Origin of the sequence: Brooklawnia cerclae, from assembly GCF_011758645.1 — a bacterium.
Taxonomy (GTDB): Bacteria; Actinomycetota; Actinomycetes; order Propionibacteriales; family Propionibacteriaceae; genus Brooklawnia; species Brooklawnia cerclae.
This window is the reverse complement of record NZ_JAAMOZ010000001.1, coordinates 856,274-913,428: the sequence shown is the minus strand read 5'-3', so window position 1 is coordinate 913,428 and position 57,155 is coordinate 856,274. Positions and strand designations below refer to the sequence as shown.

General features: G+C 67.0%; 54 protein-coding genes and 2 tRNA genes (2 of these 56 running past the window's edge). 31 read left to right on the top strand and 25 right to left on the bottom strand.

The features are described 5' to 3' along the window. The 4 genes from FB473_RS04470 to FB473_RS04455 all read left to right on the top strand — a co-directional run. On the top strand, positions 1-1,986 hold the 3' portion of the coding sequence (locus FB473_RS04470) for a gp53-like domain-containing protein (RefSeq protein ID WP_167165200.1). 501 nt of this gene lie to the left of the window's left edge; the window shows 1,986 of its 2,487 coding nt (coding positions 502-2,487); the start codon falls outside the window, past its left edge; it ends in the stop codon at positions 1,984-1,986. Between the two features lie 2 nt (positions 1,987-1,988). Beyond that, entirely contained in the window at positions 1,989-2,372 is a 384-nt protein-coding gene (locus FB473_RS04465) for a hypothetical protein (RefSeq protein WP_167165198.1), read from the top strand. Between the two features lie 67 nt (positions 2,373-2,439). After that, positions 2,440-3,243, top strand: coding sequence for an NlpC/P60 family protein (locus FB473_RS04460; protein ID WP_167165196.1), 804 nt, complete (start codon positions 2,440-2,442; stop codon positions 3,241-3,243). An 18-nt stretch (positions 3,244-3,261) separates the two neighbouring features. Then, positions 3,262-3,525 carry a hypothetical protein gene (locus FB473_RS04455; RefSeq protein WP_167165194.1) on the top strand — a complete coding sequence of 88 codons (264 nt, stop codon included), beginning with the start codon at positions 3,262-3,264 and terminating at the stop codon, positions 3,523-3,525. Between the two features lie 234 nt (positions 3,526-3,759). On the opposite strand, the gene FB473_RS04450 is transcribed toward FB473_RS04455, so the two are convergent. From FB473_RS04450 to aceE, 4 genes are all read right to left on the bottom strand, one after another. Beyond that, positions 3,760-3,833 (bottom strand) — tRNA-Val (locus FB473_RS04450). Between the two features lie 180 nt (positions 3,834-4,013). Continuing rightward, a complete protein-coding gene (locus FB473_RS04445) occupies positions 4,014-4,496 on the bottom strand; it encodes an Hsp20/alpha crystallin family protein (RefSeq protein WP_167165192.1) in 483 nt (160 codons plus the stop codon). A 161-nt stretch (positions 4,497-4,657) separates the two neighbouring features. Then, on the bottom strand, positions 4,658-5,080 hold the full coding sequence (locus FB473_RS04440) for a DUF3052 domain-containing protein (RefSeq protein WP_341770025.1): 423 nt from the start codon (positions 5,078-5,080) through the stop codon (positions 4,658-4,660). A 146-nt stretch (positions 5,081-5,226) separates the two neighbouring features. After that, entirely contained in the window at positions 5,227-8,019 is a 2,793-nt protein-coding gene (gene aceE / locus FB473_RS04435) for a pyruvate dehydrogenase (acetyl-transferring), homodimeric type (RefSeq protein WP_167169055.1), read from the bottom strand. Between the two features lie 199 nt (positions 8,020-8,218). Between aceE and FB473_RS04430 the strand changes: the two genes are divergently transcribed. From FB473_RS04430 to fabF, 7 genes are all read left to right on the top strand, one after another. Then, positions 8,219-9,292, top strand: a complete 1,074-nt coding sequence (locus FB473_RS04430) for a sugar kinase (protein ID WP_167165188.1) — start codon at positions 8,219-8,221, stop codon at positions 9,290-9,292. Positions 9,293-9,425: 133 nt separating this feature from the next. Next, positions 9,426-10,043 carry an FMN-dependent NADH-azoreductase gene (locus tag FB473_RS04425; RefSeq protein ID WP_167165186.1) on the top strand — a complete coding sequence of 206 codons (618 nt, stop codon included), beginning with the start codon at positions 9,426-9,428 and terminating at the stop codon, positions 10,041-10,043. A gap of 138 nt (positions 10,044-10,181) precedes the next feature. After that, entirely contained in the window at positions 10,182-11,324 is a 1,143-nt protein-coding gene (locus tag FB473_RS04420) for a PucR family transcriptional regulator (protein ID WP_425546700.1), read from the top strand. A gap of 167 nt (positions 11,325-11,491) precedes the next feature. Further along, positions 11,492-12,421, top strand: coding sequence for an acyltransferase domain-containing protein (locus FB473_RS04415; RefSeq protein WP_167165182.1), 930 nt, complete (start codon positions 11,492-11,494; stop codon positions 12,419-12,421). Positions 12,422-12,431: 10 nt separating this feature from the next. Next, positions 12,432-13,421 (top strand): beta-ketoacyl-ACP synthase III, encoded by a 990-nt coding sequence (locus tag FB473_RS04410; protein ID WP_167165180.1) that lies wholly within the window; start codon positions 12,432-12,434, stop codon positions 13,419-13,421. 69 nt (positions 13,422-13,490) lie between these two features. Next, entirely contained in the window at positions 13,491-13,736 is a 246-nt protein-coding gene (locus FB473_RS04405) for an acyl carrier protein (protein WP_167165178.1), read from the top strand. 121 nt (positions 13,737-13,857) lie between these two features. Further along, entirely contained in the window at positions 13,858-15,120 is a 1,263-nt protein-coding gene (fabF, locus tag FB473_RS04400; protein ID WP_167165175.1) for a beta-ketoacyl-ACP synthase II, read from the top strand. Positions 15,121-15,444: 324 nt separating this feature from the next. Here fabF and FB473_RS04395 read toward each other — a convergent pair whose 3' ends face one another. Then, positions 15,445-15,945: a DUF3145 domain-containing protein gene (locus FB473_RS04395; RefSeq protein WP_167165173.1), complete on the bottom strand. Its 501-nt coding sequence runs from the start codon at positions 15,943-15,945 to the stop codon at positions 15,445-15,447. Between the two features lie 202 nt (positions 15,946-16,147). Between FB473_RS04395 and FB473_RS04390 the strand changes: the two genes are divergently transcribed. From FB473_RS04390 to FB473_RS04380, 3 genes are all read left to right on the top strand, one after another. Next, positions 16,148-17,848, top strand: coding sequence for an ATP-binding protein (locus FB473_RS04390; RefSeq protein ID WP_167165171.1), 1,701 nt, complete (start codon positions 16,148-16,150; stop codon positions 17,846-17,848). Then, entirely contained in the window at positions 17,845-18,519 is a 675-nt protein-coding gene (locus tag FB473_RS04385; RefSeq protein ID WP_167165169.1) for a response regulator, read from the top strand. The genes FB473_RS04390 and FB473_RS04385 overlap by 4 nt, the downstream gene beginning before the upstream one ends. A gap of 197 nt (positions 18,520-18,716) precedes the next feature. Further along, the gene (locus tag FB473_RS04380) at positions 18,717-20,099 is read left to right on the top strand and encodes a GntT/GntP/DsdX family permease (protein ID WP_167165167.1); all 1,383 of its coding nucleotides are present in this window, start codon (positions 18,717-18,719) and stop codon (positions 20,097-20,099) included. A gap of 94 nt (positions 20,100-20,193) precedes the next feature. Here the strand turns inward: FB473_RS04380 and FB473_RS04375 are convergent, their stop codons facing one another. The 5 genes from FB473_RS04375 to FB473_RS04355 are packed head-to-tail and all read right to left on the bottom strand — an operon-like array spanning position 20,194 to position 25,003. Then, entirely contained in the window at positions 20,194-21,300 is a 1,107-nt protein-coding gene (locus FB473_RS04375; RefSeq protein WP_208390430.1) for a hypothetical protein, read from the bottom strand. Then, positions 21,297-22,370, bottom strand: coding sequence for an extracellular solute-binding protein (locus tag FB473_RS04370; RefSeq protein ID WP_167165164.1), 1,074 nt, complete (start codon positions 22,368-22,370; stop codon positions 21,297-21,299). The genes FB473_RS04375 and FB473_RS04370 overlap by 4 nt, the downstream gene beginning before the upstream one ends. Before the next feature lie 22 nt (positions 22,371-22,392). Next, on the bottom strand, positions 22,393-23,388 hold the full coding sequence (locus FB473_RS04365) for an ABC transporter ATP-binding protein (RefSeq protein ID WP_167165162.1): 996 nt from the start codon (positions 23,386-23,388) through the stop codon (positions 22,393-22,395). Further along, complete coding sequence (locus FB473_RS04360) at positions 23,385-24,182, bottom strand: ABC transporter permease subunit (RefSeq protein ID WP_208390429.1); 798 nt, start codon at positions 24,180-24,182, stop codon at positions 23,385-23,387. The genes FB473_RS04365 and FB473_RS04360 overlap by 4 nt, the downstream gene beginning before the upstream one ends. After that, a complete protein-coding gene (locus tag FB473_RS04355) occupies positions 24,179-25,003 on the bottom strand; it encodes an ABC transporter permease (protein ID WP_208390428.1) in 825 nt (274 codons plus the stop codon). Before FB473_RS04355 ends, FB473_RS04360 begins: the two co-directional genes overlap by 4 nt. 124 nt (positions 25,004-25,127) lie before the next feature. On the opposite strand from FB473_RS04355, the gene FB473_RS04350 reads away from it, so the two are divergent. Both FB473_RS04350 and FB473_RS04345 read left to right on the top strand, forming a co-directional pair. Then, on the top strand, positions 25,128-26,075 hold the full coding sequence (locus FB473_RS04350; RefSeq protein ID WP_167165160.1) for a LacI family DNA-binding transcriptional regulator: 948 nt from the start codon (positions 25,128-25,130) through the stop codon (positions 26,073-26,075). 28 nt (positions 26,076-26,103) lie between these two features. After that, entirely contained in the window at positions 26,104-28,086 is a 1,983-nt protein-coding gene (locus tag FB473_RS04345) for an alpha/beta hydrolase family protein (RefSeq protein ID WP_167165158.1), read from the top strand. A 119-nt stretch (positions 28,087-28,205) separates the two neighbouring features. Here FB473_RS04345 and FB473_RS04340 read toward each other — a convergent pair whose 3' ends face one another. The 3 genes from FB473_RS04340 to FB473_RS04330 all read right to left on the bottom strand — a co-directional run bounded on the left by FB473_RS04340 (position 28,206) and on the right by FB473_RS04330 (position 30,566). Next, positions 28,206-28,940: a hypothetical protein gene (locus FB473_RS04340; protein WP_167165156.1), complete on the bottom strand. Its 735-nt coding sequence runs from the start codon at positions 28,938-28,940 to the stop codon at positions 28,206-28,208. Positions 28,941-29,059: 119 nt separating this feature from the next. Then, positions 29,060-29,617 (bottom strand): hypothetical protein, encoded by a 558-nt coding sequence (locus FB473_RS04335; RefSeq protein ID WP_167165153.1) that lies wholly within the window; start codon positions 29,615-29,617, stop codon positions 29,060-29,062. A 160-nt stretch (positions 29,618-29,777) separates the two neighbouring features. Next, positions 29,778-30,566: a GNAT family N-acetyltransferase gene (locus FB473_RS04330; RefSeq protein WP_167165151.1), complete on the bottom strand. Its 789-nt coding sequence runs from the start codon at positions 30,564-30,566 to the stop codon at positions 29,778-29,780. 76 nt (positions 30,567-30,642) lie between these two features. On the opposite strand from FB473_RS04330, the gene FB473_RS04325 reads away from it, so the two are divergent. The 8 genes from FB473_RS04325 (at position 30,643) to FB473_RS04290 (ending at position 41,045) form a co-directional block, all read left to right on the top strand. After that, complete coding sequence (locus FB473_RS04325) at positions 30,643-32,511, top strand: AMP-binding protein (protein WP_208390427.1); 1,869 nt, start codon at positions 30,643-30,645, stop codon at positions 32,509-32,511. 241 nt (positions 32,512-32,752) lie between these two features. Further along, positions 32,753-33,517: an SDR family oxidoreductase gene (locus tag FB473_RS04320; protein WP_167165149.1), complete on the top strand. Its 765-nt coding sequence runs from the start codon at positions 32,753-32,755 to the stop codon at positions 33,515-33,517. Positions 33,518-33,636: 119 nt separating this feature from the next. Continuing rightward, on the top strand, positions 33,637-34,734 hold the full coding sequence (locus FB473_RS04315; protein WP_167165147.1) for a sugar ABC transporter substrate-binding protein: 1,098 nt from the start codon (positions 33,637-33,639) through the stop codon (positions 34,732-34,734). A 95-nt stretch (positions 34,735-34,829) separates the two neighbouring features. Continuing rightward, the gene (locus FB473_RS04310; protein ID WP_167165145.1) at positions 34,830-36,338 is read left to right on the top strand and encodes an ATP-binding cassette domain-containing protein; all 1,509 of its coding nucleotides are present in this window, start codon (positions 34,830-34,832) and stop codon (positions 36,336-36,338) included. Between the two features lie 4 nt (positions 36,339-36,342). Beyond that, positions 36,343-37,305, top strand: a complete 963-nt coding sequence (locus FB473_RS04305) for an ABC transporter permease (RefSeq protein WP_167165143.1) — start codon at positions 36,343-36,345, stop codon at positions 37,303-37,305. Positions 37,306-37,546: 241 nt separating this feature from the next. Beyond that, entirely contained in the window at positions 37,547-38,740 is a 1,194-nt protein-coding gene (locus FB473_RS04300) for an ROK family transcriptional regulator (protein ID WP_167165141.1), read from the top strand. 264 nt (positions 38,741-39,004) lie between these two features. Beyond that, positions 39,005-40,498, top strand: a complete 1,494-nt coding sequence (locus tag FB473_RS04295) for an FGGY-family carbohydrate kinase (protein WP_167165139.1) — start codon at positions 39,005-39,007, stop codon at positions 40,496-40,498. Positions 40,499-40,757: 259 nt separating this feature from the next. Next, positions 40,758-41,045 carry a hypothetical protein gene (locus FB473_RS04290; protein ID WP_167165137.1) on the top strand — a complete coding sequence of 96 codons (288 nt, stop codon included), beginning with the start codon at positions 40,758-40,760 and terminating at the stop codon, positions 41,043-41,045. Between the two features lie 22 nt (positions 41,046-41,067). Here FB473_RS04290 and FB473_RS04285 read toward each other — a convergent pair whose 3' ends face one another. Genes FB473_RS04285 through FB473_RS04270 form a run of 4 tightly spaced genes read right to left on the bottom strand, consistent with a single transcriptional unit; the run spans position 41,068 to position 45,116 of the window. Then, a complete protein-coding gene (locus tag FB473_RS04285) occupies positions 41,068-42,027 on the bottom strand; it encodes a VWA domain-containing protein (RefSeq protein WP_167165134.1) in 960 nt (319 codons plus the stop codon). Next, positions 42,027-43,007, bottom strand: a complete 981-nt coding sequence (locus tag FB473_RS04280; RefSeq protein WP_167165132.1) for a VWA domain-containing protein — start codon at positions 43,005-43,007, stop codon at positions 42,027-42,029. Before FB473_RS04280 ends, FB473_RS04285 begins: the two co-directional genes overlap by 1 nt. Beyond that, positions 43,004-44,077: a DUF58 domain-containing protein gene (locus FB473_RS04275; RefSeq protein WP_167165130.1), complete on the bottom strand. Its 1,074-nt coding sequence runs from the start codon at positions 44,075-44,077 to the stop codon at positions 43,004-43,006. Before FB473_RS04275 ends, FB473_RS04280 begins: the two co-directional genes overlap by 4 nt. Positions 44,078-44,084: 7 nt before the next feature. Then, complete coding sequence (locus FB473_RS04270) at positions 44,085-45,116, bottom strand: AAA family ATPase (RefSeq protein WP_167169036.1); 1,032 nt, start codon at positions 45,114-45,116, stop codon at positions 44,085-44,087. 272 nt (positions 45,117-45,388) lie between these two features. Here FB473_RS04270 and FB473_RS04265 point away from each other — a divergent pair, with 272 nt between their 5' ends. The 3 genes from FB473_RS04265 (at position 45,389) to FB473_RS04255 (ending at position 47,442) form a co-directional block, all read left to right on the top strand. Beyond that, entirely contained in the window at positions 45,389-46,339 is a 951-nt protein-coding gene (locus FB473_RS04265) for a hypothetical protein (protein WP_167169033.1), read from the top strand. A gap of 2 nt (positions 46,340-46,341) precedes the next feature. Then, positions 46,342-47,157: an HAD family hydrolase gene (locus FB473_RS04260; protein WP_167165128.1), complete on the top strand. Its 816-nt coding sequence runs from the start codon at positions 46,342-46,344 to the stop codon at positions 47,155-47,157. A 211-nt stretch (positions 47,158-47,368) separates the two neighbouring features. Beyond that, positions 47,369-47,442 (top strand) — tRNA-Ile (locus FB473_RS04255). A 103-nt stretch (positions 47,443-47,545) separates the two neighbouring features. On the opposite strand, the gene FB473_RS04250 is transcribed toward FB473_RS04255, so the two are convergent. The 8 genes from FB473_RS04250 to FB473_RS04215 all read right to left on the bottom strand — a co-directional run bounded on the left by FB473_RS04250 (position 47,546) and on the right by FB473_RS04215 (position 54,923). After that, entirely contained in the window at positions 47,546-48,901 is a 1,356-nt protein-coding gene (locus FB473_RS04250; RefSeq protein ID WP_208390426.1) for a glycosyltransferase, read from the bottom strand. Continuing rightward, the gene (locus tag FB473_RS04245) at positions 48,898-49,260 is read right to left on the bottom strand and encodes a hypothetical protein (RefSeq protein ID WP_167165126.1); all 363 of its coding nucleotides are present in this window, start codon (positions 49,258-49,260) and stop codon (positions 48,898-48,900) included. Before FB473_RS04245 ends, FB473_RS04250 begins: the two co-directional genes overlap by 4 nt. A 224-nt stretch (positions 49,261-49,484) precedes the next feature. Further along, positions 49,485-50,168, bottom strand: coding sequence for a hypothetical protein (locus FB473_RS04240; RefSeq protein WP_167165125.1), 684 nt, complete (start codon positions 50,166-50,168; stop codon positions 49,485-49,487). Then, positions 50,165-50,305, bottom strand: a complete 141-nt coding sequence (locus FB473_RS04235) for a hypothetical protein (protein WP_167165123.1) — start codon at positions 50,303-50,305, stop codon at positions 50,165-50,167. The genes FB473_RS04240 and FB473_RS04235 overlap by 4 nt, the downstream gene beginning before the upstream one ends. Continuing rightward, positions 50,278-51,546, bottom strand: coding sequence for an NAD(P)/FAD-dependent oxidoreductase (locus FB473_RS04230; RefSeq protein WP_167165121.1), 1,269 nt, complete (start codon positions 51,544-51,546; stop codon positions 50,278-50,280). Before FB473_RS04230 ends, FB473_RS04235 begins: the two co-directional genes overlap by 28 nt. A 205-nt stretch (positions 51,547-51,751) precedes the next feature. Beyond that, on the bottom strand, positions 51,752-53,776 hold the full coding sequence (locus tag FB473_RS04225) for an oxidoreductase (RefSeq protein WP_446680464.1): 2,025 nt from the start codon (positions 53,774-53,776) through the stop codon (positions 51,752-51,754). Between the two features lie 228 nt (positions 53,777-54,004). Further along, positions 54,005-54,418: an ImmA/IrrE family metallo-endopeptidase gene (locus FB473_RS04220; RefSeq protein WP_167165100.1), complete on the bottom strand. Its 414-nt coding sequence runs from the start codon at positions 54,416-54,418 to the stop codon at positions 54,005-54,007. Between the two features lie 31 nt (positions 54,419-54,449). Next, positions 54,450-54,923, bottom strand: coding sequence for a hypothetical protein (locus FB473_RS04215; protein ID WP_167165098.1), 474 nt, complete (start codon positions 54,921-54,923; stop codon positions 54,450-54,452). Between the two features lie 129 nt (positions 54,924-55,052). On the opposite strand from FB473_RS04215, the gene FB473_RS04210 reads away from it, so the two are divergent. The 4 genes from FB473_RS04210 to FB473_RS04195 all read left to right on the top strand — a co-directional run. Continuing rightward, positions 55,053-55,301, top strand: a complete 249-nt coding sequence (locus FB473_RS04210; RefSeq protein ID WP_167165096.1) for a hypothetical protein — start codon at positions 55,053-55,055, stop codon at positions 55,299-55,301. Between the two features lie 366 nt (positions 55,302-55,667). Next, a complete protein-coding gene (locus FB473_RS04205) occupies positions 55,668-56,480 on the top strand; it encodes an N-acyl homoserine lactonase family protein (RefSeq protein ID WP_167165094.1) in 813 nt (270 codons plus the stop codon). A gap of 7 nt (positions 56,481-56,487) precedes the next feature. Beyond that, positions 56,488-56,919, top strand: coding sequence for an FmdB family zinc ribbon protein (locus FB473_RS04200; protein WP_167165092.1), 432 nt, complete (start codon positions 56,488-56,490; stop codon positions 56,917-56,919). Further along, a protein-coding gene (locus FB473_RS04195; protein ID WP_167165091.1) for an alcohol dehydrogenase catalytic domain-containing protein crosses the window boundary here: on the top strand, positions 56,916-57,155 show its start. 879 nt of this gene lie beyond the right edge of the window; only the first 240 of its 1,119 coding nucleotides appear in the window; the start codon lies at positions 56,916-56,918; its stop codon lies beyond the right edge, outside the window. Before FB473_RS04200 ends, FB473_RS04195 begins: the two co-directional genes overlap by 4 nt.

The following is a 57,155-nucleotide window of genomic DNA, read 5'->3' as shown; positions in this document are numbered from 1 at the left end:
CCCACGAACACCGAGACCGCCGGCACCGCCGACATCGTCACCGGGGTGGCCTCCTCCGGCCAGTACGCCCTGCGGATCACCCGCACGAGCGGCACCACTACCGTCACCCAGGCCGCCGAGGCCGCGATTCCGGTCACCGGCAGCGTCTCCCGCTCCTGGTATGTGTCGGTGACCGCAGGGGCTGGAGCCTCGCTCACCTCAGCGTTTGCGCTCCGCGTCTACTGGATGGACGCCGACAAGACCACCGTCGTGTCCACCACCACCGTCACTTCCGGGCAGGCCCTGTCGACCACCTGGAAGAGGCTGGAAGGCACCGTCACCCCGCCGTCAGCCGCGAAGTACATGCGGATCGGGCTCGTCAACTCCGTCACCACCTCGGGCACCGCGATCTACATCGACTCCGTGGAAGCCATGGAAGTCACCGTCGCCGCCCAGATCGCCAACGGCGCCATCACCACCCCCAAACTCTCCGCGAACGCGGTCACCGCCAACGTCATCGCCGCCAACGCCGTCACCGCCGCGAAAGTCCTGGCCGACGAAGCCCTCCTCGGCAAACTCCTCGTCCGCCAGCTCACCGCCGCCGAAATCGACGTTCCCGGAATCATCACCTCCGACGAGCTCAAGACCAGCGGATTCGACGGCGGGACCGGGCTGCGGATCAACGACGCCGGCCTCCAGACGATCGCCGAGACCGGGCAGGTCAGCGTGTCCGGGACCGGTATCGCTGCAGGACTACCGGGCGGGGATGCTAACGTCACCATCACCCCGGACGGGACGCTCACGGCGACCGGAGCGGAAATCACCGGCTCGGAGTTCACCGTCGCCGGTGACGTCGCAGACCCGTGGGTGACCGCCCTAGACACCGGCTTCGAGGACAGCAGCGAGATCACCGAGTGGACCGGCGGAACCGGTATCGCCGACCCCACTGCATCGTCCACCGCCAACACAGGCTCCGTGTCGATGCAGATGGGCACGACCCTGTCCAATGGCGGCGATTCGGCGGCACGAGCGATCCGGACGATCACCACACCGTCCGGCCTGGGATCCGGGGGCAGGCGCGTCCACGTCGCCTTCGCCTTGAACATCCCCGTAGGGTTCTGGAGCATCGGCAATGCAGCGGTTGCCGTCACCGTGCTGAACACCACGACCGTGATGACCTCGGCGAGCCTCGGCGGGGCGACCGGATGGGTGGACATCGACCTCACCACGTGGGTATCCGGGCTGGGGGCAACCTTCCCGTTCACTATCGCAGCCAGCCTGTCAGGCGTGTCGGCGTCGTCCGCCGGGAACCTGCTGCCCAAGCTTGTTGACGATGTGCTCGTCCAGGTCGCCCAGATCACTATCGGCATGACCATCGGTGTCCACGGCAACATCCCCGGCGCCCGCTGGTACGACTCCGAGGGCACCACGATCGGCCGGGTCAGCGTCCCCGGCACCGGCCAGGCAGGCATCTGGCTCGACAACGGGCTCACAGACGGGGACCTCGCCCGCGTCGGATGCACCCCCGACTCCGTCATCGTCGAGCAGCGCGCGGCCGGAATCCAGAACCCTGTCGGGCGGCTCCTGTTCGGACGTGACGGCAACGCCGTCATCCTCGCCACCGGCGACCTGGGCATCACCTCGGGCAGCAGAATCACCCTCACCGCCCCCGAAGTGAAACTTGCCGGGCGCAACGTCCCGGCCCTCGCCCCCGACCCCGTCGACCTAATCCTCGGAACCTGGCCAACAAACGGAGCGGGAGTCACCCCGATCATCTACGCGTCCAGCTCGGTGCGGAACACAGCAACAGACACCTCGCAGCCGATCATCTTCCCAGGAGCATTCCCGCACGGCGTCATGTCCGTGGTTGCGACGAACGGAGACAGCAACGCCCAACCCGACGGCCACGTCGTCGTCCACAACATCGGCCTCACCGGTTTCTATAGCTCCCTGCGAGGTGGCGTCAACGGCCCCTACCGCGTCAATTGGATCGCGATGGGCTGGTGACGATGCAGACGACCATCGACCTCCTGACCGCCCTGGCGGCCCTGCTCGTCGCGATCGGCGGTGTCCTCACCGTCGTCCTCGTCCAGGGACGACGCGCCCGGGCGGAAGCCGACCGAATGGCGGCCGAGACTCAGGTAATGCTCGCCGAAGTCCGCGCGAACGCCCAAACCGCGGCCCACGAGCTGCAGCACAACTCAGGCAGCTCCACCAAAGACGCGGTCGCCCGCACCGAACAACTCGTCGCCGGCATCGCCGAAGACGTCCGCCAGTTCCGCCGCGAAATGGAAACCGAACGCATCGCCCGCCAAACCCTCGACGACTCCACCCGACGCACCAACTCCGAGATCTTCCGCAGACTCGGAGACCTGGAAAACAAGACCGCCTAACCCGCCATCCACCCATCAAGCCCTCGCAACCGCGGGGGCTTTTCTCATGCCCGAGGAGCACATCACTATGTCTACTGCCGTTCAAGACCGTCTCGTCGCGTGGATGCGCGATCGCCAGCTGAAGTACTACTACACCCAAGACATGACCGCCCGGTCCCAGCCCGACGTGTCCGGAGGGACCGACTGCTCCGCCCTGGTCGAGTACTGCTACAAGCAGGTCGCCGGGATCGAGGTCGGCTCGTGGACCGGCGGCCAGCAGTCCTACGGAGTCCAGGTGTTTGGGGACGAAGCCGACTATGCCACTGCCGTAAGCCTGCTCCAGCCCGGCGACCTCGTCTTCTTCGACTGGGACGGCGTCGGCATCAAGCAACTCGACCACGTCGAAATGTACATGGGCGCAGGCCAGACCATCGGCCACGGCGGCCCCGGCAACGGACCCACCGTCAAGGGACTGAAGTCCCAGTGGGACGCCGCCCACACCATCGTCGCCCGCCGCTACGTCGACGTCACCACCCAGGCCCCTGCTCCGGCTCCTGCCAGTCCGGCTCCGGCTCCCGCCGCTCAGAGTGTCCCCGGACTGCCGCAGCCGTTCCCGCTGCCCCGCAGTGAGTACTACGGCCTCATCTCCGGCCCCAACGCCTCCCACGGCGGCTACTACGAGGCCGAGCGTCCCGTGATCCGCATCATCCAGCAACGCCTCATCGCCAAGGGCTACGTCCCCGGCATCACCGACATCGGCAACGGATGGGCCGACGGGATCTTCGAGCAGCCCACCGCCGACGCCGTCGCCCGCTTCCAGCGCGCCGAAATGCCCGGCACCCAGTACTACGGCCAGGTCTGGTGGGACGACTACGCCCAACTCTCCAAGTAACCCCGAAAGGAACCCAGCATGACCAACCCCATCAGCACCCGCGTCCGAGGCATCCTCTACGTCATCAGCATCATCGTCGGCATCCTCGCCACCGTCGTCCCGCCCGTCGTGGCCGCACTCGGCGTCGGCGACCAGTGGGCACTCGTCGTCACCTCCGGGGTCGGCGCCATCACCACCATCACCTCCACCCTCGCCCGCGCCAACCTCACCGAACCCGGCGTCGTGAGCGGCGCAGTTGTCGGGACGCCCGTCGACAGCGTCCTCCCTGTTGCCACCAGCTGAACCCGCGTACACACGCAAACTGGCCCCCACCCATCACAGGGTGGGGGCCATCGTTGCGTTACCGGGTACAAAACTGGCACAACTCGGCGCCGACCCTCCAACGTCTCCCCTAGTCACCGTTGTGCCCGGCACAACCACTTGCCACCACTCCACGGCACTGAAAGGCACTCCAGGGGCACCACAACGACAGCACAAATTGTCACTGACAAGCCCGAAAGCGGGCTGACAAGGTTGTGGGCGCAGTCGGACTCGAACCAACGACCCCCTGCTTGTAAGGCAGGTGCTCTAACCAACTGAGCTATGCGCCCCTGGCCCGAGAGCGGGCCGGTTGCCGATGCCCCATTGTGACAGCAGCCGCCGCCAGCGCGAAACTCCGCCCCACGGTCACGGATTCCGATCGGCGAACGGACACGACGAAGGGGAGGGCCCGATCAGGCCCTCCCCCATGTCATGCGATCGTGTCAGTCCCTGCCGGGACGATGCACCGCTCAGATCCCCGCGCCGACCGGCTCCTTCACGGCCTGCTCGACCTTCGGCGCCTCGACCTCGGCGGTGACCGCCTCGCCCTTGGTGATCTTCACCTTGCGGGGCTTGGCCTCCTCGGCGACCGGAATGGTCAGCGTCAGGACGCCGTCGGTGTACTCGGCCTTGATCGCGGCCAGGTTGAGGCCGGATCCCAGCGTCAACTGGCGTGCATAGCTGCCGTAGCTGCGCTCCCGGGTGACCCAGCGGTTGGTCTCGTCCGCGGTTTCCTTCTCCTGCTCGCGCTCCGCGCGCACAGTCAGGGTGCGATCGTCAACATCGATGTCGATGCTGTCCGCGTCCACACCAGGCAGGTCCATCTTGACGACGAAACGGTCACCGTCGCGGTAGAGGTCCATGGGCATCATGCGGGCCTCAGAGGCTGCGGTGCGTGCCAGCTGGTTGAAGACACGGTCCATCTCGCGGAACGGGTTGTATGCCACAGTCATCGTTCGCTCCTTTGTGCTTTCTCGTGTGCTTCGTGACGCCTTGCGGCGTCGACACCAGTTATAACGCACCGGAGAACGGCATATTCCCGAATTGAGTCGACCCGACTCAACTTTTCCGTACCAGCTGGCGCGACGGTGTCACACCAGGGGTGGACGACGGCTCAGCGGCGACTGCTACGAGGGCGAACGACCTTGCGGGCCTGCCAATCGGTGCTGACCTCGACAACGCTCGTGAGAGCGAGGCCGGCTGTGTTCGCGCCTTCGTTGATGTCGGCTGGATCCACGTAGCCCGGGCGACCGATCTTCGGGGTGAGCAACCAGATGTACCCCGAGTCGGACAGATCCCGAAGCGCGTCGACGAGCGCGTCGGCCACGTCGGATTCGTCGCGGAGCCACAGCAGGACGACGTCCACTGCCTCCACCGCATCCTCGATGAGCTCCGCGTCGATCACATCCATCACGTCATCACGCAATTCCTGGTCGACGTCTTCATCCCAGCCCAGCTCCTGGACCACCATGCCCTCGTCCAGCCCGAGCTGCTCGACGCCAACCGGACCCTCGTGGGGTCCGTTCGGGGATGCCACCATTCCTCCACTTCACCACAGACACTCAAGCCACGCCACTCGACGGGCTGCTTGTCACAAGCCTGCCAGAAAACGCGCCGGTGGTGCGACCCTGGTCAGGTCACACCACCGGCGTGCCGTCATATCACTCCGTAGAGCGGGAGGAATCAGGCGTCGCCGCCCACCTCACCCGAAGCGCCCGCGTTCACGTCGTGCAAGCGGTACTTCTCGATCCCCTCGGCCACGCGCTCGCGCGCCACCTCGCCGCGATCAGCCAGTGCCTGCAGCGTCCGCACCACGATCGAGGGGCCGTCGATGTGCAGATGACGCCTGGCCGCCTGCCGCGTGTCGGAGAAACCGAACCCGTCGGCACCGAGCGTGTAGTAGTCGGTCGGTACCCACTCGCGGATCTGGTCCTGGACCGCACGCATGAAGTCGCTCACGGCGACCGCCGGACCCGGGCGTCCCTGCAGCTTCCGGGTGACGAACGGCACCGGGCGCTCCTGCTCGGGATGCAGGTAGGCGACCTCGTCGCAGCGGACGCCGTCGCGGCGCAACTCGTTCCAGCTGGTCACGCTCCACACGTCCGCGACGACACCGAAGTCGTCCCGCAGCAACTGCTGGGCCTCCAGCGCCCACGGCACACCGACACCGGACGCCAGCAACTGGGCTCGTGGCGCGTCACCCGGAAGACCCTCGGGATCGCCCTGGCTGATCAGGTGCATCCCCTTGAGGATGCCCTCCACGTCCACACCCTCGGGCTCGGCCGGCTGAACCATCGGCTCGTTGTACATGGTGATGTAGTACGAGATGTCCTCCGGCTCGTCACCGTACATACGCCGCAGCCCGTCCTCGACGATGTGGCTGATCTCGTAGCCGTAGGCCGGGTCGTAGCTCACGATGCCCTCGTTGGTCAGCGTCAAGAGATGCGAGTGACCGTCCATGTGCTGGGTGCCCTCGCCGGTGAGCGTCGTCTTGCCCGCCGTGGCACCGACGTAGAAGCCGCGTGCCAGTTGGTCAGCGGCCGCCCACATCAGGTCGCCGGTGCGCTGGTAGCCGAACATCGAATAGAAGATGTAGATCGGCACCATCGGCTGGCCATGGGTCGCGTAGCTCGTGCCCGCCGCGGTGAAAGCCGCCACCGAGCCCGCCTCGTTGATGCCCATGTGGAGGATCTGGCCGTTGGTCGACTCGCGGTACGACAGCATCAGGTCGTGGTCGACCGGCGTGTACTGCTGACCGTTCGGGTTGTAGATCTTGATCGTCGGGAAGAACGAGTCCATGCCGAAGGTACGGGCCTCGTCCGGGATGATCGGGACGACGAACGGCGCCAGATTGCGATCGCGCAGCAGGTCCTTCACCAGCCGCACGAAGGCCATCGTGGTCGCGACCTTCTGGTTGCCCGAGCCCTTGCGGGAGCTCTTGTAGGTCTTCTCGTCGGGCAGCTGCAGCTTCTTGCCGTGGTCGGGCCGCCGCTCGGGGACGAAGCCACCCAGCTGCTGGCGCCGGTCGAGCAGATACCTGATCGCGGGGTTGTCGGCACCCGGGTTGTAGTAGGGCGGCTCGTAGGGGTTGGCCTCCAGCACCTCGTCACTGATCGGGATACGGCACCGATCGCGCAGGCCCTTGAGGTCGTCGATGGCGAGCTTCTTCATCTGGTGCGTCGCGTTGCGGCCGGCGAAGTGGCTGCCGAGGAAATAGCCCTTGATGGTGTGGGCGAGGATGACCGTCGGTGCACCGGTGAACTCGGTGGCCGCCTTGTAGGCGTTGTAGATCTTCGCGTAGTCGAGGCCACCGCGCCGCAGCGACCAGATCTTGTCGTCGCTCCAGTCGGCCACCATCGCAGCGGTGCGCGGATCCTGGCCGAAGAAGTGCTCGCGGACGTAGGCGCCGTCGTTGGCCTTGAACGTCTGGTAGTCACCGTCCCGGGTGCTGTTCATGACGTTGACCAGCGCACCATCGGTGTCACGGTCGAGCAGCTCGTCCCAGTTGGAGCCCCAGATCAGCTTGATGACGTTCCAGCCCGCGCCCCGGAAGAACGACTCCAACTCCTGGATGATCTTGCCGTTGCCACGGACCGGGCCGTCGAGACGCTGCAGGTTGCAGTTGACGACGAAGGTCAGGTTGTCCAGCCCCTCGTTAGCCGCGAGTTGCAGCGCACCGCGAGCTTCGGGCTCGTCCATCTCGCCGTCGCCGAGGAACGCCCACACATGCTGCTGGCCGGTCTCCTTGATACCGCGGTTGTCGAGGTACTTGTTGAAGGACGCCTGGTAGATCGCGTTGATCGGGCCGATACCCATGGACACGGTCGGGAACTCCCAGAAATCGGGCATCCGGCGCGGGTGCGGGTAGCTCGGCAGCCCGCGTCCGCCACGAGGCCGGCTGTACTCCTGGCGGAAGCCGTCGAGATCGTCCTCGCTGAGCCGCCCCTCGAGGTAGGCCCGGGCGTACATACCGGGGGACGCATGGCCCTGGAAGAAGACCTGGTCGCCACCGCCGGGGTGGTCCTTGCCTCGCCAGAAGTGCATGAGCCCGACCTCGTAGAGGGTCGCGATCGAGGCGTAGCTCGCGATGTGCCCGCCCACGCCGACACCGGGCCGCTGCTGCCTGTGCACCTGCACCGCGGCGTTCCAGCGGAGCATGTGGCGCACCTGCTGTTCGAGGTCGCGGTCGCCGGGGTACTCCACTTCCCTCGACTTCGGAATGGTGTTGACGAAGTCGGTCGAGACCAGTGAGGGTACCCCGACCTGCTTCTCCCGAGCGCGTTCGTTAAGCTTCAGCATGACGTAGCGCGCCCGGTTCCGTCCGCCCGCGTCGATCAGCCCGTCGAATGATTCCAACCACTCGCTGGTCTCGTCCGGATCCGTGTCTGGAAGGTTCGTTGGCAGGCCATTGAGCAGGGGGCCGGGTTGCTCGCGAGGAATCACGCTGCATCCTTTCGGTTGTAAGGCGGTCACCATTGCAACGCCGCCGATCCCATCCATCTTCCCTCGAACTCAAGCGTTTCGCTGAGAACGCTGTCAATGGGCAACAGGCTGCCGCGAGATGCAACAGCCGTGTCCAAGGCCGTCGTCAACGATTAGGCTGTCGCGTGTCCGCTCGAAGCAGGGCGCTGGCGCCATCGGCCCCGACCCTGGCACAAGCACGAAAGGCAGTTACATGGATCTCCGCGAAGACGCCCGTTGGTCATTGGTCATCCCGACCAGCATGGGCATCCGCATCAGCCCCGAGGACGGCCAGCCCGTCCAAGCGGCCAACCGCTTCCTCATGCAGGTCACCTCGGCCGAGAGCAACGTCGGCTCGGTCTCGAGTTTCCTGGGGCAGCCGGTGAAGATCCTCACCAACTTCGTGAAGGGCAGCCCCGTTGCGATGATGATCAAGTCCAACCTCTCGTCGAGGTTCATGGACTACGAGGGGCCCGAGGTCGAGCAGGGTGGCGCCTGGGGCCACCGTCACCAGTTCAACATCGCCGACTCCGGCTACGGGAACCGCGGCGCCCGCGTCTGGAACGACCGCGCCGGCGAGGTCGGCCTGCTCCTGGACGCGAAGGACTTCGACCTCGACCGCATCTTCGGCTCCGAGGGCGCCAAGATCGTCCACATGTCGGGCCTGATCGCCGCCCTGTCGCCGAGCACACTGCAGTTCTGCCTGGCCATCGCGCGCAAGGCGAAGGAGTACGGCAGCGCCATCAGCTTCGACCTCAACTTCCGCGCGTCCTTCTGGAAGGGACGTGAGCAGGAACTCCGCGACGGCTTCACCGAGATCGCGAGCCTGTGCAGCATCCTCATCGGCAACGAGGAGGACTTCCAGCTCGCACTCGGGCTGGAAGGCCCCGAGGCCGGCGGCAAGGGCATCGCCAGCAAGATCGACGGCTTCAAGGGCATGATCACCACCGCTCACGAGCGCTTCCCCGGCGTCCAGGTGTTCGCTACCACCCTGCGCGAGGTCGTCAACGCCAACCACCACCTGTGGGGCGCCATCCTGTGGTCGGACGGCCAGTTCTTCGTGGCCGAGCCCCGCGACATCGGCGTCCTCGACCGCATCGGCGGCGGCGACGCGACCGTCGGCGGCATCCTCTACGGACTGATCAAGGGATGGGAGGCCGAGAAGTGCCTGCAGTTCGGCTGGGCCTCCGGCGCCATCACCACCACCTTCCTCACCGACTACGCCATGCCGGCCGACGAGGAACAGATCTGGGCGGTCTGGGAGGGCAACGCCCGGATCAAGCGCTGAACCACAACGGCTGGCCCCAACAACGACGTGGCGGGCGGTCTGTCGACCGCTCGCCACGCTGCGTCCTCGCGTCCGAAGCCCCGCGCCCGCGGCGACATCTTCGCACATCCGCTCATCTGGTTGAGGAGATCACATGAAACTGCTTGTCGTTCGCGCACACCCGCTCGACTCCACACGCTCGCGGAGCATGCGCATGGTTGATACCTTCATCGAGGGCTTCCGCGCGAAGCACCCCGACGCCCTCGTGGAGGACATCAACCTGTACAACGCCGCCGTCCCGGAGATCGACATCGACCTCATCACCGGCTGGGATGCCCTGCGCAGCGGTGAGGCGTTCATCCACCTGACCCCGACGCAGCAGGCGAAGCTCACGCTCTTCGAGAACTACACCATGCAGTTCCTGAGCGCCGACGTCGTCGTCGTGGCCAACCCCCTGTGGAACCTGTCCATCCCCACGCGGCTGAAGGCCTGGATCGACACCGTCTGCCGCGCGGGCGTCACCTTCCGCTACAACGAGAAGGGCGAGGCCGAAGGGCTGGCCGGCGGCCGCACGGTGGTTCACCTGCAGGCCAGCGGCGGGCATTTCAACGGCGAGGACCCCGCCTGCAAGTACCTGCGGGCGATGTTCACCTTCCTCGGCTGCCGCTACGAGGAACTGACCGCCGAGGGCATGGATCACGAACCCGACCGCGCCGAGGAGATCATGGCAGAGGCCCTCGACAAGGCTCGCGAGCTCGGCGAGAGCCTGTAGGAGACCGGTTCGGCACGGGCTGGTCCTAGAGTGGAGCCCGCGTCCCGTCGACAACGCGAGGAGGACTGACGCCCCATGTCCAAGCCTGCGCCCGGCACAGGGAGGGCCCTGGTTCCCGTCACCCGGACCCGCACAGCCATGGCCAAGAGACTCGCTGCGCAGGCCGGCCGGATGACCACAGCCGTCATCGCCGAGATGGAGGCACGCCACCCCTGGTACTCGGAGCTGGGTGCCGAGGAGCGGTCCTGGATCAGCGTCGTCGCCAGCAACGGCATCAACGGCTTCGTCCGGTGGTTCGCCGACGACACCGACTCCGAGGTCGGCCCCGGGTCCATCTTCAACGTGGCCCCGCGGGCGCTGACCCGCAAGGTCACGCTGCACCAGACCGTCGACCTCATCCGCACCACCATCGACGTCGTCGAGGCCCAGATCGGCCTGCTCATGCCGCGGGGTGATCGTCCTGCGCTGCAGACCGCGATCCTCCACTACTCCCGCGAGATCGCGTTCGCCTCCGCCGAGGTGTACGCCCACGCCGCCGAGCTACGCGTCACCTGGGACGAACGGGTCGAGTCCCAGGTCGTGGACGCGATCGTCCGTTCCGACTCCCATGACGAACTGCTGTCCAGAGCGTCCACCCTCGGCTGGCAGACGAGATCCGCTGTGGTGGTGGCAGTGGGCAGCGTCCCGGGCGGCGACCTGGCCGCGCTTCGCCGCACTGCGGACAAGCTCGGGTTGCTGGCCATGGCCGCCGTCCACGGGGATCGCCTAGTGACCGTGCTCTCCCCCGTCTCGCCGGACGCACCGACCGACGACGGTGCCACCGTGGGATGGCTCACCGCGTTGGCACCACACTTCGGCCCCGGACGCATCGTCGTCGGGCCGGCGGTCCCCGGCCTGTCGCGGGCCTCGGAGTCGGCGAGAGCCGCGATGTCCGGCTCCCGATCGGCCTCGGCCTGGCCCGAGGGACCGCGAGTGCTCACCACCCGCGACCTGCTGCCCGAGCGGGTGCTCGCGGGCAACGGCCGCGCTCGGCGCGAGCTCGTCGACTCCGTGTACACCCCGCTCGCCGAAGCCGGCGGCGACCTGCTCGTCACCTGCGTGAGCTTCCTCGACCACGGGGGCTCGGTCGAGGCGACCGCGCGGGCACTGTTCGTCCATCCCAACACCGTCCGCTACCGGCTCAAACGCATCGCCGAGGTCACCGGGCACTCGCCGTCGGATCCCCGCGACGCCTATGTGCTGCGCCTCGCCCTGACGATCGGACGGCTCCAGGACACCTGACCCGACGGCCCGGCACCGACCGGAGCATCCGGGGGCTCCCCACGACGGGCACCCGGTCGTCCCACATGCGACCGGCACCCGCTTTGTAGGGAGCACACAATGTCACCCGCCCGATTTCGTTCCAGCGCCCGGGACATCCCGGATGGCCCCCGGGGCACGATGGGGGGGTGCTTTCCATAGTCGCGCCCGGTCAGGGTGCCCAGACCGTCGGCTTCTGGTCGAGTTGGCTGGAAATCGGCTCCTTCAGCGACCGCGTCGCCTGGCTGTCGGCGGTGAGCGGTCTCGACCTCGCCCACTACGGGACGCAGGCCGATGCCGACACCATCCGCGACACGGCCGTCGCACAGCCGCTGCTGGTGGCCTCGGCGATCGCGGTGGCCCACGAGCTCGCGGGGGGCGACCCGGTGTCCTGGGGCGCCGCGGGGTTCGTGGCCGGTCACAGTGTCGGCGAGATCGCGGCCGCGGCCCTCACCGGTGTCCTGAATCCTGAAGCCGCGATGGTCTTCGTCCGCGAACGCGGACAGGGTATGGCGGCTGCGGCAGCGGTCCGGCCGACCGGTATGTCGGCGGTCATCGCCGGTGATCCCGACGAGGTGCTCGCCCGAATCGCGCAGTACGGGCTCACCCCGGCGAACTTCAACGGCTCGGGGCAGATCGTCGCGGCGGGCACCCTGGAGCAGCTCCAGGCGCTGAAGGACGATCCGCCCACCCGGGCGCGCGTCATTCCGCTTCAGGTCGCCGGTGCCTTCCACACTGTGCACATGGCTCCCGCGGTCGAGCACCTCGCGCTGCTCGCCAGGTCCATCCAGCCGAACGACCCGACCGTGGCGCTGGCGTCCAACCGCGACGGCCAGGTGGTCACGAGCGGGGCCGACTACCTGCGCCGGCTCGTCGACCAGGTCTCCAACCCTGTCCGATGGGACCTGGTGATGCAGACCATGGCGGCACGCGGCGTCACCGGGATTTTGGAGCTCGCTCCCGCGGGCACCCTGACGGGCATCGCCAAGCGCAATCTCAAGGGCGTCGAACTCTTCAATCTCAACACCCCCGACCAGCTCGACGACGCCCGCGCGTTCTGCGAGCGCCACGCCAACTGAAAGGTTCCCCATGGCCATTCGAGCCTCCCAGGGTTCGCCCTACTCCCGCATCCTCGGTGTCGGGGGTGAGCGCGGCAAGCGGGTCGTCGACAACGCCGAGATGTGCACGATCATCGACTCGTCCGACGAGTGGATCCAGCAACGCACCGGCATCATCGAGCGGCGGTGGGCGACCGACGACCAGACTCCCCTGTCGATGGCGACCGGCGCGGCTCGCAAGGCCATCGAGCGATCAGGCATCGATGCCTCGCAGGTGGACGCGGTGTTGCTCTCGACCGTCTCGCACATGCGCCAGTTCCCCTCGCTCGCCGTCCAGGTGGCCGACGAGTTGGGGCTCGACCACCCGGCCGCGGTCGATCTCAGCGCGGCGTGCGCCGGTTTCTGCTACGGGGTCGCCATGGCCGATTCGCTGATCCGCGCGGGGTCGGCCCACCACGTGCTCGTGATCGGCCTGGAGATCCTGAGCCGCCAGACGAACTTCGCCGATCGCGGGACGGCTTTCCTCTTCGGGGACGGCGCGGGCGCGGTGGTCATCGGGCCCAGCGAGACCCCCGGTGTCGGACCGGTCGTGTGGGGCTCACGCGGCGAGGACGCGGACGTCATCTGGACCGAGTACTGGGACGAGGCGCTCGCCACCGGCAAGAAGCCGGTCATCCACATGGCCGGCAACAAAGTCTTCAAATGGGCGATCTCCGAGATCGCCGAGAAGACCGCGGAGGCACTCGACGCGGCCGGGCTCACGCCCGCAGAACTCGACGTCTTCATCCCGCACCAGGCGAACAACCGCATCACGGACGCGATGCTCAAGCGACTCGATCTTCCCGATAGCGTCGTGGTAAGCCGCGACATCAAGCACATGGGCAATTCGTCCGCGGCGTCCGTGCCGATCGCCATGGAGTCGATGCTCGAGTCGGGCGAGGCGAAGTCCGGCGACAACGCGCTCATCATCGGCTTCGGGGCGGGGCTGGTCTTCGCCGGGCAGGTCGTCGTCCTACCCTGACCAGCCGGCCCCGTCGGTACAACCTAAAACCCACCCGCACCACCTCACAGAAACAGAAAAGGAATCCCCATGGCCACCACTGAAGAGATCCGCACCCAGCTCGCCGACATCGTCAACGACGTGGCGGGGGTCGCGCAGGACGATGTGCAGCTCGAGAAGAGCTTCGTGGACGACCTGGACGTCGACTCCCTGTCGATGGTCGAGATCATCTACGCCTGCGAAGAGGCGTTCAACGTCTCGATTCCCGACGAGGACGCCAAGACGCTGAAGACCGTGGGCGACGCCGTGACCTACATCGAGCGCGCACAAGGCTGACGCCTCGTCCTGAGCGGCCCGACGGCGCCCTCTGCCGGGGCCCACGGGCCGCTCACGCACATTCGGCCGAGATCCCCGGCTTCGGAGCCCGGCCTCACCACCTACTGTCCCTGGAGCACTCATGACCACAGTCGTCATCACCGGTTTCGGTGCCATCACCCCGCTGGGCGAGGACGCGCCCAGCACCTGGCAGTCCCTTCTGGCCGGACGCAGCGGCGTCCACACCATCGACGCCGACTGGGTGCAGGACCTTCCGGTCCGGTTCGCCGGACAGGTGTCCACCGACCTCGGCCAGTGGATCTCACGGGTCGACGCCCGCCGGATGGACCGCGTCTCGCAGCTGGCCGTCGTCGCTGCACGCGAGGCATGGGCGGACGCGGGGCTGGGCCTCGGCGAGGAGAACACCGTCGACCCCGACCGGCTGGCCGTGTCCGTGGGCACCGGGATCGGCGGACTGGTCACCACCCTCGACCAGTGGGACATCCAGCGTGAGAAGGGTGTGCGGCGCATGAGCCCGTTCACCGTCCCCATGCTCATGGCCAACGCCTCGGCAGCGCAGGTGGGGCTGATGGTCGGCGCCCGCGCCGGCATCCACGCACCGGTGTCGGCCTGCGCGTCGTCCAACGAGGCCATCGCCCTGGGACTCAACATGCTTCGCCTGGGCGAGGCCGACGTGGCCGTCGTCGGCGGCAGCGAAGCCGTCATCCACGCCATGCCCATCGGCGCCTTCGCGCAGATGCAGGCGCTGAGCCGACGCAACGACGAGCCCGAGCGCGCCTCGCGTCCCTGGGACGTCGATCGCGACGGGTTCGTCATCGGCGAGGGCGCGGCGATCATGGTGATCGAGACGCTCGAGTCCGCCCGTGCGCGCGGCGCGCGCATCTACGGCACGCTCGCCGGTGCGGGGATCAGCGCAGACTCGCACGACATCGTCCAACCGGACCCCGCAGGCGTCGGGCAGGTGTCCGCGATGGTGAAGGCATTGCGCAGCTCGGGGCTGCAGGCCTCCGACATCAAGCATGTCAACGCCCATGGCACCTCGACTCCCCAGGGTGACGTCACCGAGGCGCGCTCGATCCGTACCGCGCTGGGGGACGCCGCTGATCAGGCCGTGGTCACCAGCACGAAGTCGATGACCGGGCACCTGCTCGGCGGCGCGGGCGCGCTGGAGACCTTCGCGACGGTCATGGCCCTGCACGACCGGATCGTCCCGCCGACGATCAACCTCGACAACATCGAGCCGGACCTGGGTATCGACATCGCGACGAATCAGACCCGTGAACTGCCCGCAGGGCCGCTGGCGGCCCTGAACAACTCGTTCGGTTTCGGCGGGCACAATGTGGCCGTCGCGGTGACGAACGAGAACGCCACCGACGCCCGTTGAGTCGGCGCAGTCCTTTCGACAAGCTCAAGGACCGTTGTCGAAACGACCGTTGAGCCCGTCGAAACGACCGTTGAGCCCGTCGAAACGACCGTTGAGCCTGTCGAAACGACCGTTGAGCCTGTCGAAACGACCGTTGAGCCTGTCGAAACGACCGTTGAGCCTGTCGAAACGACCGTTGAGCCTGTCGAAACGACCGTTGAGCCTGTCGTAGTCCTTTCGACAAGCTCAAGGACCGTCCGTCGAAACGACCACTGAAGCCTGCCGTAGTCCTTTCGACAAGCTCAAGGACCGCTCGTTGAGCCTGTCGAAACGACCTCTGGCACCTCAGCCGACGCGGTGCAGCCAACGGACGGGGGCGTCCTCGCCCGCATAACGGAAGACCTCGAGCTCGGCGTCCCAGCGCTCCCCCAGCAGATCGGACAAGGCCTGTTCGAGCGTGGTCGACCCCGCGTCGGCGGCTCCCATCGCCGCGCGCAGCCGTTGTTCGGGGATCTGCAGGTCGCCGTTCGGGCCCGCGATCGCATGGAACATGCCCAGGTCGGGTGTGAAGGCGTAGCGCTGCCCCAGCTCGCTGCCGACAGCGTCCTCCGTGACCTCGAAGCGGGCGCGCTGGCAGGAGCGCAGCGCGCTGGCCAGCGCCGCCGAGGCCCCCACCGGCCCGGCCCACGAGTACTCCGCGCGCAACGTCCCCGGCTGCGCGGGTTGATGCGTCCAATCGAAGTGGACAGGCACACCGAGGACCGCGCCCACGCCCCATTCGAGATGCGGGCACAGCGCGGCCGGTGTGGAGTGGACGAAAACAACTCCACGCGACATGTTTCCCATCCCGGCTCCTTTCGCTCCCAGGTGTGCCTTCCCCTGCAACCTGAGCGTCCGTGCCGCTGATGGGTGTTGCTCTTAGCGATTGTGCCTCAATCGTGGCGACTCTTCCAGCGCAATGTGAAGACTGCCGGTAAACACCTGATGGCCGGACGGTGATCCGTGGTCGGGCATTCCACCTGGACGCCGCTGTTGCCATAGTGGGACTGTGGCAAGGAAGCCCGTCGCATCGATCGATCCCCACGCGGCACGCCCCGGAGTCCCCTACCGTGGACGCGTCCCGCTGTGGTCGAGTTCGACCGACCGCTGGAGCCTGTCGGCCCAGATCTTCGTCCTGATGGCGTTGATGCTGGTCGTCGTGGTGGTTCCGGTCTGGCTGCTGTCCGTGCGTGCCGCCGAGGAGGCCGCCCGGGCCGAGGCGATCGCCCACGTCACCTCCACCGCCACGACCCTGGCCGAATCGCCGTGGGTGATCCAGGCCGTCCAGAGCGAGGATCCCGCCGAAGCCCTCGGGGAGCCGATCGAGCGAATCCGGGCCGCGAACGACCTGTCCTTCGTCGTCGTGATGGACGTCGACGGCACTCGGTGGACCCACCCGAACCCCGAGCAGGTGGGCAGGCAGTACGTGGGCTCGATCGCCGCGGCACAGGCCGGCGGCGAGGTCGTCGAAGAGACCCAGGGCACCATGGGGCCCTCGTTCCGTGTGGTGCACCCGGTGCGTTCGGACGGCCGGGTGATCGCGATGGTCGCCGCGGGCATCCCCACCGAATCGGTGCGCCAGGCAGGCATGGAGCGATCGGTCCAGGTGGTGGCCATCACGGTCGCCTCCCTGGCACTCGGCACGGTGGGCAGCTGGGTGGTCGCCCGCCGGCTGCGCCGTCAGACCCTGGGGCTCGGCTCGATCGGGCTCGGCCGCCTGTACTCGTACCACGAGGCGCTGCTGCACTCGGTGCGCGCCGGCCTGGTGCTGGTCGGGCACGACGGAGCGGTCGTCCTGTGCAACGACGAGGCCCGCGAGCTGCTGGACGCGTCCGGGGCGGTGCTGGGAACCCCTGTCGCCCAGTTGGGCATCGGGCAGGGGCTGAGCGACCTGATGGCCTCAGGACGCGTCTGCGCGGGCGAGACACACTTCACCGCCGGTGGTCGGGCACTGATCGTCACACAGACCAGAGCCGTACTGGACGGGCGCGACCTGGGCTGGGTGACCACCCTGCAGGATCGCACAGACCTGGTGCGGCTCACCGGCGAGCTGGACTCCCTGCGGTCGTTCAGCGAGATGCTGCGCAGTAGGGCGCACGAGGCCGACAACCGGCTGCACACCGTCATACTGCTGGTCGAGCTGGGCCGCGGCGAGGAGGCCGTCGAGTTCGCCACGGCGGCCATCGAGCGTAGCCAAGCTCTCATCGACCGGGTCACCGAGGCCGTTCGGGACGCCCCAGTCGCCGCGCTGCTGCTGGGCAAGTCGGCGCAGGCCGAGGAACGCGGGGTGGAGTTGCGGCTCGCGGACGGCATCGACATCCCGGAGACCGGGTTGGCCTCCACCGATCTCGTGCTCGTCCTCGGCAATCTGGTCGACAACGCGCTGGATGCCGCCGCGTCCACAGAGCGGGGCTGGGTCGAGGTCGGTGGACGCCTGGAGCGATCGGGGCAGGAGGAGACCGTCGTGATGGAGGTCACCGACTCCGGTCCCGGTATCCCCGGCGACCTGATCGGGGACGCGTTCCGGCGTGGGTGGACCACGAAATCTGTCACCGACCCCGACCTCCGGCCGCAGGGACATGGCATCGGGCTTTCCCTGGTTGCGGGCACCGTTCGCCGGTTGCACGGCACCATCGAGGTCACCACGTCGCCTTCCAGGTTCGCGGTGCGGCTGCCGGTGCCAGAATCGAATGACGAGGTGGGGCCATGATCAGGGTTCTCGTGGTGGACGACCAGCGAACAGTCGCCGAGGGGCATCGCACACTCGTGGAGCGTGTCCCCGGGTTCGAGGTCGTCGCTGTGGCCTACAACGGCCCGCAAGCGGTGGAGCGCTGTGCCGCAGGTGGCGTCGACCTGGTGCTTCTCGACCTGGCGATGCCCGGGATGAGTGGGCTGGAGGTCGCTCGCGCGCTACAGGCGATGCCCGACGGGCCGGACGTGATGGTGCTCACCGCCTCCCGCGACCTGCACACGGTGCGCGCGGCCATGCGCGGCGGAGCGCTGCATTACGTACTGAAACCGTTCTCGTTCGCCACCCTTCAGGCCAAGCTGGTCAACTACGCCCGGTTCACGCAGGCCGCGGCCGGCCAGCGCGATGTGCTCGATCAGGGCGAGATCGACTCCGCCCTGGCGGCGCTCCGCGACCCGTCGGGCACCGCCATCGCAAAGGGGATGTCGAAGGAGACCCTGGCCGCCGTCCGTGAGGCTCTGCTGGCGGAGCCAGACGGCCTCACGGAGACCAGGGCCGCCGAAGCAGTCGGCATCTCGCGTGTCACGGCCCGCCGATATCTGGAGTACCTGTCGGAGACCGGTGGATGCGAGCGAGTTCCGGTCTACGGACGGACGGGGCGGCCCGAACTCGTGTACAGGCCGCGCGGGTAACCACCGGCCGCGTTCGAACCGGCATCCAGCACCCGCCGCGTCCACGGCGACGAGCGGCGGGCATGGCGCGAGCGACCAATACGAACACAAACTGACCACTATCTACGCAAGTGGCGACCACGTGATCGCGGGAACTACGAAAGCACGTGTGGGATTGCTGCAGGTCTGCAGCGGATCATTCGTGCAAAGGAGCAACCGTGATCGCTGTCCATGCCGTCATCGCGATCGGCATCGTCCTGGTCCTCATCATCTGGCGCAAGTGGGACCCGGTGATAGCCCTGGTCATCGGGTCTTTCTACCTCGGCATCGCCGGGGGCGTCGGGGTGCAGGGAACCATCGAGGCACTCATCGTCGGATTCGGCGACATCATGCAGTCGGTCGGCCTGCTGATCGGCTTCGGCGTCCTGCTGGGCGCCCTGTTGTACGCGCTGGGCGCGTTGCAGAGGCTCGTGGAAGTGCTGCTGCGCTGGTTCGGTCCGAACCGAATCCCGTACGCCCTCAGCGGCGCGCTCACCACCCTGTTCTCGTCCATCTACGTCGACGTGCAGGTCGTGCTGGCCTCTCCCCTGGCCCGCGGGGCGGCGCGGAAGGTCGGTCCCAAGGGGCTCCCGCTGCTGTCGGCCGCGCTGGGCGTCGGCATCTTCAGCGGGTACGTGTTCGTCGTCCCCGGGCTGGGAACCCTGGTGATCTCCGGGCAGCTCGACCTGTCGCTGGGACGCTACCTGCTGCTCGGCCTGTTGATCGGGCCGCTGACCTCCATCGTCGTCCCGCTGCTGTACAAGCTGATCTTCCTGCGGGGCGTGAGCGGCTGGTGGAAGCCGGAGACCGACGAGGACGTGAACGAGGCGCTGCGAGCCCAGGAGGAACTGGACGGGGAACTGGCCGGGGACCACGCGCCGAAGCTGCCCGCCCTGTGGGTGTCGCTGCTGCCGATCCTGATCCCGCTCGCCCTGATCGCCGCCGGAGCCATCGCCGGGGCCATCGTGCCCGAGGAAGGACGCAACGCCCTGGTCGCGACCATGGCCGACAAGTCGTTCGCGAACCTCGCGCTGTTCATCGGTCTACTGGGCGCCTACCTGCTGGCCCGGTTCACCATCGGACGCGAACGCACCGACAAGGCCGTGGAGCGCGGGCTGAACACCACCGGGCAGATCCTGCTGATCACCGGCATCGGCGGCTCGCTGGGCGCGATCATCGAGGCGACGACCCTGGACGAGACGCTGGGCTCGCTGTTCACCAGCGGCGGCGCGGCCGGCTCGGTCGTCCTGACCCTCGTCTTCGCCTGGTTCATCGCAGCATTGATGCACTTCGCCATCGGCTCGGTGTCGGTGGCCGCCATCGCGGCCGCGGGAATCCTGGCACCGTTCGTCGGTTCCCTGGGGATCGACCCCGTCGTCGTCGGGCTGGCCGTCGGATCGGGCTCGATGTTCGCCGTCCAGGTCAACAGCAACTTCTTCTGGATGTTCCAGTCGCTGCTCGGCCTTTCCACCCAGGGAGCGCTGAAGACCCTGACGGTGGCCACGGCGAGCGCATCGGTCTTCTCCCTGCCGCTGGTGATCGTCCTGGGTCTGATCGTGTAGGACGAACCCGGCACATGCCGGGGTCGGAGAGATCGGAACGGAAAGCTGGAGCCCCGTGGGGCCCTCGGTGGAAGGAGGGCTCCACGGGGTCTTTCTACGCGAGGCCGAACTCGGCGTCGAGCGCCGTGACCTCGGCCTGCACGCGGCTCCTCAGGTCGGCCCGGGCGTCGTCGGGCAACCAGCAGGCATCGGCGGCGCGCAGCGCCATCGCCGTCAACTGGTCGTGCGTGGCGCCCACCTGTCCGGCGAGGATCGCGTACTCGCTGGTCAGGGTGGTCGGGAACATGCCGGGGTCGTCCGAGCAGGGGATCACGCCGATCCCCGCGTCGAGCATGGCCCGGATCGAGGCCCGTCGCCACGGACGCCACGAGCGCCGCGAGGTGGTGGACGCGACGGTGAACGTGACCGACTCGTCGCGCACCCGCGCCACCACCCGCGGATCCTGCAACACGTAGTAACCGTGGTCGATGCGATCGCAGCCGAGCACGTCGAGGCAGGTGACGGTGTTGACCGCCGTGGGGGCATGCTCGGAGGCGTGGGCGGTGCGGCGCAGGCCTGCTTGCCCCGCCAGGCGGTAGGCATCGGCGAAGCGCTCGGGCGGACCGGCCGTCTCGAGGTTGTCCAGCCCGATACCCGCGACATACTCGTGCGGGTGCGCGACCATCTCCCGCACGTGCTCCAGGGCCTCCCCGCCGCTCTTCGATCGATCGATGCCCTTGATCATCCGCCCCGTCATGCCGAAGTCACGCTCGGCCATCCGGATGCCCTCGGCGTAGGCCGCGACGCTGCCCTCGTACCCGAGCCCCGCGAGGTGCTCGGGTACGTCGTCGAAGAAGAGTTCGAGGTGCCGCACATTGCAGCGGTGGGCGTCCTCGAACGCCTCGTGGACGATGCGTGTCAGGTCGTCGGCGTCACGCAGGACGCTGGTGACCCACTTCGACACCTGGAACAGCGAGTACGACACCTCGGGCTCGTCGGCGGAGCGTCCCTGCGGCACCGGGATGACGGTGTCGCGGTACAGGTCCGGATCCGGGGGCAGCGAGTTGATGTCGGCGTAGATCTGTTCCGGGGTGTCGGGCAGATCGAGCCGCTCGCGGCGCGCCAGTTCGGCGAAGGTACTCGCTCGCACGGTGCCGATGAGATGACAGTGCAGGTCGACCTTGGGCAGTCGCTCGATCCAGCCGGCGGGGACCCCGGTCACTTCCCGGTCACTTCGCGGGCGAAGCGGTCGACCCACTCGCTGCGCGTCGGGACGAGCTCCGTGGGATCAAGCGCCTGGTATCCCGCCGCGATCGGGTCGGTCGCGATGTCGCCGACGACGTCGGTCAGCTCATCGGGGATGGTGGCTCCCGGGTTCACAGGCAGGTCACCGACGAGTTCGGCGGACTTGGACTGTGCCTCGACGCCCAGCAGGTAGTTGATGAACGTGTTGGCCGCGTCCACGTTGGCCGCGCCCTTGGGGATCATCACCCGGTTGGTTGCCATGTAGGCGCCCTCGGACGGCGGGGTCCAGGCGATGGGCTCGCCGGAGGCCACCAGGTCGGTGGCGAAGCCGTTGAGCGAGTCCGCCGCGACGATCTCGCCCTGCGTGATGAGGTTGGTCACCTCCGTCGACGAGCTGTAGAACTGCAGGATGCCGGGGGCCCAGTCGCCCATCTTCGCGAAGGCCGTGTCGACGTCGTACGGCCCGCTGCCATACGTCGCCGCCACCCCGCTGATCGCGAGCTGGCCGGCCGTCACCGAGATGTCGGGCAGCGCGAGCCTGCCGGAGTAGGCGGCGTCCCCGTACAGGTCCCAGCTGGCTGCCTGCTCCTGGCTCAGTTCGTCGGTGCGGTAGAGCGTGCCGTTGAGCTGGTAGCTGTAGGCGGGGCCGTTGTACGCGTCGTCGACGGCGAAGTCGGCGATCTCGGAGAGGTTGGGGATGGCGCTCTGGTCGACCTCGGCGAACAGGTCGTCCTCCTGGCCCAGTGCCGCGTAGTAGTCGCTGATGAGCATGATGTCGATGCCCGGGTTGTCTCCGGCGGCGAGCTGAAGCTGCGAGAGCCGATCGGAGTTCGAACCGGTCTCGACCTCGACCTGGATGCCGGTCTCAGCGGTGAACGGGTCGATCACAGCCTCCTGGAAGGCCTCGACGCCGAAGGAGAAGGTGCTGACGACGAGCGTCTGGGTGCCCTCCTGCTCGTCGTCCGAGCCGGAACAACCGGTGAGAGCCGCGACGCCCAGGAAAGCGGACGCGACCCCCAGTGCGAGGGCGCGGGTCGTGCGGTGCATATGGATTCCTTTCGTGGTGGAGTCAGTCGGTCAGTGCGATCAGGCGGGCGGCTGGTGCCGTCACAGCCACACGATCGCCGGGGGAGAACTGGACGGAGCCGTCGGCGCGGACGCTGGAGACGAGCTTCGTCTCACCCTGGTCGTCGTGTGCGACGAGGGTGACGAGCATGTCGACACCGCGATAGACGATCTCGGAGACGACCGCGTCGAGCGCGAGCCCGCCGTCGCCCGCCGGCGCGGTGGTGGACACATTCAGATGCTCGGGGCGGACGGTGACCAGACCGTCGCGCGTGTGCCAGAAGTTCTCGTAGCCGAGGAAGTCGGCCACGAAACGATTGACGGGCGCACTGAAGACCTCGGCGGGCGCACCGTGCTGCATGATCCGCCCGGATCGCATGAGCACCATCTCGTCGCTCATCTCCAGGGCTTCGTCCTGATCGTGGGTGACGAGCACGACGGTCAGCCCCGTCTCGGACTGGATCCTGCGGATCTCCGAGCGCATCTGCACGCGCAGGCGCGCGTCGAGGTTGGACAGCGGCTCGTCGAGGAGGAGCAGCTTGGGGCGGATCGCGATGGCGCGGGCGAGAGCGACGCGCTGCTGCTGGCCGCCGGAGAGCGCCTTCGGCTTGCGGGCAGCCACGTCGCCGAGACCGACGAGATCGAGGCACTCGGCCACACGCGCCGCCCGTTCGTCCCGGGGGACGCGCCGCAGCTTGAGGCCGTACCCGACGTTGTCCGCGACGGTCATGTGGGGGAAGAGCGCGTAGGACTGGAAGACCATGCCGAGGCCGCGCTTCTCGGGTGGGGCGGACGTCGCGTCCGTGCCGTCGATCATGATGCGGCCCGAGGTGGGACGCAGGTAGCCGGCCAGCATGCGGAGCGAGGTCGTCTTCCCGCAGCCCGAGGGACCGAGCAGGGTCGTGAGCCTGCCGGCCTGGATGGCCAGATCGATGCCGTCGACTGCCGTGAACGTGCCGAAGACCTGCGTGACCTTGTCGAACTGTGCTGCGACGCTCATCGGTTGATGCCTCCGAAGATCCTGGTGAAGCCGACTGTGCGCTCGGCGATGACGGCGATGACGACGGTGACCGCGAGGATCAGGGTCGAGGCCGCGGCGACCATGGGGTCGTAGCTCTGCTGTACGTAATCGAGCATCGTGACGGGCAGGGTTCGGGTGGTACGGCTCTGCAACAGCAGCGACAGCGGCACGTTGTTGAACGACGTGATGAAGCTCAGCAGTGCGGCCGAGAAGATCCCGGGGCGCAGCACGGGCAGTGTGACGGTCCAGAACGCGACCAGGGGTGACGCGCCGAGACCACGAGCGGCCTCCTCGAGCGCCGGATCCATCCCCGCCAGGGACGCGCCGGTGACGCGCACCGCGTAGGGAAGCAGCAATGCCGTGTGCCCGATGAGCAGAACCGGCCAGTTGTCGAACCGGAAGGTGACGATCAGCTGCTGGAACAGCGCGAGGCCGACCACGAGCTCGGGGACCACGAGCGGCGAGAGGAAGAGCGCCTCGACGATGCCCTTGCCCGGTAGCCGGCCGCGATGGATGGCCAGCGTGGCCGGTACGCCGACCAGGAGAGCGAGCAGGGTCGCGAGAACCGCGATCTCGGCGCTCGTGGCGAGCGAGCCGACGAAAGGCTGGTACGACAGGGCCTGCCCGAACCAACGGAGGGAGAAGCCCTCGGGCGGGAACTTCAGGGTCTTGCCCGCGGTGAACGCCGTGGCGACGACGAAGAGGATCGGCACGATCATGACGATGTAGCCCGCCACGGCGAAGGCGGCGGCGACGGGATGCCGTGTCCTCACGCCGTCGCCCCCTTCCGGCCTGCCAGGCTCGACAGCGCCGAGACGGCGAACACCAGCACCGTCATGATGATCGCGGTGGCCGACGCGCTCGCCCAGTCGACCGTGACGCTCGAATACGCGAACAGCTGGGTCGACAGCATGCGGTTGCTCGATCCGCCCAGCAGATAGGGCGTGGTGTATGCGGTGACTGATCCGGCGAAGACGAGCGTCGCCGCCACGATGATCCCCGGCAGCGACAGCGGAAGCACCACGTCCCAGAACGTCCGGGTGCGCGAGGCTCCCAGGCCCCGGGCCGCGTCGTCGAGCCCCGCGTCCACCTGGGAGACCGCCGAGTAGCACGTGATGATCGACAGCGGCAGGAACAGCTGCGTCAGACCGAGGACGACGGCAAGCGGGGTGTAGAGCAGCTGGGGAGCCTGGTCGACCAGGCCGAGGCCCACCAGCAGCTGCCCGATGGCGCCGTTGGAGCCGAGCACCACGAGCCACCCGAAGGTCCGGACGACGTTGCTGAGCAGCAGCGGGAAGATCGCCAGCGCGAGGAGCAGCCCCGACCAGCGCGACGAGGTGCGGGCCAGCAGATAGGCGACCGGGAAGCCGAGGACGACGCAGATCACGGTCACGACGAGCCCGAACATCAACGTGCGGCCGATGATCTGCAGGTCGTAGGGATCGGTCAGCATCTGCCCGAGCCGTACGAAGACCTCACCGGTCGATGTACCCGGCGGGGAGAAGAGCATGGCGACCGAGGGTACGAGGAAGCCGACGAGCAGGAAACCCAGTCCGGGTGCCAGAAGAAGCAAGGGCGCGATGCGTGAATGCAAAGTGACTCCAAGCCGTCGAAAATGTAACCGGTTTCATAACCTACGGTGAAGCGTGGTTCCGGCGCCAGGGTTTCATGTAAACGTCGTGTTACGCTCGCCGGAAACCGAGTCCGTGAGGAGGACCATGGCGACGATCGCGGATGTGGCCGCGCTCGCCGGCGTCTCCAAGGCGACAGCATCGCGCACCTTCACCCGTCCCGAACTGGTCTCCCCCGCCACGGCGCAGCGGGTCAAGGACGCCGCCGAGCGCCTGGGTTTCGTCGCCAACGCCGCGGCACGGCTCCTCGCGGGTGGCAGGACGGGCATCGTCGCCCTGGTCGTCCCCACACTCGACAACAGCTTCTTCACCCCGGTGATCGCCGGCGCCCAGGCGCGCACCTCCGAGGCGGGGCTGCAGCTCACCGTGGTCGTGCATCCGCTGGCCGCCAGTGACGAACTCACCGCGTTCGGCAGGCTGGCGCGCCAGGTCGACGGGTTCATCGTGGTCGCTCCCGCAGGAACCGACGAGCTGGTCGTCACCGCCACCGAGGGCACCCCGGCAGTGCTCGTCGACCGCGAGATCGACGGCATGGCCTCGGTGATCGCCGACACGGCATCGGCCTTCGGTGGCCTCGCCCGCCGGCTGATCGAGGCCGGGCATCGGCGGATCGTCTACGTGGGGGGGCCGGCGGGGTCGTGGCAGGACAAGCAACGGGCCAGCACCGTGCGCGCCGCCACCGAGTCCACGGGTGCCGAACTGGCCGTCGTGGGACCCTACCCGGCGACGTTCGCGGCGGGGGTGTGGGCCGCCGCGGAGGTGCGCAGGTTCGCCCCGACCGCGGTCATCCCCTACGCGACGGCGATCGGACTCGGCATCCAGCACGCCTACCTCTCGGCCGGGCAGCCCGCTCCCCTGGTCAGTTCCGAGCAGGTTATCGTCGACGCGCTCGGCCTCAAGGACGTCCCCGCGATCGATGTCGACGGCGTCGCGTTGGGACGAGCGGCGGCCGACCTGCTCGTCGAGAGGATCGCCTCGCCCGGGACGCCGCCGACGCGCGACAGGCTCCCGGTGCCCATGGTCTGGCAGCCCTGATCCCAGTCGTTGCGATAGCTTGAGTCTCATGGACCACCCCGAACCGGTCGTCGCACCCCACGGCAGCTGGGCGTCTCCCATCGGTATCGACGACGTCATCGCGGGAGGCGGCCAGATGTCGTCCCTGCAAGCGGACGAAGCCGACCTCCTGTGGCTGGAGTCCAGGCCCGACCAGGACGGGCGTCAGGCCATCATGCGGCTTCACAACGGAGTGGTGAACGAACTGACACCGCGGCACGCGAACGTGCGCAGCCGCGTCAACGAATACGGCGGGGGCGCGTTCCACGCGTCCGGTGGAGTCATCGTCTATTGCGACGAGTCGGATCGCACGATCAAGCTGAGGGCGCCCAACGGGACCGTGTGCACTCTGACGGACGGGGATCCCCTGGTCAGGTACGGCGACGTGCGTGTGTACCCGGGCGTCCCCGTCGTGCTGGCGGTCCGTGAGGATCATCGAGGGCCGGGTGAGCCCGAGACCACGATCGTCGCCCTGGAATGGCCCGCCGGAGACGATCGCCCCGTCGCCGAACATGTGCTGCGCCGTGGTGCATCCTTCTACGCCAATCCGGAGCTCGGGCCCGGACTCCGGCTGGCATGGCTCCAGTGGGATCACCCCGCGATGCCCTGGGATTGCGCGACGCTCCATGTAGGACGACTGCACCGTGGCGGCGGCCTCGCCATCAGGGACGCCGTCCAGATTGCCGGACGACGAGGCTTCGGCCCCGACGGGGCTGCTGCCCATCATCCACGATGGGCCCCGGACGGCAGCCTGCTCTTCACAGCCGACCCCGACGGCTTCTTCCGGCTCCACTCGTGGCGCGACGACCGGGACGATCCGGTGCGGCCCCTGCACTCCGACGCGCACGACTTCGACCTGCCGATGTTCACCCTCGGCAACCATGCCTTCGCAGCCCTCGACGAAGCGCGTGTCCTCACGTGGTACTTCTCGGAGGGGCTGTGCCATCTGGCCGTGGTCTCGACGCGGGGTGAGCCCACGCGGCGCATGGCCGGCGTGTCGTCGGTGGACTCGGTGTGCGTCGCGCTCGGCGAGGGATATGCACTGGTCGATCGGCCGGTCGGGCCGCGTGCCTTGGTCCGGGTCTGCCCGGACGGCACGTTGGACACCCTCCGCACCCTTGCGGGACTGCCCGATCGCGACGTCACATCGGTGGCCCGTTCGCTCATGTTCACCGGGCGCCACGGCCCCGTCCAGGCCTGGTACTACCCGCCGACCAACGCACGCTTCGCCGCGCCGCGCGCCACAAGGCCACCCCTGCTCGTCCAGGTGCACGGCGGGCCGACGGCCATCGCCACCAACGCCTACTACCCGACCTACCAGTTCTGGACCTCACGCGGCTTCGCGGTACTGGACGTCAACTACTCCGGCTCGGCCGGGTTCGGGCGCGCGTGGCGCGACCGGCTGCGTGGAATGTGGGGCGTGGCCGACGTCGACGACTGCATCGACGCCACCGAGGCCGCTGTCGACGCGGGGCTGGCCGATCCGGGACGCGTCGTCATCGTCGGCGGAAGCGCCGGTGGGTACACGGCGTTGCGTGCGGTGACGACCAGCGACCGGTTCGCCGCCGCGATCAGCCGCTACGGCATCGCCGATCTCAAAGCCCTTGTCGGCGGGCACAAGTTCGAGTCGCACTACATGGACTCCCTGGTGGGGCCGTGGCCCGAGGACGAACGCGTCTATCGCGACCGCTCCCCCATCAACAATCTCGACAAGCTGGCGAGCCCGATCCTGCTCCTGCAGGGCACCGACGACCCGGTCGTCCCGCCCGATCAGGCATCGGCCATGGCGGACGCGGCCAGGCGCCGGGGTCTGCCCGTTGCATTGGTCATGTTCGAGGGCGAGGGCCACGGTTTCCACACCGCAGCGGCCCGCAGCCGGACGCTGGAGGCGCAGCTCAGCTTCCTGTCGCAGCTGTTCGGGTTCACGCCCGCCGACGACATACCGCGGCTACCGATCGACAACCTGCCGGGTGACAACCTGCCGGGGCGCTGAGACCGGGCCGTCGACGCGACGGCGTGAGTTGATTGACGAGAATTGGGATGTCGTTGTGGCGGGTGTCGGCGTGTCGTTGCGACACGCCGCTGGGGACGGAACGGGGATCCCGGTTTTCGTCAGCCGACCACCACGGTGGAGAACTCTCGCATGTCCAGCCGGTAACCGCCAGATGATGTCACCTGTTCTTGGCCCGAGTACCCCAATGCCTGCCATGCCACTTGCCAGTTGGCGGATGCCCGGATCTGGTAGATGCCTGGTTGTTTGTAGACGTGTCCGCAGTCTGGTGACCGTGTCATCGGATCGGTGCGGGGTGGTCGGGGTGTCATCGACTGGCAGGTGACCACGGAGCCGTCGCCCATGTCGAAGCTTACCTGGCTGCTCGTGGCTGACAGTGTGATGTTGATGCCTTCTCGCGATACCTGCTCGTTGACGTGGCGGGGGTCTGTTGTCCACAGCCAGATGGGTAGGCCGACGGCGAGGGCGTTCCATTGGTTGTTGGCGGGGTTGGGGCCGATGTGGATGGTGGGGGGCGGGATGTGGAGGGAGGCGGCGGCTGAGGCGGCGATCGCGTTCACAGGGATGGCTTGTTCGGGTGGGGTGTCGGGGTTGACCGGTTCCGGGTCGGTGGTGGCGGGTCGGCATAGGGTCCAGAGTCCGATTCTGGGGGCGGTGGCCAGGTCTGTGGTGTTGCAGGGGGTGGTTCGGGTGGGTGTGGTTGGGTCTGTGGGGGCCTGCCATCCGGTGTTGGTTGCATCCCCGGTGTGGGTGGTCCAGCCGGTGTCGTTTGCGGCGGGGGCTCCGCCCACCTCGCTGGTGGTTCCGGCCGTCACCGTCACCGTGTCACCCGACACACACGCATCAGCGCCGCCTAAGCTTCTACCGAAACCCAAACCACCGCAGTCCGCCCGAGCAGGCGATACGGGAATTTGGAATAGCGCCACTGCTACCACTACCAGCACTACGCCATGTCTTACTCGAATGGGCATGAGTCCCTCTGGTCCGTCGTGCCTGTGAACAGCTTCAACCGGCCGTCGACATGCTTGAAGAACAACGTCTCATAGACCAGCGATCCCTCACCGACCTCGTTACCCGCCGCATCGAGCATCGGGATACCACGGGCATCCCGGCATGTCTGCAGAGCTACCTCGGAGCCGTCCCGGGATACCCCAGGCAGTTGAGTAGACACCACTTCAAATGAAGATCCCTCTGGGGAATGCCAGCCGTGAGCTTTAGCTTCCTCAAAATAGGCGCGTCCCCACCCCAAATAGGGATCGGCCCACAACTCCTCCAACTCTGGCGGAAATTCGGAATAGTCCATACGGAGTTCGAACCGCTTCTGTACTTCCAGTGATCGCAGGTAGACCTGTTCGGCCTCCGCGTACAGTGCGTCCGCCGACACATCTACCGAGGGAGTCGGCGAGACAGTCGGGGACGTGCTCGAACTCGATACCAGGGGTGTCACCACCGGATCGGCCTGCCCCGCAGAACATCCCGCAACCCACACCACACCCACAACAACACCGGCCACTACACCCCAACGACCGCCCACACAGCGTCCCATCAGACAGACCTCCCAGGGGGTGGAAGAACCACAACGATGGCCAGATCCTGCCACACCCCCAGACCACCCCACCCGCCCACACCCACCACCTGTGGACAACCCCGGCCTTCCCGCGGCCCGTCTGACCTCACGCGGGCCCCAGCGCTTCCCGCAGGCCGTACATCACCCGCGGGAGCACACGCCACCCGCGTGAAAAGGCGGAGCCCGACCGGAGGCTGGTGAACACAACGGTTCTGCCCGACCACGCGGCCCACCTGAAGCACGACCCTGCCCGAGCCACCCGAGCCACCCGAGCCACCCGACAGAACGCGACCCTCGCAGCCCCGGGGCTACCCAAAACGGTACGCAAGCACAACACGACCAGAACTTGGCCGCGCCACCACCGCGAACCCCGCGTCTTCGAACAGCGAGACGCTCCGACGAACAGCTCGTTCGGCGTCACCCGCGTCTTGACGGCCGTGTCGATGGCGTATGCCTCCAGGAGGCTCGCGCCCTGGATCCGGGCGAACTCGACGGCCTCCTCCGCGAGCCTGCGTGCGACGCCCGTTCTCCGGTGCTCCCGCCGCACCACGAAACACGTCACCGCCCACACCTGGGGATCGTCCGTCGGCAGCGCTCCTCCTGCCTTCACCACCCGCGAGCGGGCCAGGCGAGGCTGGTGGACGCGCGGGCCGACGCGGCACCACCCGACCGCCTCGTCGTCGGCATAGGCGACCAGCCCCGGGGCCACGTCCGCGCGCTCCACCTCGTCCTTGAAGAGAGCACGTCGCTGGTCGCGGCTGGTGGCCTCCCACTCGCGGCTGGAAAGCCGGAACCATTGGCACCAGCACGATGCCCCGTCTCCCCCACCGACCAGCGCGTGTTCGACGGCCTGCCACTCGTCCGGGCCCACCGGTGCGATGCGAAGCTGCGTCATATCGGCCCACGTCCTCCCTCGGCCCGCCCCTACCTAAACTTGTCACCGAAAACTGTGCCACTGGGAAGGAACATCGGTGAGTGATCCCGCCCGACCCAAGCCCGCGATCCACGAGCATTGGACTCCGACAACAGCAACGATCCCGCCTCATCTGAATCTGCCCGCCCTGCTCAGTCGGAGGGTCGCCGAACATCCGGACGGTGTCTTCGCCGAGATCAAACAGGACGACGGGGCCTTCGTGCCCGTCACCGTCCGGCAACTGGCCGAGGACGTGGCGAAGACCGCCAAGGGGCTGGTCGCTTCGGGAATCGAACCCGGCGACCGGGTGCTGATCATGGGGCACACGCGCTACGAGTGGACGGTCGCCGACTTCGCCGTGCTGTCCGCGGGCGCGGTGGTCGTCCCGGTGTACGAGACCTCGTCGGCAGGCCAGGCCCAACGAATCGTCGAGGACGCTGGAGTGAGCCTGGCGATCGTGGAGACCGACGAGATGGCCGCGCTGCTTCGTCCCCTGCTCGGCGCGGGCACGTTCCGGCGCATCGCGGTCATCGACGACGGCGGGCTGGCCGAACTGGCCGAGCGCGGCTACCACGTCGAGGATTCGGTGGTCCGTGCCCGGTCGGAGGCCTGTGACCTGACCACGGTGGCCACGATCGTCTACACCTCGGGCACCACCGGCACACCCAAGGGTGTCGTCCTCACCCACGGCAACCTGGCGGAGCACATGATCCACGGGGTGGACGACCCCCACTTCTCCATCATGATCAAGGGGCAGGACAAGCGGCTGCTGCTGTTCCTACCGCTGGCCCACGCCTTCGCCCGCTACATCGTGATCGCTTGCCTCTACGCCGAATGTGTCATCGGCTACGTGCCCAGCATGAAGACCATCGTGGACGATCTGCAGGCGTTCCGGCCGACCTGGCTGCTGGCCGTTCCACGAGTTTTCGAGACGATCTACAACCGCGCCGAGCTCACCGCGGGCGGCGGGCTGCGCCACGCGATCTTCCGGTGGGCCTCCGACATCGCCGTCGACTACTCCATGTCGCTGGACGCCGAGGGTCCCTCTGTCTGGCTGCGCCTCCGGCACAGGGTCGCACGCGCACTGGTGCTCGACCGGATCACCGCGATCATGGGTGGGCACGTCGGATATGCGATCTCCGGCAGCGCTCCGCTCGGCATTCGCCTGGGCCATTTCTTCCGCGGGCTCGGGATCATCGTCATGGAGGGCTATGGGCTCACCGAGGTGGCTGCGCCGACCTGCGTCGGGCTGCCGGGCCTGATCAAGATCGGGACGGTCGGTGCGCCCTATCCGGCCACCGGCATCAGGATCGCGGACGACGGCGAGGTGCTCGTCAAGGGCCCCAATGTGTTCGCCGGCTACCTCAATGACCCGGAGGCGACCGCGGAGGTCATGACCGCCGACGGGTGGTTCCGCACGGGCGACCTCGGGCGGCTGGACGAGGACGGCTATCTGACGATCGTCGGCCGCAAGAAGGACCTGATCATCACGGCCGGCGGAAAGAACGTCCAGCCGGCGCCGCTCGAGAACTCGATCCGGTCCGATCCGCTCGTCTCCGAGGTTGTCGTCGTCGGCAACGGGCGGCCCTTCGTGGCGGCGCTCATCGATCTGGACGAGCAGATGGTGCCCGCGTGGCTGGAATCACAGGGCATCGGTGACACCGGTCTGCGCGAGGCGGCCCGTCATCCGGCGGTGATCGCCGAACTGCAACACGCCGTCGACCAGGCCAATCGACTCGTGTCGCGCGCCGAGTCGGTGCGTGCGTTCCGCGTCACGAGCAGGCCGTTCTCCACCGCGGACGGTGAGCTGAGTGCCTCCCAGAAGGCGCGTCGCACCACGATCGTCGAGCATTTCGCCGACGAGATCGATCAGCTCTACGCCGAGGAACTGGCCGCGCGCGATCGCCGACGTCCGGGCGCACACTGATCGTCCGGCCCGATACCGGGCATCTGTCCACCGGGGCGCCGGTCGGTGCCGCCGGCGTCGGGTATGCCCCCTGTGCTGGACGCCCGGCCACACCCTTTCACGATCTGCCCGAAATCCCCTCTTGACACCCCACCCCAGTTCATCTATATGCTTTTAGTAAACCACTTTCTTGAACTCAGAGGCCGCACCGAGGCGACCGGTTCGAGATCGCAAGGGTGCGAGGGTTTGGAGGACAGAAACCGTGGAAAGTGATCGTTTCTCGTTGGACGGCAAGGTCACGATCGTGACCGGCGGGCGTCAGGGAATCGGCAAGGTCGTGGCTCACGCGCTGGCCAGTCAGGGCTCCGACGTCGTCATCATCGACATGGCCGATGCCACGGAGGTGGCCGCGGAGATCGCCGAGCAGCACAAGGTCCGTGCGATCGCCCTGGTGTGCGATGTCACGGATCCCGAGCAGGTCGCCCGGACCATCGAGGAGGCCGCGAGCCGACTCGGGACGCTGGACCTGCTGTTCAACAATGCCGGGATCTGCCTGCACAAGCCGGCGTTGGAGTGCACGCCGACCGATTTCACCCGGGTCGTCGACGTCAACCTGAACGGCATCTTCTTCGTCGCCCAGGCGTTCGCGCGGTACCTGGTGGCCAACGGCAAGCAGGGCAACATCGTGAACACGGCGTCCATGTCGGCGACGATCGTCAACATCCCGCAGGGGCAGGCGTCGTACAACTCCTCGAAGGCGGGCGTCGCACACCTGACGAAGTCGCTGGCCGTCGAGTGGGCTCCCCTGGGAATCCGGGTCAACTCGATCAGCCCTGGCTACATCAACACCGAGATGACCGGCAACGTCCGTGAGGACTGGCGCCAGATCTGGACCGACATGATCCCCTTCAAGCGGATGGGCGCCCCCGAGGAACTCGCGGGTGCCGTCATCTACCTGCTGTCGGACGCGTCGACCTACACCTCCGGCGCCGATCTCATCATCGACGGCTGCTTCACCGTCGTCTAGCGGCCCCCGCATCACCGGCGCACGCGACCGCGTGAGCCATGTCGTTCGTCCCCTCACCAACGAAGGCGAGGGGACGTGCAGGAAAGCACGCCACATCACACCCGAAAGAAGAGACTCGCATGCTCAAGAAACTCACCGCCATCGTGACCACGACGCTCGTGGCCATTTCCCTGGCAGCCTGTGGGTCGGGCAGCACAGACGCTGACACCGGCTCCTCGGGTTCGGGAGGTTCGAGTTCGAACGAGATCTGGTACTCGACCAAGAACTCCACCGAACTCGTCCACGTCGCCATGGCCGACGGCGTCACCCAGGCGGCCGAGATGCTCGGTTACACCGGCGAGGTCGCGGTCGCCGAGGCCGATGCCGCGAAGCAGAACGACCAGATGAACAACCTCATCCAAAACATCGTTCCCGCCGCCATCGTGGTCAATCCCTACGACAGCGACAGCATCTCCGACGTGATGGCTCGCGCCAACGACGCCAACATTCCGATCGCAGTCATCGACAACAAGGCCAACAACGCGCAAGCCGACGTCGCGGTGCTGTTCGACAGCATCAAGTCGGGCGAGGAAGCCGGGAACAAGGCCGTCGAACTCCTGACCGAGAAGTACGGCGAGCCGAAGGGCGTCGTCGTCAATCTCTACGGCGAGGTCGTCTCGCAGGTCTTCAAGGAACGCTCGGAGGGATTCGAGAACGTCATCAAGCAGTACCCCGATATCGAGCTGATCTCGGTGCTCGGCGCTCCCGAGTCCGACGTCGCCACCAGCGCGCTGAACAACGTGATCGCGGACGCCAAGTCGTCCGGTAAGACGATCGACCTTGTCAACACACCTACCGACACGGCGACGCTCGGTGCCGTCGAGGCGCTCAAGACGAACGACATGTGGTACAAGACCGGCGAGGACGGCCACGTCTTCTTCATCTCGCACGACGGCCTGGGCGATGTCCTCGACCTGGTGCAGGAGGGCTATGTGGACGCTGAGGTCGTCATCGACGTCTTCGGCGTCGGCGGCATCGCCACCGAGATCCTGCACGCCTACCCGATGCAGGGCAAGGAGGTCCCGACATCGGGCACCTTCACTCCCGAGGGCGAATACCTGAACACCGAGGTCACCTTCACCTCGGGTGACTCCGGCGCCACCGTCATGCTCGACCCGCTGGTCGTGGACGCGTCCAACGCCGACAACCCCCTCATCTGGGGCAACGCGACCAAGTAGCCCGGCCTCGACGCAATCGGGTGCGGTGCCGCCGCACCAACCGCCTCCCATGGCGGGATCATGCGGCGGCACCGCACCCAACGAAGGAACCAGCCGTGAACAAGCCACCATTACTGCAGGTCAACAACATATCGAAAGTGTTCGGCGCCACTCCCGCCCTCTCCGACGTCAGCCTGGAGGTCAGCGAGGGCGGGATACATTCCCTCCTCGGCCGCAACGGCGCGGGCAAGTCGACCCTCGTCAACATCATCGCGGGCATCTACCCGCCCACCACCGGCGACGTGTTGTTCGAGGGACGCGACATCCGCTCGCTCAACATCTTCACCCGCCAGGAGCTCGGGATCAGGCTCGTCCCCCAGCACGAGAACTCGTTCCCCGACCTCTCCGTGGCCGAGAACATCTTCTCCGGCGTCCTGCCCACCCGTGGCGGGCTCGTCGACTGGAAACAGATCAACGACGTGGCCGCCGAGGAACTGGCCGCCTACGGTCTGGCCGTGGACCCCAGGACGTTGGTCCGCGAGCTCAGCTCCATCGACGCCCGCAAGCTCAACATCATCCGGGCGATGCACAGCGGCGCGAAGCTCATCATCCTGGACGAGCCCACGACCGCGCTGACCAACCGCGAGCGCGCCGAGTTGTTCACGTTCGTCCGCGAGTTGAAGGCACGGGGCACCGCGTTCATCTTCATCTCCCACTACCTGGGCGAGGTGCTGGAACTGTCGGACGCGATCACCGTGCTGCGTGACGGGCGGATGTTCCCCGTGGACACCTCCGACCACGTGTCCGAGGCTCACCTGGCCAGCCTGGTGGCAGGCGAGGAGGTCGAACTCGCCCACCGCGCAATCGATCGCGGCCCCGACGCGGACGGTGTGTTCCTGAAGGTCACCGACCTCCACGGGGACAACCTCGAGGGGGTCTCCATCGACGTCCGGAAGGGCGAGATCCTCGGGGTGGTGGGGTTCCCGGGCTCCGGCGCGCGCGAGTTCTGCCGTGCACTCTTCGGGCTCACCAGACTCGACTCGGGGACGATCACCGCCGGCGGCCAGAAAGTCGCGCTGCCAAGCCCCGAACGAGCCATCGCGGAGGGCATCTCGTACATCTCGTACGACCGCCAGCGCGAGGGCATCATGCCCACGTTCGACGTCAACGAGAACATCGGTATCAGCAGCCACGCCGGCAAGCTGCGCGCACTCGGCGGGTTCGTCAACCTCGCCCTGCAGCGGTCGCTGTCGGAGCAGTACCGGCAGGCGCTGAAGATCAAGTGCAACTCGATCGACGACAGCATGGACAGTCTGTCGGGCGGCAACCAGCAGAAGGTCATCGTGAGCCGTCTCCTGAACACCGACCCCCGGCTGCTCATCCTGGACGAGCCCACGGTCGGCATCGACATCAAGAGCCGCGAGGAGATCATCTCCACGATCCTCGACCTGACGCACCGCGGCATGAGCACCATCTATCTCACCAACGACTACGAGGAACTCCTGCGCGTGGCCGATCGTCTCGTGTTCTTCGACGACGGCCGGATCGTGACGGTGCTCGACAACACGGACATCACCATCGACGAGCTCACGGCCATCAGGGACCGCGAGAAGGAAGCTGTTTAGGACTATGCAATCGACATCTGCTGCCCGGAAGATCGTCGACTTCTGCATGAATCAGGCGGTGTGGATCCTGCTGGTCCTCTCGATCCTGATCATGGGGTTGTTCCGATCGTCCTTCTACTCGTTCGGGATCCTCTCGAACATCCTCGTCCAGGCGACTGTGCTGGGGCTGCTGGCCATCGCCATCTCGATGATCATCCTCCTGGGGGACATCAACCTGGCCACGGTCGGCACGGCCGGCTTCTCCGCACTCATCGGGGTGCTGGCCATGAAGTCCGGCCTGCCGGTACTGCTGTCCATCCTGCTCATTCTCGTCGTGGGTTCCCTGATCGGCCTCGTCAACGGGCTGATCGTCACGAAGCTGAAGGCCAACGCGCTCATCACCACGCTGGCGATGAACATGGTGCTGCAGGGTGGGCTGCTCGCCATCACCGGCGGCACGACCATCTCGCAGCTCCCCGACTCGTACAAGTTCGTCAGCCAGGGCAAGATCGGCGCGTTCCCCGCGCTGCCCATCGTCCTGATCGTCGCCTTCGCCGCGTTCCACGTCATCTGGGAGCGCACGCGGTTCGGCCGCGCGTTGTTCGCGGTCGGCGGCAACTACCGGGGCGCCTACATCGCGGGTATCAACGTCGAGCGGACGAAGATCTGGGCCTACGTGGTCTCGGGCCTGTTGTCCGGCGTCGCCGGCTGGCTGCTGTCGGGCTACATGGGCGCGGTGACCTCGTCGTTCGGCACGACCTACGAGATGCAGGTCATCGCCGCCGCGGTGATCGGTGGTGTGAGCCTCACCGGCGGCCGTGGCAGCATGCTCGGCGTTCTGGCCGGCACGCTGCTGCTCACCGTCATCCAGGTGGGGCTGGCGATCCTCGGGATCGAGTCGACGCTCATCACCCTGGCCGGTGGCCTGATGATCTTCGTCGCCGTCCTGATCGACGCAGTGCGCAACCTCTACAACGCGCGCAGATGAGCGTGCGGCCCACCGACGTGCCCCGGGGCGTGGACGCATCACGCGCCCCGGGGCACCCACCCGGCCCGGGGTCCCGGCGCCCCGGGCCGGGTGCAGCCGACGCGGCACGCAAGTGCGGGGCGGTTAGGAGTAACTCCTGCCGAACCCACTAGGATGGTTTCCGATCCGGACGCGGGCCCCCTCTCACATCGGGCGCCAGGACACTCACGCTGACCACACGAACCGGGAGGTGAACCCAGAGATGAAGACGTCCGGCATCAGGAAACGAACCCGCCGCGCGATCTACGACTTCATCCGCGAACGCGGCATGGCGACGAAGAACGACATCGCCGGCGCTCTGGGGATCAGCCTCCCGACCGTCTCGAAATATCTGACGCATTTCATGGAGGCGGGGCTCCTGGAGCAGGGCGCGAAGCTGTCGTCCGGTTCCAACGGCGGTCGCAGCCCGATCGCGTACGCCTGCGTGGCCGACGGGAGGCTTGCTGTGGGCGTCGATGTCACGCAGGACCGCGTCACCTGCCTGGTCGTGAACCTCGAGCGGCAGGTGTTGTGCCAGCGCCAGGCTCATCGCGACTTCGCCCGGTCGGACGACTACTTCGCGTTCGTCGGCGCCGAGGTGGAGACCCTGCTGGCCGACGCCGGCGTCGACCGGGATCGGATCCTCGGGGTCGGGGTCGCCGTTCCCGGTCTCATCAGCGAGACCACCGGGCAGGTGACCTACGGGCGCGTGATCGACAACTACGGCATCACCGCTGCCGACTTCGGGCGTCACCTCAGGTTCCGCACCCGGTTGCTCCACGATTCGGACGCTGCCGGCCTGGCCGAGTTCTGGCCCGATCACGGGGTCGACAACGCCTTCTACATCAGCTTGTCGAAGAGCATCGGCGGCTCGGTACTGATCAACGGCGAGATCTACCGGGGCGACGGGGAATTCGCGGGAGAGATCGGGCACCTGCGCATACACCAGGGCGGTCGGCGCTGCTACTGCGGGCAGAACGGATGCATGGACGCCTACTGCAACGCGAGCGTCCTGGCGCGGCATGCGGACGGCTCGCTGGAGGGGTTCTTCTCACGGCTCGGTGATGGCGACGACACCTTGTCGGACGTGTGGGACCGGTACACCTCCGATCTCGCCCAGGCCATCCACAACATCCGCGTCCTGTTCGGCTGCACCATCATCCTGGGCGGCGACGTCGGTGCCCACATCCGCGACCACATGACTCCCCTGCGCTCGAAGGTCGACCGGCTGAGCTTCCTGGCCAGCCACTCCGAGACGTTCCTCGTGCCGTGCAGCTACACCACACAACCGGTCGCGACCGGTGCGGCCCTCTACCTCGTGGACGAGTTCCGCCAGGATCTCGGCCCCGGCCAGCCACGAGCGGGCGGCACATCCGGCCGTGCCCTTCGCAAAGCCGTTCCTCTGGCCTCCTACTAGACGACGACCCTTCGACAAGCTCAGGGACCACCCTTCGACAGGCTCAGGGAACAGCCGCCCAGCGGTCATTGAGCTTGTCGAAATGACCACCACCCTTCGACAAGCTCAGGGATCACACAGAAACGCTGGCTGAGCCCGTCGAAGCCAACCCGGCCAACGCTGGCTGAGCCTGTCGAAGCCAGCTCTACAACTCCACACGCACCTCCCGCGACAACAGCGTCCGGGACGTAACGACACCTATTTCCATCTGATCGGACGAACACCATGACTGCAGCAGTGATCGGGATCGACGTCGGCACCTCCAGCACAAAAGGCGTGCTGACAAGCCTGGACGGCACCGTGCTGGCGACCTTAACGAGAACCCATGACGTTCGGCGGCCACGGCCCGGCCACGTCGAGATGGCCCCGGAAATCTGGTGGGACGAGTTCTGCTCGCTCAGCCACGAACTGCTCGCCGCCGACCCTGAGGCGACCGTGGAGGCGGTGGGCGTCAGCGGCATGGGCCCGTGTGTGGCCCTCGCCGACGACGACTCCACGCCCGTGCGTCCCGCGATCCTCTACGGTGTCGACACACGCGCGGTGGCCGAGATCGAGGAGTGGACGACGCGCCTGGGCGGGGACGACGCCATCATCGCCCGTTGTGGCTCGGTACTCACCACCCAGGCCGCCGGCCCCAAGATCGCCTGGGTGGCCCGGCACGAGCCCGACGTACGCGCCCGCGCCCGGCGCCTGTTCATGCCTGCCAGCTGGCTCGTGTGGAACCTCACCGGTGCCTACGTGCTCGACCACCAGTCGGCCTCGCAGTGCACCCCGATGTACGACATCGAGGCTCGGGCCTGGTACACACCGTGGGCCGAGCAGATCGCCCCCGGCATCGAGCTGCCCCGGCTCGCATGGGCGGGTGATGCCGCCGGGACCGTGTCGGCCGCCGCCGCCGAAGCAACCGGCCTGCCCGAGGGCATCCCGGTCACCACCGGCACGATCGATGCCTGGGCCGAGGCATTGTCCGTCGACGCACACAACCCGGGCGATCTGATGCTCATGTACGGGACGACGATGTTCTTCGTCAACACCGTGACCGAGCCCGTCCGCAGCCCCTCGTTGTGGGGGACGATCGGCGCGCTGCCCGACACCCGCAACGTCGCCGGGGGCATGGCCACGTCCGGTGCGATCACGAACTGGCTCCGCGACCTGTTCGGCTCCCCCGACTTCACCGAGCTCGTGGCCGAGGCGGACGCCGCCGGGCCGGGCGCGCACGGTCTGTTGATGCTGCCCTACTTCGCCGGCGAACGCACCCCGCTGATGGACCCGGCCGCCCGGGGGGTCGTCGCCGGCCTGACGATCGACCACACGCGCGGCGATCTCTACCGGGCTGCCCTGGAGGCCACCGGGCTGGCGGTGCGCCACAACATCGAAGCCATCGAGGCCGCGGGCGGGCGGATCGACCGGATCGTAGCCGTGGGCGGCGGGACGAAGGGTGACGTGTGGACGCAGATCGTCAGCGACATCAGCGGGCGTCCCCAGGTCATCCCACGCGAGACCATCGGCGCCAGCTACGGCAGCGCCTGGCTCGCGGCCTGTCTGAAGGCACCCATCCCTGCGTCCGAATGGAACCCGCCCGCCAGGACACTGACCCCAAGGCCACAGAACGCCGAGGGTTACGCCGAGCTCTACGCCCTGTACCGGGAGCTGTATCCGGCGACCGCGTCCATCACGCACCGGTTGGCCGCACGCCAGAACGCGGCGGCGGATCGTTGACGCCTTGCGGCCGCTTCACCACGACGCCCCTTCGACAGGCTCAGGGACCGACTGCGCTCGTTGAGCCTGTCGAAACGAGCATCGTGCTCCTTCCGGGGTCAGGACAAGTGGTTGCCGACTGAGCGAGCAACCCACCGTATACAAGGTCATCGGCTTCTGGGAGGCATTATCAGCGAATTGGGTGCCTCAGTGAAGAGTTGATCCGACACAGCCGAGTTGCCGAACTCTTACCTGTGCGGCACAAGGGAAAGTGAGCCAAATGAGAGTTGAGCCTTTTGTGGGCGAAGTTCAATTCAAGGGCAGGCAAGCCGATTACATCGTCAGGATCTGGATCCCTTCCGTGAAGCCGAGCGAATCGGAGATGCGTGATGAATGGCTCATAACCGGGACCACGAGTGTCATGGAAGCGCTCGACTGGGCTCACACGCGAGCAGACGGCCTGCCTATTGAACTGTTCGTGATAGCGGATGACGACTGGATCAGGATCCACGGAAACGAGCCGGGGGGCGGCACAACAGTCGCGGTCGGCATATATTCCACCAGTTGAGTTCCTCGGTGCCTCTCGACCCTCACGGCCAGCGCGCCGCCAGGGAGATGACGCCCATGGAGGCGAGCAACCCGAACACGAGCGCCAGCAGCGCGTACCGCGCGGTGACCTCCGTCTCGACCTGCTCGTAGCCGATCGACCGCGCGAGCGTCTGATAGATGTTCTTCAGATCGCTCAACGACTCCGCGGAGTACTTCTTCCCCCCGGAGATCTGCGCCACCCGCGCCAACTCGGCATGGTTCACAGGCACGGGGACGCGCACCCCCTGCTCGTACACATAACCGCCCGCCGTGCCGTAGGCAATCGTGTACACGGGCACGTTCTGGTCCTTCGCCGCCTGGGCGGCCAGCGCCGAATCGCGCCCGATGTTGGTGTACCCGTCCGAGAGCAGGACGATGGCACCCGGGGCGGGCTCGTCAGGGTTGTCGGGGTCAGCCGGTGCGAGCGCGAGCGCGTCCAACGACGTGTAGATGCCCTCGCCCACCGCCGTCGCCGGAGCGAGTTCCAGCGAGTCGATGGCCCGTTTGACCGCCTCACGGTCGAGGGTGGGCGGCGAGACCATCGACGCCGTCCCCGAGAACGCGACCAACGCCACGTTGAACGTGGTCGGCAGCATGTCCACGAACTCCTTGGCCGCCTCCTGGGCGGCCTCGATACGGCTCGGCGACACGTCCTGGGCACGCATCGACCGCGAGACGTCGATCGTGATCACCACGGTCGCCCGTTCGCGCGGCACCTGCGTCATGTCCTGCGGCTGGGCGTACGCGACCACCAGGGACAGCACCGACAGCAGAGCGGCGGCCACGGACAGATGCCGCTTGAGCGCCGGATCGCGTGGCAGGACGAGGTCGAGCCGCGTCCGGCCCTTCGTCCCACCGGCACGCAGCCGCTGAGACAACACGACGTACAGCAGACCGATCGCGACCGCGATCAACGCCAACCACAACCGGCCGGGGTGCATGAAGCTGATCAGGGGCACCATCACGGCCACCTCGCAGCCATCGACACCGCGCCGAAGGCGGCGACGATCGCGAATGCCAGGGCATACAGCGCCCACTGGGCGGTGACTTCCTTCTTCACGTCCTCGTACCCGACCTCGCTCTGCATGTGCGTGTAGACGTCGTTCAGCTGACTGGCGGACTTCGCGTCCAGTGCCTGCCCACCGGTGGCGGTGGCGATCTGCCCCAGAAGTTCGGTGTCGGGGGCCACGTTGTACCGCTGCCCGTCGACGTCGACGTAGCCGTTCAGCGTGCCGAAAGCGATCGTGTAGATGGGGACGTCCTGCTGTTTGGCCTGGTCGGCCGCCGTGAGCGGATCCGTGGAGCCTCCCGTGTTCTGCCCGTCCGAGAGCAGGACGATGATCGCGGGCGCGGGATCGTCCCCCTCGTCCCCCGGGGCCTGCGCTATCGCGCTGAGGCTGGCCGTGATGGCGTCCCCGATGTTCGTACCGTCCTGCAGATCCATCGCGTCGATGACACGGTCGACCATGCCGCGGTCGGTCGTGGGCGGCGCCAGCACCGAGCTCGCCCCGCTGAGACCGACGATCGACACGTTGTACTGCGAGGGCAACTGGTCGATGAAGTCCTTCGCGGCCTGTTTGGACGCGTCCATCCGGTTCGGCTCCACATCTGTGGCCTGCATCGACAAGGAGCGGTCGAGGACGACGACCACGGTGGCCCGTTCCCGGGGCACTTTCTCGGTGCCCACCGGCCGGGCCCACGCGCCGGTGATCGCCACCAGCGCGCACAGCGTCATCGCCACCGACACGTGCCTGCGCCACTGCGACTGCCGGGGCAGCACCGCACCGACGATGCCGGTCTGCGTGTAGCGCATGCCGCGATTGCGCTTGAGTTGCAGCAACGCGATGTATGCGATGACCAGCAGCGGGATGAGCAGCAGCGCCCAGAGGCGTTCGGCGTTGAAGAAGTCGACCCACAGCACCCGCGTGGTGTCCCCACTCATCGGGCCACCCCCTGCGGCGGGGTGTGCAGCACAGCGGCGGTCCGGCGATAGGTGAGCACGAACCGCGCGATGTCCTGCACCCAGTCGCGGTCGGTCTGCAGCCGCAGGTGCCCGACGCCCGCGCGACGCATCGCGGCGTCCACCCGCTGGCGCTGAGCCTGCGAGGCTCCGTCGATCATCTTGCGGGCCCTCGGGTCCGAGGTGTTCACATACCTGGCGAAGTCGGTCTCGGGGTCGCGGATCAGCAGCTCGCCGACATCGGGGAACTCGATCTCACCTGCGTCCATCACCTCGACGCACAGCACCTGGTTGCGCACAGCGAGACGCCGCAGGGGACGCTCCCAGGCGGGAGGGGTTCCCGGGTCGAGTTCCTCGTCACCGGGCGTGAGGAAGTCGGACACCACGATTCGCATGCCCCTGCGCCGCTGCGTACGGATCATGGCCTCGATGCCGTCGGACAACGTGAGCAGGGAGGGTTGGTTGTCGCGCTCGATGGGATCGTCCAGCAACTTGCCGAGCAGGCCGTACAGCGCCTGGCGGCCCGACCGAGCGGGGAACCTGTGCACCGAGTCGGAGTGCATCACCATGCCGCCGAAGCGGTCCCCCATCTTCTGGCTGACGAACCCGAGCGTCGCGATGGCGGCGATGCCCAGATCACGTTTGGTCACCCCGGCGGTCCCCCAGTTCATGGACGGGGTGGCGTCCAGCAACGCCCACACCTCCAGTTCCCGGTCGGCAATGGTGTCGCGGACGTGCGGGATCGTCGTGCGTGCGGTCACGGCCCAGTCCATGCGGCGGACGTCGTCCTGCCCCGGGACGTAGATACGGGCATCGTTGAGGTCGGAGCCCGGGCCCGGCATGAGCCCGAGGTGATCGCCCTGCAGGAACCCCTCGAGGCGGCGGACGATCGTGAGCTCCAGCCGACGCAACGCGGCCTCGGGCGCGAGCCGGTTGAGGGGGATGGTCGGCCCGGTCGGCTCCCTCAGGACGCTGCCGGCGGCACCCACGTCGCCTCTGCCGTTGGCCAGCGTGTTGCCGGTCTGCGGTGCGGCGAAGTCGGGAGAGGTCATCGGGCGGTCAGTTGTTGTAGGTGGGCTGGTGCCGGTGCTGGGTGTGGCTGGCCGCGCGCTGTTCCTTGTTCCACACCGGCGTCGGTGCGGGCACCATGGCGAGGATCCGTTCCACCACCTGGGGTGCACTGATGTCATCGGCGATGGCATCGAAGCTGAGGACGAGCCGGTGCGGCATGACGTCCTTGGCAACGGCCTGTACATCGGTGGGGAGCACGTAGTCGCGTCCATGGATGAGTGCCAGAGCCCGCGCAGCGGCGGTGAGGCCGAGCGTGGCACGCGAGGAGTTGCCGATCTGGATCACCCGCGACAGGTCGGGCATGTTGAACTCCGCGGGATTGCGCGTGGCCAGTACGAGCCGCACGATGTACTCCGCCACCAGATTGTGGACGAACACGTGCGAGGCCATGTCCTGCAACTGCAGCGTGAGCTCGGGATTGAGCACGGGCGAGGCCGTCGGCGGGCTCACCGACATGCGCCGCAGGATCTCGAACTCCTCGTTGCCCTTCGGATAGGGCACGTCGACCTTCAGCAGGAACCGGTCGCGCTGGGCCTCGGGCAGCGGGTAGACGCCCTCGGATTCGACCGGGTTCTGCGTCGCGATCACGATGAACGGCTTCGGCATCGGGTAGGTGGTGCCGGCAATGGAGACCTGCTTCTCGGCCATCAGCTCGAGCATCGCCGACTGCACCTTCGCGGGCGCACGGTTGATCTCGTCCGCCAGGACGAAGTTGGTGAACACCGGACCGAGTTCGATGTCGAACTCCTCCTTGGACGCGGAATAGACCCGCGTGCCCACGATGTCGGACGGCACGAGGTCGGGGGTGAACTGGACGCGGGCGAACGTCCCACCCACCACCGTCGCGAAGGTGCGCACGGCGAGCGTCTTGGCGGTGCCGGGCACGCCTTCCAGCAGGATGTGCCCCTGGGCGAGCAGACCGACCATCAACTGCTCGACCATGTGCTCCTGGCCGACGATGACCCTCTGGACCTGGGCGATGGCCTCGCCGACGACCTTGGCTGCTTCCTGGATCGACATCGGGCGCTGGTCCCTCGGGGTGCTCGTCACTCAAGTCTCCTGTGTGCCTGGCGGTGCTGACGCCCGGAAAGCGCGTCCCTGCCACGATACCGTGGCCACGGCCACATCCGGAGTGGTGGACGGCCACACACGGCTAGCACACAGGTTCGGCCACGCCTTCAGGTTCAACCACGGGTGTGGTGAGATGGGTGACGATGTCTGATTACTCGTCCGATTCCCAGCAACCGCCCCAAGGCCCGGCGGATCCGCCGTCGTCCCCTCCCGTCGACGGCATGCCGGCTGTCGGCGCGGCCCCGCAGCCGTTCCCCCTGCTGGTGAGCGACCCGCCACGGATCGGTGACTTCTGGCTGGACGCCAGGCTCACCGCGCGCGAGTCGGGCATCGTCTACCTGGCTCATGCCGACGACCAGCCCTCGGTGATGCTCCTCGTCCTGTCGGAGGGCGCGTCGCACGATCCCGCGGCACGCCAGCGGCTCGCGGGTGAGGTGAACAAACTGCACGCCGACAGCGTCGTCGCCCGGGGCGGCCAGGGGCAGGACGATGGTCGTCTCGCCCACAAGTTCCGTAGTGAAGCGGACGATCCGGTCTCGCCCGAGGATCCGCCCATCGCCCCGTGGGTGGCCCTGGCCTACGACGGGACGCCGGCGGCACTGCAGGAGTCCGACCGGCTGCTGCGCAGCGTCGATCTGTCGAGCACTCCCCTGCTCGGCCGCCCCGCCGGCCCCGGCTACCGCCTGCACTGGCTGGACGACTCGCGTCCGGGAGCATGGAGGCAATGGCCGTTGTCGTGGCCAGGGCGGCACGATCGCGCGGGCTGGGTGCCCTTCGCGGCGTCCTGGCTGCTCACGTTGCTGCTCTGCGGGCTCGCGCTGCTGATCGCGGTGCTGCTGTTCCAGAACTCCCCACCCGAGCAGCCACAACCACCCGTGCCGACCAACCAGAGCCAGGACTCCTCGTCCGACCCGTCCGGCGGTTCAGGCAACCCCTCTGAGCAGTCCGGCAGCCCGTCCGAGCAGTCCGGTTCTCCATCGGACTCCGAATCCCAGTCTCCGCAGGACGAGTCGGGGTCGGCATCCGCGTCCCCCTCCCAGAGCGAGGGATCGTCCGGCGCCAGCTCGCCGGGGGACTTCGGATCGCCCACCAGGGAGCCCTCGATGGGCGCCTCGGGCAGCGGTTCGGCCACCGCCACCGAGCCGACCCCTCCCGTCAACACCAGGTTGTGATCATGCGTCCTTTCGATATCATCGCGACCGACCTCGACGGCACGTTCCTCACCGACGACAAGCGGGTGCTGGAGGCGAACGCGCGCGCCATCCGCACGGCATCCCGCCAGGGCATCGCGACGGTGTTCGCCACCGGACGCCCCGCGCGCTGGCTCGGCCCGCTCCGCGAACTGTCGGACGTGCATCCGTGGGCGATCGCCTCCAACGGCGCCGTGACGATGGAACTGGAGACGGGACGCGTCCTGCACGCCCGGCCGCTGTCGCCCGATGTGGCCTCCCGAGTCGGCGAGGAAGTGCGCGAGGCTCTGCCGGAGGCACTGTTCGCCGTCGAGTACGCATCGCAGTGGGCGGCGGAGACCGGATACCCGCCCCGCGGCGACGAGGATCCGGCCCATCGCGGGACGCTGGAATCGCTACTCGACCACGACGCGGTGGTGAAACTGCTCGTCCTTGGGCCGACCACGCCCACAGAAGACCTGGCGGACCTCGTCGCCCCCATCGTGGGCGACCGGCTCACGGTCACCTTCTCGTACGTGGCCGAGGCGGGGATGCTCGAGTTGTCGGCCCCCGGTGTGAGCAAGGCACTGGCACTGACCGAGTTGCTCACCGACCTGGGGATCGAGCCCGGGCGGATGGTCGCCTTCGGCGACATGCCCAACGACCTGGCCATGCTCGAACTCGCCGGACGCGGATTCGCCATGTCGGCCGCCCACGACTCCCTGCGGCGGGCCGGTTACGAGATCGCAGGAGACAACAACGACGCGGCGGTCGGCCGGACGATCCTGAGGCTCCTCGACGGGGCTTCGCCGCGCGTCTGAGGGCGTTCCTCAGCCGGCCGACCGTTCCGGCGCTGAGGCTACCCACCCCTTGCCGTGTCCGCCCCTCACCCACAGCCGCGGATGAAATCTGTTGTTGCGGATGAGATCTCGTCCGCAACAACAGATTTCATCCGCAGAAGCGGCCCATGGAACAGCCACCAAGGGGCGACGGAGCGGAACGGTGCCCAGATGCTCTAGAGTCGACATCTCCGGGGCGTTAGCTCAGCCGGTTAGAGCAGGGGACTCATAATCCCTGGGTCGCGGGTTCGAGCCCCGCACGCCCCACAACGGTCCGCCGTCGTCCTCGGCACGAGCGGGCCTCGGGGACAGACCTGGTCGAACAACAGCCTGCCCGAGGTGCGCAGCCATCCCCCTGGGACGCCCGGCATCAGCGCGAGACCAGCTCGCCCGCGGGCTTCCCCTGCCCCATCTTGGTCCGCTCCGGGCTCACCCAGGTGCCCTCGGCGCTGAACCCGAGGACGCCCTTGATGGCCGGCACGAAGGTCGTCGCCACGGTGATCGCGTTCATCTGCCAGTACCAGGCCATGTAGGCGGGGGCGAAGAAGAGGTACTTCATCTTGGCGCCGTGGTTGTCGAGCCACAGCGCCGCAACGATCTGCCACGACCCGACGACGGTGATGAACGCGCTGAAGACGAACACCATGTCCAGGGTGTGCTCGAACTGCTCGGTGTCACCTGTCAGGACGAAGAAAACGATCCGCAACGCGAGCCACAGCGTGAAGGCGAGGTAGTAGAAGCTCCAGGTGATCGACCCGGTCTGGTCGAGGAGCATGACGACCTTCGGCAGGTTGAGCAGCGGGTGCTTAGCGACGCGTTTGAAGTTCGTCACCCACGACTCGGTGCCGCCCTTCGCCCAGCGCCTGCGCTGGTTGTAGAGCATCGTGAACGTGTTGGGCACGTTCATGTAGAACATGATGTCCGGTGCGAAGTCGGCCTTCCATCCGGCGTACTGCTGATCCCAGCAGATGGAGATGTCCTCGGTCGCGCGGTCCTGGCGGAACAGCCCGACGTCGATCAGAGCGTCCTTGCGGTACATCGTGTTGGCGCCCGAGTAGGCGTACATGTTGCCGAGCACCCCGATCTGGGATCGCTTGATGATGCCGACGATGGAGGAGAACTCGACGGTCTGGGATTTCTCGACGATGAGAGAACGGTTCTGCACGTCCATGTTCGCGGTGACGGCAGCCGTGTCCTGCCCGCCGGGGGCCAAGAAGTAGTTCATGTACTTCCACAGGGCGTCGGGCTCGGGCACAGTGTCCGCGTCGTTGGAGAGGATGAACTCCCCGCGCGCGAACCCCACACCGATGTTGAACGCGTGGGCTTTGCCCTTGTTCTTGTCGATCCGCAGCACGCGCAGCCGGTCGTACTTCACCGACAGGCGGGCGAGGATGTCCGGGGTCGTGTCCTTCGACCCGTCATCGCAGACAAGCACCTCGTAGTTGTCGTACCTGAGATCGTTCATCAGGTAGTCGATGGTCTCCTCGATCATGACTTCCTCGTTGTGCGCGGGAACCATGATCGTGATGAAGGGCTGCTCCTCGGATGGCACCGGCCGGAAACTCTTCTCGGTGAACTTGCCGACGTAGAAGAAGCGGTAGAACCACCCACCGATCGTCCAGGAGATCGCGCCCATGATCGGGAACAGCGACAGCACGATGGCCAGAGGGGTGAAGAAGAACGTCTGCGCCCACTCGACGAACGCGGCGATGGCCTCACCGATCACCGGTGCACCTCCTCACCGACATCGGTCTGGCCCCGGCGGAAGAGGTCGTGTACGTATCCGGTGTCGAGATTCTGCTCGGGCGCGACGACGTAGTAGCGGGTCCCGTGCCGTGCGTCCTCGTCGCCGAAACGCTCGGCGTACATGGTCTCGAGAATCGCCTTGCGCTTGACGAGGCCCTCCTCGTCGTAGGTTTTGCGATAGGGGTAGACCTTCTTCTCGCGATGGTTGTTGCGCAACAGCAGGTAGATGCTGAAGCCGAGGACGACGACGAAGATGATCGCGATCGCGATGAGGAGGAACCGGACCAGTTCGTAGCCGTCGGCGTAGGTCCAGCGGTAGATACCCTCCCCACCTGACATCGCGGCCCACGGAGTTGATGAGGACGACGATGGGCGCGAGCAGGATGAACCAGAACGCCAGGGCCACCAACGTCTGGCGAACCTTGAGCCACGGGTGGCCGCGCTCGAAGAACGCGTCGTGGACGAAGCCCTCGACCACCAGGTCCTTGCCGCTCGGATCGGGGCTGATCCGAACGGCGTCGGTGTCGTTGACGGGCGACCCGTCCGGGGACGGCACAAGGTCTTCAGTCATGGTCGGCGATCTCCCGCCGGTTGACGGCGATGCGCTCGCGCTCACGATCGGCCGCGGTTTCGGCCGGCACAATCTGGCTGTAGTAGACGGTGTTCGCCATCTCTTGGCGGAGCATGTAGAGGGCGGCGTCGAGGAAGGTCGCCTGACCCGAGTCGAAGAACCGCAGGAGCAGGGCGACCGTGTGCGGGTGGATGAAGTTCGCCGGGATCCGCGGGTCGGCGAAGACGGGTTCGGCGAGGATCGCCTCCGACCTCACGTCGAGCGCGTCACGCAGACGCAGGTAGTCCGCGCGCACCGGCTTCTCAACGACGGCCCGCAGCCGCGTCACGGCGGTCGAATGCCACAGCCAGTTGCAGATGATGTACACGACGAGGAAGAGCAGCACAGTCGCCCCGACGAGCCCTATGGACCTCACCGCGAGCATGTTCAGGCCCTCGGTGAGGCTGCGGGCGGCGGCGACCTGGGCCGCGACGAAGAACACCCAGATACCGATCGGGATGACCGCGGCTACGAGCGCGGAGACGAGCGTGCGGCGGTGCTGCGTCCGGCGCTCGAGATCACGGTCCAGGTCGCCGCGAGCCTTGCCGACGTCCTCGAGACGCCGTAACGCGTCCAGGGTCGCGACCAGGTAGTCGCGATCCGTGCTGGAGGTCGGTACCGTGGCCAGGGCGATCACACCCTCGGGTCCTGCTGGCGGACGACCGCGGCCAGGTACTTCGAGAAGGAACGTGGGTCCGCGTATCCCTGTCTGAAGTAGAAATCGACGAACTCCAGGTCCTCGACGGTCAGACCGCGCTCGATCGCCAGTGACATGAGATCGGCGTACGGTGACAGGTCGGTCGCCGTACCGCGGAGTTGGAACCCGAGAACCTTGTGAGTCCCCTTCTCGTAGACGAGCCAAACCTTGTAGTAGGGGTCCTCGTCGCTGTCTGCGCGTGGCAGGAGGTCGTCGATGTCGAGGAACTCGTTGCGGTAGGAGGCAATCTCTGCGTCAACCCCTCTTCGATCGCGCGCTTGTAAGTGATTCCCGAGATGCACATCGTGCGCGAACCGATGTTGAGGTTGTAGGTGCCCTGCGAAGGGTTGATCTTCTGGCGAGGGCCCACCAGGTTGATCGCGGCGATCTCACCCTGGCGGAACGCGTCGGAGGCGTGCGGGACGTACACGGGCCGGGCGACGTTGGTGAGGTTCGTCGTCGAGCAATCACCTACGGCGAACACGTCCGGGATCGATGTGCGCATGTAGTCGTCGACGACAATCGCGCCCTTGTCGCCCAACTCGGCTTTGCCCCCGAGGAGGAAGGAGTTGGGGCGGAAGCCTGTGGCGTAGATGATCCCGTCCCCACTGAACGCCCGGCCGTCGGAGGTCTTGGCCATGACCTGGCGCCGACCATCGGGGCCCAGCACCTCTTCGAACTCCGTGACGAGGGCTTCGGTATGGACGTCAAGCCCCGCACTGCGAAGCGAGTCGATGATGTCGATGTTCACCTCGTCGTCGACGTAGCGGTCGAGAATGGTCGCATGCGACTGCAGGAGTGTGGTCGGCACGTTCTTGTGGAGCAGCGCTCGGGCGACCTCGACACCGATAGCCCCGCCGCCGATGATCACGATGCGTTTCGCGCTCTCCATGAGTTCCTTGATGCGCGTGGCGTGCTCGTAGTTCTTCACGAGATAGAGCGAATCGCGGTATGAGCCGAAGGCCAACGGGATCGACGGGTAGGATCCGGTCGCCAGGACGAGCTTGTCGTAGCGGTCGGTGAACTGGACGCCACCCGCGGGCACGACCTCGAGCGTCTTGGCATCGGTGTCGACGCCGCGGATCTCGGTGTTGATGCGCACGACGACACCATGCCGCTCCAGGGCGGGGACGTCGGTGTAGCTCTTGAGCTTCTCGAAATGCTTGTCCCCGCGCAGGTACAGCGGTATTGACTGCGCGATGAAACCGATCGAGCCCTGGCTTTCGTACATGACGACCTCGGCGTCCGGATACTCCTCACGCACGCGCAGCGCGCAGGAGATCCCTGCGTGCGAGCCACCGATGATCACAACCCGCATGAGCTTCTCCTATCGATCAGGCATGCCAGCGGCACAGCAACCGTAATACGTCGTGCTCGACCCGGGCGGGCTAATTGAGGAAAGGGGCCCGCGGAAAGCCGCGCTCGCCATGGACGCGAGGCCCGCGCCCGGCACAGGTCCGCTGTCCTCCTCGGTGAGGGACGAAGAGGCGGCCGGCCCCCGCACCGAGCCGACCGCCCCGTCCTCACTCCAGATGGGAAGCGACCTCGAAGGCGTCCCAGATCGCATACATGATGTTGGCGCACCTACGTGCGTCCCCTATCACGTTGAACGGGATGCCACTGTCACGGATGGCCTCGACGAGTTCGGTGTTCGGACGATACCCGATCGCCGTCACCACCGAGTCCGCCGCGACCCGCTGGGGCCCGGCCGGAGTGTCGACGGAGATGTCGGAACTCCCGATCGCCGAGACGCGGGCCTTCGTCGCAACCCCGATGCCCGCGGTGGCGTGGACCATCTCGTGCAGCATCGACTCGTTGGCCATGCACAGCGGGCTGTTCTTCTCCAGCACGTCGTCGAGCATCTCCACGATCGTGACGTTGTGGTTCCTCTCGCGCAGCGACAGCCCCAGCTCACAACCGGTCAGTCCCCCGCCGATGATGGCGACATCGTGACCGAGCGAATCCTGTTCCAGCAACGCATCGCACGCGTCGATCGCGCGCTCCGCACCCGGGACGGGCAAGCGGTTGGGAACCGAGCCCGATGCCAGGATGACGTGATCCCACTGTTGCGGATCGAAGTCACCCGGGTGCACCGCGTCGCCGAGGTGCACCTCGACCCCCAGCGACTGCAGTTCGCGCTCGTACCAGGCGATCAGTGCCAGGTCATCTTCCTTGAACGAGGGCTGCCCGCCCGCGATGACGACGCCGCCGAGGCGTTCCGCCTTCTCGTGGATGACAGGAGTGTGCCCACGGACGGCCAGTACGCGCGCCGCCTCCATGCCCGCCAGACCGCCACCCACGATGAGGACGCGCTTCGCGTTGCGCGGCTGCACCGCGACCAGCTGATACTCGCGCTCACGCGCGGTCATCGGGTTGACCGCACACCGCAGCGACACATAGTGCTCGATGCGTCCGATGCATCCCTCCTGGCAGCTGAGGCACGGGCGAACGGCCTCGGGATGCCCGCTCTCGATCTTCCGCACGATGTCGGGATCCGCCAGCAACGGCCTGGCCAGACTGACCATGTCGACGATGCCGTCGCGCACGGCCGAAGCCGCGAGGTCGGGATCGTCGAGGCGTCCCGCGACGATGAGCGGAATGTCGGGACATGCCTCCTTCAGTACTTTGGCGAACGGCAGGAAGAGGCCCTTCTTCTGGTACATCGGCGGATGGTTCCAGAACCACGAGTCGTAGGTGCCGGCGTCGACGTCCAGCACCTCGTAGCCGGCGTCGTGCAGCATTCTCGCCGCAGCGATCCCCTCCTCGGTGTCACGCCCTCGCTCGACGAAATCCTCGTCGGGCAGCGCGCCGACGCCCCAATCCTTGACCATCGATCGCAACGAATAGCGCAGCTGCACGGGATACTCGTCCCCGGCACCGGCGTGTATGGCGCTAGCGATCTCGGTGGCGAAACGCAGCCTGTTCTCCAGCGATCCGCCGTATTCGTCGGTGCGATGGTTGTAGAACTCGATCGCGAACTGGTCGAGCAGATATCCCTCGTGGACCGCATGCACCTGGATGCCATCGAATCCGGCCGCTTTGGCCAGTGCGCCCGTCGCCCGGAAATTGCCGACCACGGCGTGGATCTCGTCCGTGGTCATCTCGCGGCAGGTGACCGAGGGATCCCAGCGATACGGGATGGCCGAGGGCGCCACGGGAGCGCTGCCATGCGGAACCATGCCTGGGACGATGACCCGCCCGAACCCGGCACCCGCCTGGAACACGATCTTCGCGCCGTAAGCGTGCACGCGCTCGGTCAGTTCTCGCGAGGTCGAGAGAAACTCCGCGGGGTTCAGCACCGGATTGGGCAGCGCTCCCGCGGGCAGATGCTCGGCGGGATTCGTGACCTGGCACACACCGGTGATGATCAGACCGACGCCACCCTGCGCGCGTCGGACGTAGTACTCGATTCCCCGAGGGCTCCAGCCACCCCCGGGCGTCGCCAGCCCCAAGGGCCCCATCGGGCCCATCGCATAGCGGTTCTTCACCGCAATGCTGCCGACGCGGGTAGGCTCGAAAAGCAGCCTCCATTCAGTTTTCGTATTCACGATCTCTCCTTTGAGATTGAGCGAATAACGGTCCCTCCTGAACGCTGATTCTAGTGTCCGCGCCGACCGCATGATTCGTTTCCGGACGACAGCTCGGCGCGCGGTAGCGATCGAGATATACCGGAGAAGTCCGGTTATTCAATAATTCCCGGTTCCGGCGTCCAGAACGCATACAACGAGGAACTCTCCCACTTGGTCGCCCCTCCCCATCGGAGCGGCGACCTGGCCCTAGGCGCACATGAGCTCGGGACCACACGAATCCAGCGCCGTCGCTAGCTGCGCCTGCTCCGATGAGGCGAGCGAACTGATACGGAGCCGCAGCGTATCGAGATCAACGCCGAGCACCTCGGCCAACTCCACCGGTTGCCGCGACCATGCGACGGCGTCCAGAAGCGCAGGCATTGGGATCAGCATCCTGGCAACGGTTGCGCTGATGATCGCTTCTTCCCGCGCCAACCGCCAGTTCGGAAACGGGCCACGCCGGGCGTGGAGAATCTCGTGCGCGAGCGTGCAACGACGTTGGGCAGGCGTGAGCCTCGAGTCGAGGACGATACGTCGCTGCGACCAAATGCAACGTCCAAGGCCCGACGGCAGCCTCTCGACGTCGAGCCGCCAGCCCTCTGGCATAACAGGGTCCACCATGGCCCCAGTCTGTCGTGACGGACCGACAGTTCTATGCCGAATCGGGATCGGCGGGATGGAGGATCTCGCCCTCCCGCGCAGCCCACTCGGTCGGCTGCGCGTCCGCGGTCAAGCGGCGACGCCGTTCCTCACGAGCGCCCATCATCGTGGGTATGTGCTCGCTGTCGAGCGGCTCGTCGAACAGCGGGTGATGGACCTGCCCGTCAGCACCCACCCGGTCGAGAATGGCGCGCAACAGTTGCTCGTCCGTCGCCGCCGCCAATACCTCCTCCAGACCCATCCGCTCCTTGAGTGCGGCCTCCTTCTCGGTGATGAACCCGCAGGAGACCAGACCCTCAAGGACCGGCTTGCCGTATGCGCGCGCGACAGCAACCACTACCTCGGGCTTGAGTTCGCCCTGCGCAATTTGCCGGTTGAGGGTCGACCTGGTGAGTCCGGCCCGCGCGGCGATCGCCCCGTTCGCCGCCTCCGGCGCCACCTGACGGAGCCACTGAATCGAGTTCATGACCCAGAGGTTAGTGAACTATGTTGCATAACGCAACATGCGTTGTCCTGTTGACACCTAATTTCGACGCGGATATTGTTGCAAATAGCACGTGATGTTGCCGATTGCAACCACGAGGGGGCGGCAGACATGGCTCGAGTGATGGTCCGGTCCGGAGTCCTGCAGGATGCACAGGAAACCAGCGGGATCGACACCGACGACGCGATGGCCCGTGCGATCGGGGTGTCGAAAAGCACCTATCAACGCGTCCGCGACCGTCGGCAGTCGCCAACGAGCAACTTCATCGCCGGCGCATGCATCGCTTTCAGCCTCTCGATCGACCAACTTGTGGAACTCATCGTGGACGAGACGGAAACCAACCTCGACCCGGCTGCCTAGCAGCCGGCCAACAGCAGCCTCTCCCGTATAGGAGAAACACGGGGGGAATACCCGAATGCGGGAGAGGCATCTCAAGCGGAGGTGCCGTTGCCCCTCTGGGGGTGGCGGGGCGGCGGCACCTCCGCCCCTTCTTCTCCGTCGATTCTCATGCACTCAGCGTGTCCGGATCATCATGTGCGGCTGCCCTTCGTCCGGGCCTGTCACAACCGATTCCTCGCGGATGCGGCTCTCGCCCCGCCCGCAGCGGTTATGATCCGACCAAGGAATGGCCACGATGGCCGTTGTCTTCACAGGCCCACCAGCAGGCGTCGTGGTCATGGCGAACAGCACCGGAAGAGGCGCTGCTCACGCAACAGGGAGGTTGCGATGACACAGATGACGGTTCACATCCTGTCGACCGGAGTCATGGAGACGGATCTGACATGGCTGCTCCTGAAGGGCGGCAAGACGATACGGGATCGCCACCACCGCGACGATCCCGTTGTCTGGGGCGATTGCCCCACTCACGCCGTGCTCATCGAGCATCCCGACGGCAGGGTGCTGTGGGACACGGGGGTTCCACGCGATTGGGAGACCCGCTGGGCGCCGACGGGATTCCATGACTTCTTCCCGGTTCGGGAGCCGGTCGACGGCCCCGGATACCTCGACACGGCGCTGGCGCAGTTCGACCTGCAGCCCGACGACATCGACATCCTCGTCCTGTCGCATCTCCACTTCGACCACGCCGCCAACGCGAAGATGTTCGATCCGGCCAAGACCAAGATCCTCACGAGCACGGCCGAGTTGGAGGGGGTCAAGACGATCACCGGCTACAGCAAGGGCGCACACATCGTCTCGGACTACGACGGGCTCGAGATCGGCGGAATCGCCGGCGACGAGGAGATCCTGCCGGGCATCAGTGTGATCCAGACGCCGGGCCACACCTGGGGGACGATGTCGCTGCGTCTCGATCTGGACAACGACGGACCGAAGATCTTCACCTCGGACGCCGTCTATCTCTCGGACAGCTGGGGCCCGCCCGCGGTCGGCGCCGCGATCGTATGGGACAACCTCGTCTGGCTGGAGTCCGTGGAGAAGCTGCGGGCCATCGCCGACGCCACCGGTGCCGAGGTGATCTTCGGCCATGACGCGGAGCAGAAGAAGACACTGCGATACGCACCCGACGGCTACTACTCGTGAGCCGGCGATGATCCTCTACGACTTCGCCTGCCCGTCCGGGCACGAGTTCGAGGCCCTGATCGGATCGATGTCGGACGACGATCCCGCCTGCCCGACTTGCGGGAGAACCGCGGCGCGACGGCCGTCGAAACTGAACATCGGCGGCCTGGCCGATCCGGGCCCGTCCAGGGACCAGATGCCGAGAACCTGGGTGCAGACCAACCGGGGCGACCGCGAGACCCTCCGGCACTGGCACGACCTGGCCGCCCGCCGGGACAAGCTCGAGGACAAGCATCCCGAGTTGGCCGGAGACCGGCGCCCCGTGCTCGCACACGAGGGCGTCTTCGCACGACGGCCGCTTCGCGCGGGCGACGACATCGCCACAGCGGTACGCGAGGCCACATCGGCCGCCTCATCAACCACCGAACACGACACGCACGACAGCGAGAGACAAGGATGAAGATCACAGGAGCGGTACTGGAAGAGATCGGACGCGAGCGGCCCTACGCCGAGACGAAGCCGATCACCATAAGCCAACTCGACCTCGACCCGCCGGGGCCCGGCGAGGTACTCGTCCGCATGGAGGCCGCCGGAATATGCCATTCCGACCTTTCCGTGGTCAACGGCAACCGGCCGCGTCCGGTGCCCATGCTCCTGGGGCACGAGGCAGCGGGCATCGTCGAGCAGCTCGGCGAC

What these genes read in the sequence shown, in the direction of transcription:
- FB473_RS04465 (WP_167165198.1), top strand. Translation starts at nt 1,989, where the DNA reads ATGCAGACGACCATCGACCTCCTGACCGCCCTGGCGGCCCTGCTCGTC.
- FB473_RS04460 (WP_167165196.1), top strand. Translation starts at nt 2,440, where the DNA reads ATGTCTACTGCCGTTCAAGACCGTCTCGTCGCGTGGATGCGCGATCGC.
- FB473_RS04455 (WP_167165194.1), top strand. Translation starts at nt 3,262, where the DNA reads ATGACCAACCCCATCAGCACCCGCGTCCGAGGCATCCTCTACGTCATC.
- FB473_RS04445 (WP_167165192.1), bottom strand. Translation starts at nt 4,496, where the DNA reads ATGACTGTGGCATACAACCCGTTCCGCGAGATGGACCGTGTCTTCAAC.
- aceE (WP_167169055.1), bottom strand. Translation starts at nt 8,019, where the DNA reads ATGGTGACCGCCTTACAACCGAAAGGATGCAGCGTGATTCCTCGCGAG.
- FB473_RS04430 (WP_167165188.1), top strand. Translation starts at nt 8,219, where the DNA reads ATGGATCTCCGCGAAGACGCCCGTTGGTCATTGGTCATCCCGACCAGC.
- FB473_RS04425 (WP_167165186.1), top strand. Translation starts at nt 9,426, where the DNA reads ATGAAACTGCTTGTCGTTCGCGCACACCCGCTCGACTCCACACGCTCG.
- FB473_RS04420 (WP_425546700.1), top strand. Translation starts at nt 10,182, where the DNA reads ATGGCCAAGAGACTCGCTGCGCAGGCCGGCCGGATGACCACAGCCGTC.
- FB473_RS04410 (WP_167165180.1), top strand. Translation starts at nt 12,432, where the DNA reads ATGGCCATTCGAGCCTCCCAGGGTTCGCCCTACTCCCGCATCCTCGGT.
- FB473_RS04405 (WP_167165178.1), top strand. Translation starts at nt 13,491, where the DNA reads ATGGCCACCACTGAAGAGATCCGCACCCAGCTCGCCGACATCGTCAAC.
- fabF (WP_167165175.1), top strand. Translation starts at nt 13,858, where the DNA reads ATGACCACAGTCGTCATCACCGGTTTCGGTGCCATCACCCCGCTGGGC.
- FB473_RS04395 (WP_167165173.1), bottom strand. Translation starts at nt 15,945, where the DNA reads ATGGGAAACATGTCGCGTGGAGTTGTTTTCGTCCACTCCACACCGGCC.
- FB473_RS04385 (WP_167165169.1), top strand. Translation starts at nt 17,845, where the DNA reads ATGATCAGGGTTCTCGTGGTGGACGACCAGCGAACAGTCGCCGAGGGG.
- FB473_RS04370 (WP_167165164.1), bottom strand. Translation starts at nt 22,370, where the DNA reads ATGCACCGCACGACCCGCGCCCTCGCACTGGGGGTCGCGTCCGCTTTC.
- FB473_RS04365 (WP_167165162.1), bottom strand. Translation starts at nt 23,388, where the DNA reads ATGAGCGTCGCAGCACAGTTCGACAAGGTCACGCAGGTCTTCGGCACG.
- FB473_RS04350 (WP_167165160.1), top strand. Translation starts at nt 25,128, where the DNA reads ATGGCGACGATCGCGGATGTGGCCGCGCTCGCCGGCGTCTCCAAGGCG.
- FB473_RS04345 (WP_167165158.1), top strand. Translation starts at nt 26,104, where the DNA reads ATGGACCACCCCGAACCGGTCGTCGCACCCCACGGCAGCTGGGCGTCT.
- FB473_RS04330 (WP_167165151.1), bottom strand. Translation starts at nt 30,566, where the DNA reads ATGACGCAGCTTCGCATCGCACCGGTGGGCCCGGACGAGTGGCAGGCC.
- FB473_RS04315 (WP_167165147.1), top strand. Translation starts at nt 33,637, where the DNA reads ATGCTCAAGAAACTCACCGCCATCGTGACCACGACGCTCGTGGCCATT.
- FB473_RS04305 (WP_167165143.1), top strand. Translation starts at nt 36,343, where the DNA reads ATGCAATCGACATCTGCTGCCCGGAAGATCGTCGACTTCTGCATGAAT.
- FB473_RS04300 (WP_167165141.1), top strand. Translation starts at nt 37,547, where the DNA reads ATGAAGACGTCCGGCATCAGGAAACGAACCCGCCGCGCGATCTACGAC.
- FB473_RS04295 (WP_167165139.1), top strand. Translation starts at nt 39,005, where the DNA reads ATGACTGCAGCAGTGATCGGGATCGACGTCGGCACCTCCAGCACAAAA.
- FB473_RS04290 (WP_167165137.1), top strand. Translation starts at nt 40,758, where the DNA reads ATGAGAGTTGAGCCTTTTGTGGGCGAAGTTCAATTCAAGGGCAGGCAA.
- FB473_RS04285 (WP_167165134.1), bottom strand. Translation starts at nt 42,027, where the DNA reads ATGGTGCCCCTGATCAGCTTCATGCACCCCGGCCGGTTGTGGTTGGCG.
- FB473_RS04280 (WP_167165132.1), bottom strand. Translation starts at nt 43,007, where the DNA reads ATGAGTGGGGACACCACGCGGGTGCTGTGGGTCGACTTCTTCAACGCC.
- FB473_RS04275 (WP_167165130.1), bottom strand. Translation starts at nt 44,077, where the DNA reads ATGACCTCTCCCGACTTCGCCGCACCGCAGACCGGCAACACGCTGGCC.
- FB473_RS04270 (WP_167169036.1), bottom strand. Translation starts at nt 45,116, where the DNA reads ATGTCGATCCAGGAAGCAGCCAAGGTCGTCGGCGAGGCCATCGCCCAG.
- FB473_RS04265 (WP_167169033.1), top strand. Translation starts at nt 45,389, where the DNA reads ATGCCGGCTGTCGGCGCGGCCCCGCAGCCGTTCCCCCTGCTGGTGAGC.
- FB473_RS04260 (WP_167165128.1), top strand. Translation starts at nt 46,342, where the DNA reads ATGCGTCCTTTCGATATCATCGCGACCGACCTCGACGGCACGTTCCTC.
- FB473_RS04245 (WP_167165126.1), bottom strand. Translation starts at nt 49,260, where the DNA reads ATGTCAGGTGGGGAGGGTATCTACCGCTGGACCTACGCCGACGGCTAC.
- FB473_RS04235 (WP_167165123.1), bottom strand. Translation starts at nt 50,305, where the DNA reads ATGTCACTGGCGATCGAGCGCGGTCTGACCGTCGAGGACCTGGAGTTC.
- FB473_RS04230 (WP_167165121.1), bottom strand. Translation starts at nt 51,546, where the DNA reads ATGCGGGTTGTGATCATCGGTGGCTCGCACGCAGGGATCTCCTGCGCG.
- FB473_RS04220 (WP_167165100.1), bottom strand. Translation starts at nt 54,418, where the DNA reads ATGGTGGACCCTGTTATGCCAGAGGGCTGGCGGCTCGACGTCGAGAGG.
- FB473_RS04215 (WP_167165098.1), bottom strand. Translation starts at nt 54,923, where the DNA reads ATGAACTCGATTCAGTGGCTCCGTCAGGTGGCGCCGGAGGCGGCGAAC.
- FB473_RS04210 (WP_167165096.1), top strand. Translation starts at nt 55,053, where the DNA reads ATGGCTCGAGTGATGGTCCGGTCCGGAGTCCTGCAGGATGCACAGGAA.
- FB473_RS04205 (WP_167165094.1), top strand. Translation starts at nt 55,668, where the DNA reads ATGACACAGATGACGGTTCACATCCTGTCGACCGGAGTCATGGAGACG.
- FB473_RS04200 (WP_167165092.1), top strand. Translation starts at nt 56,488, where the DNA reads ATGATCCTCTACGACTTCGCCTGCCCGTCCGGGCACGAGTTCGAGGCC.